The organism is Ruminococcus sp. (assembly GCF_017650195.1).
In the GTDB taxonomy this organism is placed as follows: Bacteria; Bacillota; Clostridia; order Oscillospirales; family Ruminococcaceae; genus Ruminococcus.
Genome location: NZ_JAGCFH010000076.1, coordinates 1 through 41,830, shown reverse-complemented (window position 1 = coordinate 41,830; position 41,830 = coordinate 1). Strand labels below are relative to the sequence as shown.

The window sequence follows — 41,830 nt, the reverse complement described above, 5'->3', positions numbered from 1 at the left end:
TACGGCTTACTTCTGCGGGTTTTGCCAGTGTAGTTGACATAATATTTTCCTCCTGTAATAAATTTCGGACGGAAAGCGTATCCAGAAACAAGAGGAAGAGCCTCACGAATAAGCTATAAGGACCTGCCTCTTGCTTCCCGAAAAAACGCCTGTTCCGCCGCAGTGCAAAAATTATTATACACTATCGTAGAATATCTGTCAAGAGGTTTTTGAGGATTTTTTTAATATATACTCTGTTTTCTCTTTAATTCTCTCACTTATACTCTTGTTCTCTCTCTTTCTCACGTTTCATTTCGGTTTTGTGGAGTAGAAAATAAAGACAAAGCTTAATGAAATTGTGTGCATTTTGTAGGCCTTTAGCAAAGATTTAAATAGTAGCGACGTACAGTGTGTTCGCAAGTCGCGAAAAAGATGATATATAATTACATCAAATTAATAGGCGTATTATTTAAAAAATGTTATAATGCAGATTTTGGAGTAAATGATAAATGTTTGAAATTAAAAGGCATTCATCGTCGAACAGGACTGTTCATATGCTCGATCCACTGATTGAATCGCTACAAAGACTGGCCGCAGAACGCGATGTGTCTTTTAATTTGCTTGCGGTGCAGTGGTGCGAATACGCCATTGAAAACATGATGCCCGCCCCTCACACGATAAAACAAACCAAATGACCGATTTTGTTTAAACTGACCATTTTTAAGCTAATAATATGTTGAAGCTAACCATTTATTGCTGTATGAGAGCCGTCTGCATTGACATATATGCATAATCGTGATACAATATAGACACAAAAATTTTTTTTTGGAGGAATTAACTATGAGAGGAAAAAACTTAAAGAAGCTCGTAGCAGGCGTTATGGGTGCAGCAATGGCGCTTTCAGCTTCGGCTTCGGCTGTTAATGCGGTAGCACCCGCAGGCGTACAGCTGACAAACAACAAGGCTGCGTCCTCATCAGAGGGAAAAGTAGTATACGAATGCGGATTTGAGAGTGAGGCTGATCTCGAGCACTGGTCAAACAGAGGCGGCGATGATAAAACAGTACTTGCTATCTCTGCGGATGCTGCAAAGAGCGGCGACAGCGGTCTTTCCGCTACGGAGAGAGGTGACACATGGCACGGACCTGCATTCCGCATGGACGGCTTCCTCGAGCCTGATACACAGTACTACTTCTCCTGTTCAGTAAGAGGAGAGTGGTACACCAACACAACGCTCAGCTTCCAGTTTAGCGTTGATGGCGATACCTCATATTCTAACCTCAAGCAGAACATTCAGGCTACCAGCGGTGGTGGAAACGGCTGGGCAGAGATAAAGAATGTTCCCATAAGCTATTCTGAGGGAATGGAAGGTGTATATGTATACTTCGAGGGCGGACAGGAGTCCATATTCATTGATGATGTAAAGATCACTGAGGCTCCACGTGTGGAGATTGAGAGCGATCTTCCTTCACTCAGTGAGATATACAAGGACAAATTCAAGATAGGTACTGCCCTTTCTCCCGAGGATATGTCCTCACAGCCCTTTATGGACCTTCTCCAGAAGCACTTCGGCGAGAGCGTTACAGTCGGCAATCAGATGAAGCCAGACTACGTCCTCAACAAGACAAAGACACTCGAATACCTCGAGAAGACAGGCGATGACGAGACTCCGCAGATAAGCTTCTCACAGGCAAAGCCTGTTCTCAACTATGCAAGAAAATATGGTATCCCCGTAAGAGTTCATACACTTGTATGGCATAGCCAGACACCTGAGTGGTTCTTCAAGGAGGACTACGACGAGAAGAAGGATTACGTTTCTCCCGACAAGATGAAGAAGCGTATGGAAAACTATATCAAGAGCTTCTTCACAACACTTACAGAGCTCTATCCCGATGTTAACTTCTATGCTTGCGACGTTGTTAACGAAGCATGGACAGATAACGGAACGCCCCGCGAGGCAGGTCACTGTGGTCAGTCCAACAACTATGCCGCTTCCGACTGGGTAGCTGTATTCGGCGACAACTCCTTCATTGACTACGCATTTGAGTATGCAAGGAAGTATGCTCCCGAGGGCTGTAAGCTCTACTACAACGATTATAACGAATATATGACAGGCAAGCTTGACGCAGTATGCGAAATGGCTGAGAGACTTAAGAAGGCAGGCAATATCGACGGTATCGGTATGCAGTCTCACCTTGATGTAAGACAGAGCCTTGATGCAGCATTCCCATCTCTCAGTATGTACGAGAATGCACTCAAGAAGTATATAGGGCTCGGCCTTGACGTTCAGATCACAGAGCTTGATGCTACAGTACAGGAGCACTCCGATGACAAGTATTTCGACGTACAGGCTAAGTACTACAAGGGACTTTTCGACCTTTACGAGAAGTACAGTGACAATATCTCAGCAGTAATATTCTGGGGAATTACAGACCACAAGAGCTGGAGAGCTTCACAGAACCCGCTTATATTCGACAAGGAATATATGGCTAAGCCTGCATTCAAGTCTATAGTTGACGGCAAGTCAGCTTCCGACCCTGTAAGAACTACTATCGCAGGCGGTAACACGGTGACTACAACTACCACCACAACCGTAACAACTACCTCCGAAACAACAACTACTACATCGGAGACCGCAACTTCAACTACCACCTCGACTGATACAAATACTACCACGACCACTACAGTAACAGGCGAACTTCCAGTTACACTGGCAGGCGACGCAAACAATGACGGTCAGGTAGATATGGGTGACGCAGTTCTCATCATGCAGTGCCTTGCAAACCCTAACAAGTACGATGTTAACGGTACAGATGAGCACCACATCACAGTACAGGGCAAGGTAAACGCTGATGTTGACAAGGAGAGCGAGGGACTTACAACAAATGATGCGCTTTGCATTCAGGAATATCTCCTCGGCAAGATAAAGAGTTTTTCTGATTGAGCCTGTTGCATTCCAGCTGAAGGCTGAAGATGTGGCACTTTCCTCTGAAAGCTTTAAGGAAAAGTACAAGGTATTAACAGGCTACAACCTTTAAAGCAGTGGAATAAGCATATTCTCACACAATAAAGACACGGAGCTGCACATAAAAGTGCAGCTCTTTTTTGGGTTTGCCCGACATGGGCACAATCTAACGGGTGAAAGTTCCGAACACGCCCAGATAGTGGGAAGTGTATAGCCGAACAGCAAGGGTGTCTGCCGTGAGGCGGAATCTGAAGGAAGCTGTAAGCAAACCTCTGGTCTGACGAACAGAAATCGCATATAAGGCTGGGCTACGATAGATAAGCTGGCCAAAAGCAGCAAAGTCTGATAACTATCACCTGTAGTAGTAGCCAAGTAGATGCGGCAGATATATGGAGGGAAAGAGTGTGCACCTTAATCGGGGAGGTCTCACAGGCGGGATATAAACCGTAGTAACAACGAACTGTGAGAAGTCAGCAGAGTCCGTAGTAGTGAAGAAGTCTCTGTAATGGAGATGGAGCGAAGGGGCGAACACCCAATCAACTGAAGAAATCTAAGTTCAGCAGCTGATACGACGTCTGTCGATAGTATCAAAGGCGGTTAAGCAAAAGGAACTTAGAAGAAACAGTGCAAGGGAGAATACTTCTTTGTAAAGTTGGTTGAACCGCCGTGTAACGAACGGTACGCACGATGGCTTGAGAGGTCGGAAAAGAGCTTCTTACAGGGACGCTTCTGTAAGGAGCTTTGAAGTTTTTCTCAGGGATAGTGTATTTTACTTCTGGGGGAAATAACTTTTTTGCGGTGGAGAGCTGCCTGGCAATCGCGAATGTCATGTACAAAATAAACAATCAAAAAATATATATACCATTTTATTGTAACACTTTATGCTTTGGGTGCGAATGTTATATATGAAGGGTTTGACCTTACAAAATATTCAGAAAGAGGAGTAATAAAATGAGAAAAACTAAAAATAATAATAGAACTACAAGACCCGCGGTATTTGGCATAGCGGCAATAGTGCTTATAGCAGGTATAGCTGCCGGAGGCGCGGCATATCACAGACACTTCTTAAACAAGGGAGATGTAGACGGTAGCATAATACCGGCTGCTGAAGCTGCTGAGACTACGGAAAATGAATATATAAATCTGGTTGCCGGAAAGTGGAGACATCAGGTGGCAAACGGCAGTGGTACAGTTGATAAGGGCGCATACGATATCGGTATCATAGATATACGCAAGGATTCGACATTTACCTATACAGACGCATATAACAATGTAATAACGGGAACAGTTGATATGAGACCAGAAACATGGGCAGGCGGAGATTATATAAGAGTTGACCTCAGCGGAAACTCGGATTTCAGTCTGCACGCAAGCTATATTGAAGGCAGGACTGACGAGCTTGCTTTAGGAAACGGGTATTTGGATCGTTTGCTGCGTGCCGGTTCGGACGAGGAGATCGTATTGTGCGGTGAAGGAGATTTACAAAAAGGAACTGAGTAATTGGTCAGATGATAATATCAGGTGGGATATTCTGGATACAGCCTTCAGCGCTTGATTGACTTTATATTTATGGTGCTTACTGCAGTAAAACCAAAGGAGTTGTAAAAAAATCGGTATAATAGAAATAACTGCACAGAAGAACAACGTAGAATCGCTGCTTCTGTGCAGTTATTTTTTTTTAGATATTGTTTGGGGAAGCTTTGTTTACAGCCTCTTTTTATGCGGTAATAGTTATATCAGAAGTCGATCAGGGGCAGTACAGATAGCCGATACTTGAATCCTTCTGGCAAACGTAGTTGCCCTGGTCGTATACTTTGAATAGTCTGCCATGCATTCTTATCATACCGTTTTTCCAGAGAGTATGGTCTCCGCCGGCAATGTTCAGGATCTGATAATTGTATGAGTAGCTGCTGGTATTGGGGTTGTTGATATAAAGAGTTGTTGTGTTGCTCTTGTTGTATTTGAATATACTTCCGTTAGCCGAAGAGCCTAGTGTGAGAGTATGAGTTGTATACGGAAGATCAACGTATATGAGTGAATCGCAGCCGTAAAATGCGTCGTCTTCTATGCTTCTCAGATTACGGCATTTTCTCAGGTCAATCCAGTAAATTTTGGGACAGTTGTAGAATGCGCCTTTTTCGATAGTTGTAAGCTGAGGATCGTTTCCGCTGAAGGATATGCTTCTTAAATCAGAATCTGAATTTGAAAATGCGTACTGCTTGATCGTTGTAACTGTTTCCGGAATAGTTATGCTCTGGATATAGGGGATATATTTTCCACTCGGACGGTCAGTGATATCGCCGATAGCGGTAACTGTATATTTCTTTCTGCTGCCGTCATACACCTCAGAGGCTACAGTGAAGCAGTCCTCATAAGTATAAAACGGACCAACAAAGGTTGCGGAATAGTTGTCAAGGGGCCTGTATATACCGCTGTTATAAACAAAGTAATCGTCTCCGATAAGACGGAATCTGTCATGCTCGTAAACATTGTTGCCTGTGCCGTAGAGACATCCCTGGGTATACGGCAGGCTTGCATAAGACTGGATATAGGAATAATCAGCTTCCGATACCCTTCCGTCGTTGTTTATATCATATGCTTCATCTTCTATGTAGCGTTTAGCATTTCCCTCTGTGCGGTAATAGATTTCACCGCGATCGAGATAAGAGTTCTTGAAGTGTTCAACGTCGCCGCTGTCTATCTTGCCGTTAAGATCGAAGTCGCCCTTTACGTGCGGACGCTCATAATAGCTTAAGTGCTCATTGATATATTCCTTTGTTACCTTTACCTTGTGTTCTCCTTCGTAAACTGAAAGCTCAACATTGTTTCCCTGTGCGTCAGGCCACTGCTCAAAATGGCGGTAGAATTCCGAGTAATAATAGAAGCAGTCCCAGAAGATCTGACAATGTTCCATATCGCCGTTGCATTCTGCGTAGGTGATATGATCATCGGAGATGCCGGTGATAAATATGCTGTGTCCGACATACTTGTTTTCGTTCATCATGTTCAGGACAGGGAAACTCAGACGGACTACATCGCCTATCTGAGGCTCATATTCGCCCTCTGTACTGTAGTATCTTACAAAATCATCGGTTTTCCAGATATCTGTTGCGAGCTTGCGTGCGAAACCGTTGCACTGACCGTCATAGGCTTCTTTGATAGTCTGTGAATAATCTTCTTCCCACGTGGACCTGATAGAAGCCTTTATGTAAGTCTCTGAGTCGTCACTTACTCCCAGTGCTTTTTCAGGCGTATGTCTGCAAGGAGTGCTTGAACAGCAATCGTCGCTCCACTGATCGCTGCTTATGCCCTTGTGGTTCCAGTAGCTTCTATCCGGGAATTTTTGCTTTTCTTCTGCTATGAGCTGCTCCCAGTTGTCAATTACTGAGCTGTACATTACAGTCTCACCGGAAACCTGTGCAGACGACTGTCTGAAGTTTGCAGCATGACCGGCGCCGGCTATGACAGCAATTGTCAGAACTGCTGATGTGAATCTTTTGAAGTGTTTCATGTAGTGTCCTCCTGAATAAATAATAGTACTTTGCTGTTGAACACAGCAATTTTATTATACATCTTTTATTTAAAAATGTCAATAATTAGCAAGAGCCAATAACTGGCGTAATACAGCTTTTTGTCTGGAATCTCACTGTAAGTATTTTACAGCTTTTGGAGAGCGCAATTTAAGCAATGAAGGGAAAAAGGACAGCAGCCCCATTGTCAGATTGAACAATTATGTGTTTGATAACATGGTGTATATGACTAAAATTATTGCCAAACAGTGAATTTAAGACGGTAATTATTGCTGATTTGGTTTAATTGATATATAATATAAAGTGAATAAGAAGCTTTTGAGACCTAAAACTGCGCTTTATGGTAGGCAGTTCTTGAAATTGCAACGATAACAAATTACAGTTCATATCATAGTACCGGTATTCTTAATATATAATAGGAATACCGCCCGGAGGGATAGTATGTTTACATGGAATTTTCAATATATATCCAAAGCAAGACTTGCAAAATCCTTCAGTCAGCTTATGCTTGACCCGAAAAACGGGGATATTTTTATAAGGATACATACAGCGATACACCTTGAGGACGAGGCAGTGGATTTAGCGAGATTCATAGCGAATATCGTACCGGGAGCGCATATTTTCGGAACTAGTACGTCGTCAACTATCTGCTGGGGTAAATTTTTTCAGAACCAGTGCGTCGTCTCCGTAACGCAGATGACTGATGCACGGGTAAAGGTGGCAAGAATACCAACCTTTGACGGTTTCGATATGCCTGTTCCTCCAGATGAGCTGTGCCAAAAGGTCAGGGACGCTGTTTGGGAAGATGATGCGAAGCTTATGCTCATGTTCCTGACTGTTAAATATCTTGATGTCTACAGCTTTGTGGAAAAATGCAACGAATACATGCCCGGTGTGCCTATGATAGGTGGTATTGCCAATTCATCGGGATTTGCATTGAAGCGTTTTCAGAATTCCGGCTTCATATTCGACGAATATGGCTGGACTGATAAAGGTGTAATTGTTGCGTCCATAAGCGGTGAAAAGGTGGAGAGCTACAGCTCCTGCGCAACGGGAGCACAGGCTATAGGACAGGAAACAGAGATAACTGATACCTTCGGCACCTGTATACTCAGTATTGACGGTATGGACGCAGCGGACAGATTCCTTCTCGGAATAGGCGATAAGATAAAGGAAAAGCCAGAGATAACCAATCTTTTCCCTTATGTATACTCTGATGCGGAGGAGATACCCATAGTTATGCGGTATTCCGACAATGTCAGCATAAGCGAGAAATTTGAAGAGTCCTCGCCCATAAATGCGGCTTTCTATGCCGCTCACCCCGATATTGACAAGTATATCAAGCGGAGTATGATAAATGCCAATCATAATGTTGTGCCTGGGAAGAAGATAAGACGAGGCTTTGTATATGACAGAAAGATAATCTCCGATAATCAGAGCCTATTCAGGCATATCGAGAATTTTGAGAAGGCGGAGACCATATTCGGCTATTCCTGTATGTCACGTTCAATGGTATACTCCAACTGCGTTAAATGGGAGCTTTCGATATACGAGAATACCAATATATGCGGCTGCATTACTGACGGTGAGATAACAAACGTTAACGGCAGGAACTGCTTTGCTAACTGCACATTTGCAGTGGCAGTCATCGGCGAAGAGATGTGCACTCAGGACTATAATCCCTACGCCTTCTCATTTGCGGATTCCCTTGCGGAGGATAACCGCGAGCTGCTGGAGTACCTCTGCGATATAGAGACCCAGTTTTCAAAAACTAAGCTTACCGTTTCAGCAGAGGCTCTCAGGACTTTTGTGCGCGACTGTGAGATGAAGCTGCTGTATTCCGACAGCGGCGATATACATAACGGTGCCGCTCTGAATATGGATATACAGACTAAGGACTATGACCGTGTCTGCATGATAAACGTATTTGAGACTTCCAGCATGGAAACCGTATTTTCGAAGCATCTTATAAATATAACTCACAAGAACTATCTGTCAAACTGTATACGCTTTGCCAAGAAAAAGAATTATTCTATCTATTCTCTCGGCAAGTGGCATCTTGCCATAAGCGCTCCGTCGTATATAGTATCTCTTTCGGAATTCGCAAGGGATATGGAGCAGCTTCAGAGACAGCTGTTTGAGGTCACAGAGGAATATATCGCTATAGTACCCATGTTCTGCGTGCTGGATGACTGCACCGTTGACAACCTTATGCCTGCGTACTACTCAGCCCGAGTGGAGATGATGCAGAAAAACATACAGTTCTATGTACGCAGCGCAAGGGTGGACCAGCTTGACGAGGAAAGCATACGTGAACGCTATCATATGGTGAACGTCATAAACTATGCCGTTTCCCATGATAAGGTCATACCTTATTTTCAGGGTATATATGATAACAAGAAAAAACGCATACATCATTATGAATCGCTTATGAGGCTGGAAGACGAAAAGGGAACTGTATACTACCCAGGAAGCTTTCTTCCCGTGGCGCGTTCCTACGGACTTCTGTACGACTCAATATCGAGTATAATGATAAAAAAGGTGTTTGATAAATTCAGGGACATTGAAGATAAAAGTGTCAGTCTCAATCTTTCCATACGTGATATCAAGAATTCCGAGATAATAGACTATATCTATGAATTTCTTTCGACTGCAAAGCATCCTGAGAACTTTGTCTTTGAGATACTGGAAAACGAGGATATCGACAACTATGACGAATTAGTAAAATTCGTGGACAGAATACATGATTACGGTGCCCAGATAGCTATAGACGATTTCGGCAGCGGCTTTTCAAATCTCCTTCATATCGCAAGGATCAATTGCGATTATCTTAAGATAGATGGCTCCATAGTAAAAAAATGCTGCGAGGACGAGAAATCTGCGAATCTGATAGCGCTCATATCGAACTGGAAAAAGCTCAGCAAGAATAACTTCAGTATAATAGCCGAATTTGTAGAAAATGAAGATATACAGAAGATACTTCTTGATTTTGGCATTGATTATTCTCAGGGCTATCTCTTTTCCAAGCCGGGTCCCGATATTTGATGACAGTGGGGGGTGTGTGAATGAAGGGCAAAAACATAACTGTTGTCGGTATGGTATTGGAGGATATTTTTGCAGATTTTTCAAAGGAGCTTATCAGTAACGTAATGGAGGCAATACCTGAGAACAAGGATATTAGGCTCGTGGTACTGCCTGGAAGATACTATAATCCTGAGCTGCCTTATGACGATATATGTGCCTACAACGAGGTCTACAATACGATACTGAAACTGGGAGAGGTGTGTAATTTTGACGGATTTATAGTACATATCGGTAATCTCAGCAGCAACAAGAGAAATACTATAGATGAAAGTCTTATAGCCGATTTCAAAAAAGTGCCAAATGTATTTATTGCTACTGACATAGAAAACGTTACGACTGTCAGCTATGATAATGAGAGCGGTATCCGTGAAGCGGTAGATTATCTTGTGAATATAGATGGACTTTCAAGGCTGTGTATGCTGGGCGGAAGAGTTGACAATCTGGACTCTATTCTAAGAAAGGAAATTTTCATAAGATGTCTTGAGGAGAACGGCATAGCATTTTCCGAGGATAATTTCATAAATACGGATATGTCCGAGAACTGCGTAGAAGAAGCAGGGAAGCTCCTTGACAGAAATCCTGATGCACAGGCGATTTTTTGCGTCACCGACGCTGCCGCAAAAGGATTGTATGTTGCTATGGAGGAAAGGGGACTTGTCCCCGGCAGGAACATACTTGTTTTCGGATTTGATAATACCCGCATGGCTTCCGAGATGATACCGTCTCTGTCATCTATAGGCTGTGATAGCTGCACTCTAGGTCAGAAGGCTCTTGAACTGCTCATAGATAAGTTCAACGGTATTGAGAATGGCTCTGCTCTCGTCCAGACAAGGCTTTACGGACGAGAATCCCTTTTCTACGAGATGTACGATTATTCCGCAACGGAAATGACAAAGGGCGACCCTGCCTTCATATATCGTATGTTTGACGACTGCTTCTACAGGTATAAAAACGAGTATATGCGCAGGGAAAACGTCAATCTGAAAAGGCTTTTCTACGAGTTCATATCGAGGATACTGCTCTCACAGAAGCGAAAGTATATGAGCCTTGAATCCTATCATGAGATATGCATACTCATAGATATTTTCTTTGAAAAGGGAGCAATGAATTATACTGACGCTGCAAAGCTAATAAAGAGTATCGAGCGTCTGCAAAGCACTATGAATTCCGGAAAGGTTTCTGTTGCCGCTAATGTAATGGTAAACCGCCTTTTCTCACGAATGAAGGACAAGGCTATCATTTCAATTTCAGAGCGGAGTATAAAGCAGATCTCTTACCTCAACGATATGAGAGAGAAATTCCATGACTTCCTTATCGCAGATATGGTGGACTACAGAACGATCAACCTTAAAAATGACAGCATAGCACATTCAATAAGCAAGCTCGGACTGAAGAACTCTGTCATATACGCCTTTGATGAGGCAGTAGAGTATACAAGGTCTGGCGAGGTAGTATTCCCCAAGCATATAAGGCTTTACTGCGTTATTAAATCCGGGGATATGTATATACTTGCAAAGGAGAGGCAGGACTGTCTGCTGTCCGACATATTCACGAGGAACGAGCTCTCTTCAAAATGCAAGGGGTTTGCCGCCTTCCCGATATTTTATAGCGACCGGATATACGGTATACTGCTCTCTGAGCTTACAGAGGATATTTTCAGCAGGGGAGAGTTCCTTGCACTGCAAATAGGCAGGAGCTTTTACATAAACGACCTTCGCATCAGCGAAAAGGAAGGTATTCACGAGATGTACAGTAATAAGGCTGTAAGCGGATAAAGCCAGCTGTACTTATGGAAAGAGGATATATAACAAAAATGCCCTGCAGTTAGTGCCGGGCATTTTCTTATGCTTTTATTGTTTCATCATGATATAGGCTAAGTTCTGTCTGTTTCTGTCACCGCGCCTGTATGAGAAAAGGGCACTGTCATGACATGTGCATATATCCGTGCAGACGATGTTGCTTTCCGGTATTCCTTCTGTTATCGCTGACGAGCATATCGCCTGTCCGAGGTCAAGGTGAAGCCTACTGCCATGTTTGGTGAATATATCTCTAAGCTCTACGGACGGAAAGTTTTTTTCGTATTCAGCCAGCACCTCATCACCCACTTCATAGCAGCTGGGACATATATGAGGTCCAATGGCAATATGGATATTCTCAGAGGAGGCTCCGAGTTCCTTCATGCGTTCCAACACATTGCATAGAGCTCTTCCTGCCGCCGACCTCCAGCCGCAGTGGAGTATACCTATCACGCCTGCTGCTGCATCGGTGAGATACACCGGTACGCAGTCCGCAGCAATAATGCTGAGGACTATCCCTTTTTCGGCAGTAACAACTCCGTCGATCCTTTTGAGCTCATTATCCTTTATTACTCCCGAGCCGCCGTGAAGGGCGGTAACTGCCTCCACTCTGTCACCGCCTGCCTGGTATGGGCGTATAAAGCCTGACAGGGGGATACCGAGTCTTCTGCTGAGAGCTGTATAGTCACTGGTTGGCGGGTCATCCGCCTCGTTTCTCATCCATAGGCCTTCGCTTCCAGAGGTGAAGCCACCATAGGCAAAAGCGTCGTCTATCATGTTTATATCTTTCATATCAGCCAACCAAGCCTATCGCCTTGAGCATATCCGAAAGATGAATGCCGATATCTTCTATAGTACTGTGGCTCCCGTGAGCTCTTTTTACAGTACAGGATAGCTTTATACAGCTTTCGAGATTGTTGGGAAGTATCGTATCACCGTCGCTGCAAATCGTATATGCGCGTTCGTTTTTGCTGCTATCTGTTAGTAGCCGGTACTGCTCTGTAAAATCCGCAGGTATGCCGGAGGAGTTTATCAACTCCAGCTCATGAGGATAATAACAGGGATTTGTAAGTATGCAGGGACTTCCGAGCCTGCGGCTGAGCTTATCCGCATACCAACCTCCGAGGCTCTGTCCGACAAGAATGAACTCCTCCTTCTCGGCGATACCGCCAAGCTGATTGAGCAACTCTGACGGAGAGGTCTCCATATATCTAAGCTGCGGTGAAACTATATCCTCTATAGGAACAAGCTCGCAAAGAGCCTTGTAGTTTTTGTTGTCGGCTTCACCCATGAAGCCGTGCAGATTAAGTATCTTCATTTTTTTCTCCTATCAGCCCGATGAGAGCTCTTTCAAAGTCCTTGTCCTGCTGAGAGGTGCGCTTGGACATACCCTTTGTGCGTCCTCCGCTCCTGCGTATTTTTGCGGAGACTGCCCGAAATTCGAGGAGCCCCGAGATATTATCTTCAGTATATCGCCGACCGTCCTGATTGAGCACGGCGGCTTTTCTGCTTAGGCACATAGCTGCCAGACCGTAGTCCTGAGTTACGGCGATATCGCCTTCGCTGACAAGGTTCACCAACCGGAGGTCTGCACTGTCCGCTCCCTTACCGACTGTTATGGTTTCCGCACCCTCGTACTTTATGGAGTGTGCCGTGTCACATATTATGGTACATTCTACGCCGTACTTCACGGCTGTACTGACTGCGATGCCGACCACAGGACATCCGTCGGCGTCAATAAATATTTTCATTATCCACCTCTGTATCGGGTAAAATGAGTTTGACATCAATTAGTATAGCAAGTAAATTATTTTGTATTTAAGGATACACTAATTATAACACACCTGTAGAGCATTTACAATACCGCTGGCAGATGATATAATATATCAAAGAGGTGAACAAAAATGAGAGCAGTTATTGCAATAGATTCATTCAAGGGCAGCCTTACCTCTGCGGAGGCGGGAATGGCTGCGGCAGATGGGCTGCGCCGGGTTTTTCCAGAGGCTGAGACCGTGATAAGACCTGTTGCCGACGGCGGCGAGGGCACTGTGGAAGCGCTTGTTTCCGGACTTAACGGCCGGCTCCGTACAATTGAGGTGACCGATCCGCTGAGCAGGCGAATAACTGCGTCCTACGGGATACTTCCAAGCAATACCGCAGTTATCGAAATGGCAGCCGCTTCCGGACTTCCTCTGCTCAGTGAAGAGGAGCGCGACCCTATGCACACAACTACATTCGGTACAGGGGAGCTGATACTTGATGCCATTCTGCAGGGATGCCGCAGTTTTATCATCGGTATCGGCGGAAGCGCTACAAACGACGGTGGCAGCGGCTGCCTGCAGGCTCTTGGCTTCGGTCTGCTCGACGAAAATGGAAATCAGATAGATTTCGGTGCGGAAGGTCTTTCACGGCTTGAAAGTATAAATGCTGATAATATCATACCTGAGTTGAGGGAGTGCAGCTTCCGTGTTGCATGCGATGTTACAAATCCACTCTGCGGAGACAATGGATGCAGCGCTGTGTTTGCACCTCAGAAGGGAGCTGACAGCGAAGCTGTGCGTATTATGGACGGATATCTTCGCCGTTATGCAGAGGTCACAAGGAAGTATGCTCCAGATGCTTCTCCCGATGCTCCGGGAGCAGGCGCGGCAGGAGGAATGGGCTTTGCACTTATGTACTATTTAAACGCCATGCTTGTATCCGGAGCCGATCTCATTATGAGTGAAACAGGTCTTGAAGCGGCGATAGAGACTGCAGACATAGTCATAACCGGAGAGGGCTGTCTCGATATCCAGACCGCTATGGGAAAAGCTCCGGTATGCATAGCAAGGACAGCAAAGAGATATGGCAAGCCTGTAATAGCCTTCTGCGGTGCAGTCAGCAGAGGAGCTGAGCTTTTAAATAAAAGCGGCATCGACGCATATTTCCCGGTGCTTAGGCAAGTTATCACCCACGAACAAGCAATGGACAGGACAAATGCCTGTAATAATCTTGCTGATACAGCAGAGCAGGTATTCCGGACGATAAAACTGTTTTCTGATATTACATGATACAACAGCGGATATATTATATCCTTGAAAATGGCGCTCTGAAATTTTTTTTGTTTTTTGTGTCTGAAATGTTTTTCCTGTTTCGTATATATTATTAGAGCGGCACAAGAGTCGTGAAAAAACAAAAGGAAGATATAATATATATGAAAAAGACAGCTATCATTACAGCGCTTGCAGCAGCGATGTGTGCGCTTCCTTCATGCGACAGACAGGTGAATATAGATCAGGATTCGTATGATTCGGCTTCTGAAGCGGCAAACGCTGTAACTGCGGCTGCGGATACTGAAAAAATCACAGCTTCGACAGATAACGCTGCTGGCGGCGAACAGGACGAAGATACGTCCAATACAGTTTCTTATGCGGATACAGTAGCGGGAACAGCCTTTTCAAACGGAATTGTGGAAGGAAGGGTTTACATATCGGAATATGCCGGCATCAGGATAACAGCTCCCGAGGGAGCTCAGCTCCTTAGTGCTGAGGAGGTTTATACAGACTATATGATGCCTACCAGATTCATGAATGAGAGGGACAAAGAGGTATATTTTACAGGCATCGAGGACGCAGAGATCTGCTACAGCGATATGGGCGGAAGGATCAGTGTATGGTTCTATAACGTAAGGCTAAGGTGTCCGCTTACTCCGGATATGTCCGCCGAAGAATTCCTGAACAGGCGCTTTGATGAGGACTACGAAAAAAGCGGAGACCCGGTGGTGCACACCACAGAGACCGTAATTATAGGCGGGCAGGAATACATTAAAGCCGTCAGAACAGGCGTGATTAACGACAATGCAGTTTACGCTAGAAGGATTGATGATGACTTCATAATGATAGTTAATGCCACAGGAAATGCAGCAGCCGACATGGAAAATATAATTGAGACTATCGGCTGACATATATTTGCTGCTTTATTTAAAGGTACCCCCCAACTCCTTTAAGTAAAATAGATTTATAATAAAGAGACCCCGGACTCTGCAACAAGTTCGGGGTCTCTTTATTACAATGCTTTCTCTATATCCTTTATGTTGCCTAGAAGCAGTATGGCGTCGTCAGCGTGGAGCACCATGTCCGGCATGGGTACGACAAGCTGATCTGCTGCGCGCACCGCAATTATATTCAGGTGGTGCTTCTTTCGGATATCAAGCTCGGCGATAGACCTGTTGTTCCATGACTTCGGAACGCGCACTTCATAGATATTGATATCGTGGTCGAGTTGAAACACATCTAGGATATCGTCAGACGCCTCCTTTGTGGCGAGCCGTATAGCAGTCTGCTTTTCGGGATATACAGTCTCATCGGCACCGTTGCGGAGAAGGAACTTTTCCTGTACATCGTTCTGCGCACGGGAGATTACCTTCCGCGCACCCAGCTCCTTGAGCAGAGCTGTCGTCTCCAGAGAGTCCTGAAAGCTGTCACTTATGGTAACTATGCAGACATCATAGTCGGGTATGCCAAGAGTGCGCATAAAATCCGCATTAGTGCTGTCGCCAATCTGAGCGCTTGTGACTAAGGGTAGTATGGCGTTAATGCGCTCTTCCTCGCTGTCAACAGCCATTATCTCGCAGCGGAGCTGAGACATACGTCTTGCAATATGCATGCCGAACTGACCTGCGCCTATTATCAGAACTGATTTCATAATTATTCTCCTTTTAAATTATAACTATTATCCTACGGTTATTTTTTCCTGCGGGAGCCTTGAAGCCTCGCTGTTTGAGGCAAAGGCGGCATATATCAGCGTCAGACCGCCTACTCTGCCTGCAAACATAAGTATCATCAATATGATATGGGATGGCAGAGAAAGAGATGTCGTGATTCCGAGAGTAACTCCCGCGGTTCCAAGGGCTGAACCCGTTTCAAATAGGCAGCTCGTTAAGGGAAGGGAATCTATCAGGCTCACAGCTATACCTGTTGAAAGAAACAGCGACATATACATGAAAAGTATAGCGCCTGCCGTGCGTATGATATCCTCGGGAATACGGCGGCTGAAACATTCAATGTCGTTTTTGCGGCGGTATACGCTGAGAGCTGCAAGGAAAAGCACAGCCACGGTTGAGGTCTTCATGCCTCCTGCCGTTGAGCCTGAACAGCCGCCAATAAGCATCAGCACTGTCATCAGCATTGCGCAGGGTTCTCGCATTTTTGAAAGGTCCGCAGTATTGAAGCCTGCCGTTCTTGCTGTGACGGACTGGAAAAGTGAATGGAGCACTCTTTCCTTCGCAGGCTCGTCTGCGTATTCCGCAAAGAAGAAAAATAAGGCAGGCAGAATTATCAGCAGTCCCGATGTCACAAGTACGACCTTCGTCTGAAGACGGTATTTCTTGAATCGGTGACGGTGCTGAACTATATCGTCCCATGTGAGAAATCCTATGCCACCTGTGATTATAAGTAGCATGAGCACTGTATTCACATAGATATTGTCGCCGTAGCCTGTCATTGACGAAAACGGTTCCTTAACACCCATAAGGTCGAAGCCGGCGTTGCAGAAAGCTGATATCGAGTGGAACAGCGCGTACCATATACCCTTTATGGCTCCGATATCCCGGAAAAACACAGGGTATAGCAGGACAGCCCCAGTCAGCTCAATAATAGCAGTGGTTTTCAGGATGAACTTTGTCAGGCTGAGTATGCCTCCTACCTGAGGAGCTGAGATTGAATCCTGCATCATACCGCGAAAGCTCAGCCCTATCCTTTTTCCCGACAGTCTAGTTATCATCAGGCCTATGGTTATAACGCCCATACCGCCGATCTGTATCAGCGTCAGTATAATAGCCTGACCAAAAAACGACCAGTGGGTGGCGGTGTCCTTCACTACCAGACCGGTCACGCAGGATGCTGATATCGCAGTGAAAAGCGTATCCTTGAAAGGAGTGACAGCACGGCTACGCGAGGATATTGGTAGCATAAGCAGAAGAGCTCCTGTAAGTATCAGTATTATGAAACCTAGACTTATTGTTCTGAACGAGTTGTGGCTTTTTGGGAGTGTCTTGTCTTTTTTCATATAGTATCTCCGAATAGTTAGTTGTTTCGGACTGTCTAGCGTATAAGCCAATACAGTCGTAATATTATAACATATAATTTAAAAAATAGCAATACTCACGGGTATAAACTGTTGATTACTCATTTCTCTGACTCAAACACGACAGCTTCGGCTGCTTTTTTTTATGGGTTAATAATTATTCCAGAATCCGTGGACAGTCAGAGTGGGAGCTTTTTGTACTGGATATGGAGAAAGTTGAAACTTCTTTTCCAAATTGTAATAATTTCATTCCTGTCTACTGCCAGGAGAATTTTAACACTATCGAAACAACGGTATATCGAAGATATCCGAACTGCCATCATTACTGCTCATTGGACTTTTTTGTACCAGAAACGGAAAAAAGCACTCCTGAAACCCAGATATCACTCCAAAACGCCAATTTTTTGATTGACTTATGAAAGTCGATGTGATATAATAATTTGCGATTAATGCAGAAAATGCTAAAAACAGAGCATAATAGTATTCAACCTACAATAGCGTCGCAGAAAAGAACTTGATCCTATCAACAATATTCAGGTACAAAGAGAATATATAGAACTTACATCATTTTGTGCTGCGGCAGTACAGAAGCCGGAGCGGAGAACCATTGCCTGAACTGGCATAAATCTATGACAAATAGTTTTATCTGGAAGGAATTGTTATTTTGTGTTTGTATACCTTAGTATTCCGGCAGCTATTATCTTTCTATGGTTAATAGATGCTCATTATAAGATCGGTAAGGATATAGTCCTTACCACTGGAATGATATATCTTTTTCTGACCTCCTCGTTTCGTTCGATCAATCTCGGAGCAGATTCTGTAAGCTATATCAGAGCTTTCAATATAATCGGAGTCACCGGCTCGTTTTATATGGAAAAGGGCTACGTGCTGCTTAACAGGATAGTATATTGTCTTACTTCGAGCTATTCAGCGCTGATATTCGTTGTCAACTGTTTCTTCTTCATTTCGGTGTATTATTACATAAGAAGATTTGTTGATAAAGAATACTGGATATACTGTCTTATAATTATAGCTCTCCAGCCCTACATATATCTACAGACCACCTTCAATATAATACGTCAGTGCTGCGCTGTCAGCTTTGTCATCAGTGGACTGAGCTGCTATATCAATTCGGTAAAATTCAAGCATAAGTTTACTGGATTGATACTGTTCTGCCTTCTGACGCTGACAGGTGCTCAGTTCCACAAAAGTGCTTATTTTCTGCTGGTCATACCGATTATGCTGCATGTGAAGATGAACAGGAGAAAATGGCGGATTCTGGCTGTTGTATTCCTGTTATGCAATCTGCTCCGCTTGACCCGTCGAATGACGCCATTGCTTGCGATGATGGGCTATTCGCACTATTCAGAGTACAGCTCCTCGATACTTGACAATCCAGCATATCTGCTTGTGGTGCTGGGATACTTCTTCTGGATCACTTCCTCCTATAACAGGATAGAGCTTGACGACTGGAAGAAGCATTTTTACGACCTGTATCTGTTTTCTATAGCTTTTCTTTTGTTTGCAGTCAGCAACGATATGTTTTACAGGGTATACGTTATACTTGCGATAATCACTATGCCGGCTATACAGATAATAGTTAAGAACGACACTTCTAAAAGGCTGGTATACAAAAAGAAGTTCGACTCTAAGGGCGTAGGAATGGTATCTTTCGTGCTGTGTTCGTACTATGTGCTGTTTTTCGTTGGATATATACTTTATCTTGGCAGGAAGCACAGCGCCGCATATATCCCTTATCATTCCGTTTTCTGGAAGGGCTGACGGCTGCGGACAGTCTTGCCTGAGGAAGCTATTGACAACTGGCTGATAATGTTGTATGATATAACCCGTGGGCTTGATCGCCTGGATAATCAGAGAAGAGGAATGAATGTATGAAAGATATTGCCGTAGCAGTTGCGTTATATAACAACGAAAAAGAAGTGATAGAATTTGCGAAGGGGCTGCTGAAGCAGACAGCAGCTGACCGTATACAGCTGCTGGTCACCTGCAATGCCTGCAAGGACGTTGAGGCCTTCAAAAGGGATATGGCAGAGGTAATGCCATCAGCAAAGGTATTTGATCCCGGAAAGAATCTTGGCTATCTGAACGGTTGCCTGTACGGCGTTAAGGGCTCGGTCAGCGATTATTCTTGGGTAATGGTATCGAATACGGACATAGAATTCAAGGAACAGGATTTCTTTGAAAGAGCTGTGGAGAACGTTTCTGAAGATATATGGTGCATCAGCCCAGATATTGTATTGTCTGCAACGGGAGTTCATCAGAACCCATTTTTAAAGGATAGACCCTCAAAGAAGAGAGTAATGATATGGAAGATCGCATATTCCAACTACCTCTTTTTCAGACTGTATTTCAAGCTTAGCGAACTCAAGCCAAAGAAGCCTCAGACAGGCGTTTTGAAGGATAGCACAGTCTATGCCGTTCACGGCAGCTGCTTTATACTCAGCAGGGACTGCGTAAAGAGCCTTCTGCCGGTATGCAAGAAGATATTTATGTACGGCGAGGAGCTCCTTGTGGCTGAGGTCATTCACGAAAACAAGAAGAAAGCCCTGTTCAAGGCTTCTGTCGGCATCGTACACAATGAGAATCAGGTGACCGGCTCTATAGGAATGGCACGCAAGCAAAAGTGGTTCAAGAACTCCTTCAATTACCTTACTGAAAAATTTTTCAAAAACTGATCCTTATATTATCCTGAGCAGACATGATAAACTTTTATCATGTCTGCTTTTTTATGCCCCGACAGCTACTCAAGATAAGTAAAAAGACAATATAATCTGCAGTTATTCGGTAAAAAACTGATTTGAATACACTCTCCGGAGACCTGCTGTTTGTTTTACAATTATTGCTTTTATTTGAACATTTATTGCTTTTTTTGTGTTTAATCTTTACAAATCTTCGATAACAGTGTATAATATATGTAAAATATGATAGGTTATGATGGGGGCGTTATCCCACTTTAACTAATAAGGAGGAATGTAAACAAATATAAATCACGAACAGAAACATAAGGCAAACAAATATTAAACTAAGGAGTTGAGAATTTTGAGACTAAAAACACTTAAAAGAGCTATCAGCGGTACGGTTTCAGCATTGATGCTTGCCACCGGAATACCCTCTATTCCGGTAGTAAATGCTGCTGACCAGCAAACAAGAGGAAACATCGGCGGTTATGACTACGAGATGTGGAATCAGAACGGAACGGGCAATGCCCAGATGAACCCCAGCGCAGGTTCTTTCACCTGCTCATGGAGCAACATCGAAAACTTCCTTGCTCGTATGGGCAAGAACTTCGACAGCCAGAAGAAACCTTATACAGCCTTTGGAAACATCGTACTGACTTATGATGTTGAGTACACACCAAGAGGAAACTCATATATGTGTGTATACGGCTGGACAAGAAATCCTCTTATGGAGTATTACATCGTTGAAGGATGGGGCGACTGGCGTCCACCCGGAGACGGAGCAGAGAGAAAGGGTTCTGTAACACTCAATGGCAATACCTATGATATTGCCAAGACAATGCGTTACAATCAGCCCTCGCTTGATGGTACAGCTACTTTCCCGCAGTACTGGAGCATCAGACAGACCAGTGGTTCAAGAAACAATACCCAGAACAATATGAGCGGAACTATTGACGTTTCCAAACACTTTGACGCATGGTCAAAGGCAGGACTTGATATGTCCGGTACTCTCTACGAGGTATCACTGAATATCGAGGGCTACAGATCCAACGGTTCAGCTAACGTTAAGAAGGTAACAGTTACAACTGGATCCAATCCAGATCCTGAGGAGGAGACAACTACAACGCCTGTTACACAGTCTGAGCCCGACGAGGACGGCTACTGGTTCCACGATACATTCGAGAGCGGTGCGGGCGACTGGTCAGGCAGAGGTGCAGCTTCTGTTGAGACAAGCAGCAGCGCTAAGTATGCAGGAAGCAAGTCACTTGCTGTTACTGGCAGAACAAATTCATGGAACGGTGCGACCCTTTCGCTCGGCAGTGCCTTCGAGGCAGGCGAGGAGTACAGCTTCTCAGTTAATGCTTGTTATACAGATGGCTCCTCTGAGTCACAGGAGTTCAAGCTTTCACTTCAGTATTCTGACGGTTCATCAACAAAGTACGATCAGATTGCACTTGCCACAGTTCCGAAGGGCGAGTGGGTACAGCTTTCAAATGATAGCTATAAGATACCTTCTGGAGCTTCTAATCTCCAGATCTATGTTGAAACTACTGACACTAGCGATTACTTTGATTTCTATATCGACGAAGCTATCGGAGCTCCCAAGGGCACAACGATAGACGGCGCAGGACAGCCCAAGGTACGCAAGGTAACACCCGGCGACCTTAACTTCGATGAGCAGATTGATGCTCTTGACATGATAGTTGCAAGAAAAGGCTTGATCGCAGGCGGTTTCACTGATTCAATGACTCAGAAGGCAGCCGACGTAGACCAGAGCAAGGAATTTGACGTAACAGACCTTGTCTGCATACAGGAATTCATACTTGGCAAGATCAAGGAATTCCCCGTAAACAAACCAGCAGGTCCCGATGTTGATCTTTCTGCACTTGCAAGCAAGTTCGGCAGCGTATCTCTGGCAGAGTCATGGAAGAAGGATAACGAGAACAATCCTCTTACCACACAGCGTTTCGGTGCAGATCCCGGCTGGATGGTATATGACGGAAGACTCTATATCTACACAACAAACGACGCTTTTGAATACAGCGGCAATACAATACAGGAGAACTCCTACGATGTTGGTACTATCAACTGTATCTCATCTGCGGACCTCGTTAACTGGACAGACCACGGCGCTATTCCTGTAGCAGGCAGAAACGGCAGAACCAAGAACGGTGCTGCAAGCTGGGCATCATGCTCATGGGCACCTGATGCTGCATGGAAGATGATTGATGGCAAGCCGAAGTTCTTCCTCTACTTCGCAAACAGCGGCGGCGGTATCGGCGTGCTTACAGCTGACAGCCCGACAGGTCCTTGGAAGGATCCTCTCGGACACGCACTGATTACAGGTCAGTCACCTAACTGCTCAGACGTTGTATGGATGTTTGACCCCGGCGTATACTATGACGAGGCTACAGACGAAGCATACATCTTCTTCGGCGGCGGTGTTGATAACAGAGATGTTTCCAATCCGAAGACAGGTCGTGTTGCAAAGCTTGGCAAGGACATGATCTCACTGGACGGCACACCGCAGACAATGCAGACACCGTACCTCTTTGAGGACTCCAGTGTTATTAAGATAGGCAACACATGGTACTACTCATACTGTGCTAACTGGAACGTTCCCAACGGCACAAATATCAACGGCGTAGGCTTCGGCAACGCAGATATCCTTTACATGACCTCGACCAATCCTCTCGGACCTTGGACATCGAGCCAGCTGAAGGGTAACGTATTCAAGAACACAGGAACACAGGGCATCGACAACGGCGGTAACAACCACCACTCGATAATCTTCTTCAAGGATAAGTACTACGTAGCATACCACTCACGTCAGCAGGAGATGCGTATGAACGGAGGAAAGGACAGAAACTACCGTTCAACTCAGCTCAATGAGTGTACTTACAACTCATCTAACGGCACACTTAGCGCAAGAGGCGATATGACCGGTGTTAAGCAGATCGAGAATCTTGATCCTACAAAGACAGTACGTGCAGCTACAATGGCTAACGAGTCAAAGGGCATAAGCGTATCCGGAGTAGGCGACACAACAGTTGAGTTCAAGAAGGGCGAATGGGCTAAGGTAAGCAAGGTCGACTTCTCGAATGTCAAGGACGGAATACTTACAGCTAAGGCTTCTTCGAAGAGCGGAGCTATCATCAAGGTAACATCAGGCTCAAGAACAGGCGACGCTATCAGCTATATCGAAGTACCTGCCGGTGGCTCTATGACAGAGATCGAGACAGTACTTGCAGAGATCCCGAGCGGCGCAACAGACATTTACTTCATCGCTAACGGAGATCTTAGCTTCGACAGCTGGTCAATGTCATAAATAATTCTTTTCGGTATTGGTCTGTGCGGTGCATCTGCACATAGCGCCGCACAGATTGATATAATTCCCGAAACAAAATTGTAAGGGACAAATCAGAACAAGAAAGCCGTGCATAGGCAGCACGGCTTTCTTGCTTTTTTTATATTTGGGAAGGTACACTCTAAAAAATGTGGCAGCCGGTTCAGGCGGCTGCCTATGATAGTAATGAGGAGTAAAAAACTTTGATTTATATCAACGGTCGCTGTGACTTACGTTAAGCAGATAATTCTGTATCGCAAGGACATCGGTAAGCGTGATGCCGTTGCCCTTTCCGTCTGCGTCACCGTTTGATATTCCGTGTTCTGAGATCTGATACTTATTAGGATTGGAGAGATACTGCATTATTAGGACAGCGTCAGACATATCTATGCTGCCGTCGCAGTTTACATCGCCGCTTATAGTATCTGGATCCTTCGGGTATGCTTCTGAGCCGGTATCTGTATCGGCTGTGTCGTCCTCAGTGAGGAGGACATATATCTGAGCGAAAAAGATATCGTAGATATCGCCGCTTGTGCCGTTCTGATTGAAGTCGCAGCGGCTGCTGATGTTTTTCCATACGTCCACTGGCATTGTAACCGAGCTTTCATCGTGCTCTGCAGCAACTTCAAATATGTAAGCGCTTGCGAGATCATAGTCCTTGTGGTCCACAGCTCCGTCCATATTCAGGTCTGGCTCAGGTTGCTTTCCGCTCAGCACGTTATCGCAGTAGGTCCTGAACCCGCTTTCAAACAGCTCGTTGTCAAATTTGAAATAGCTGTTCTCGTCGGGGATTATACCTATATCCATAGCGCTGCTGCGGAGTTTGTCTCCAATAGAGTATTCGTCTGCATAATCTATGATATCATCGTAAAAATCGTTTTCAAAGTATTCCGGCATGAGTATGGTATGAGAAGCGTAGTATTTTCCCAGACCGGATATAAACATTGAGACCTCGTAGGAGTTGTCGTAATATAGGAAGGGCCTAGCATAGAAAACCCTGTTGCAGTTTTTCCGGATATTATCCGGAAGTTCTATTGTATGAGGCCTTGGAGCAGTTGCATATCCGCCTTCCACAGGAACAACGTAGCTGTCGAGATAATTCTCTCCGTTGACCATGAGATAAGTGAAATCGGTTATGTCCACAACTCCGTCTTCGTTTACATCAAGGTCGAGGATATCGTTATCAACCATATCCTCGATGATGTACTGGTCTATGAGCAGCTGATGTGACAAATCGCTCACCATTCTTGCGAAGGAAGTTTCGTCGCTGTCATAGAAGACCGGGAGATTTATGCTTCCGTTAAAATCAGGGTCGTACGTTCCCGGATGGACGTCCTTGTAGGTCACCCTGTTATTGAGGAGGTAATCGCATATAAGTATATAGGCGTCGTCGTAATTAATGCTGCCGTCGTTATTGTAGTCAGCATTAAGGATTATATTTTGATTTACCTCATCGCTGCTGCTTCCGGCGGAGCTGTTATTACCGTCCGCCATACAGTAGAGCGAAAGTAGGAAGCAGTCTGTAAGGTCTGATCTGCCGTCTGAATTAAGGTCGGTAGTCATTCCGTTTTTGGTGATATTTTCAATTCCGTTTTTCTGTTTCGGGTATCTGTCGCTGTTTACATGGTAATCGGTGACTGATTTAGAGAAAACAGTTGACATTGATGCTGTGAGGGCTGACAGATATGCAGGTAATCTCTGCATATTCATGCGCTCCTCGTGGATTGACACGGCGGAAGGCGTGACTGTAGTGGTTACAGACGCTACAGTCACACGTCCCGAAGATGTTACGTCGTTGTTTTTGCTCGCTGTATCGGAACTCTCATTGTTTTTTAAAGTGACAGTGCAGAAAGCGCCGGGCTCAGCCGGGCTTGTCACTATAATATTTTCATCTGCCCGTTTACGGGTAATTTCCGCAGCAGCCTCAGACAACGCCGTTGTGATCTTTACAGTGTCGTTTGAGTTATATGTGGTTGTTATGCTCTCATTGCCGGAACTTGAGCCAGTGGTTTCCGCAGGCGTGACATCGGTGATGTCAGGCTGAATAAAATTGCTCTTATCATACCTTACAATGCCCGTACCTATCACGGCAGCAGCGCAGCAAGCAAGAGCGGCAGCAGCACAGCGCTTTATAGTAATGGCTCTGCGTTTGTCCTTTGCTATCTGTTCATCACGCCGTTTGAGTATGGCTTGTGTGACTTCATCATAGTCCCGCATACGTTATTCCCTCCTTTTCAAGTTCAACTTTGAGAGCTCGTTTGGCTTGGTATAAAAGGTTAGTTATCTGGCGATTGCTTTTATTCATTATTATCGCCGTTTCAGCGTTGGAAAAGCCCTCGAGGTATATCAGGCACACTACCTGACGATATTCATCCCTGAGTTTTGAAATAGCTCTGTGGATAATGACCTTTCGTTCCTCATTGATATACTGTTCCTCAATATCAATGCTGCTTGAAAGATCGGTGCAATCCTCGACGGAAACGTGAGATATGCCCTTCCGTTTCCTCAGGCTGTCTATTGCAAGGTTTCTTGCAATGGAGTATAGCCATGTCTTGAATGAACTTTTTCCTGTGTATCGCGGTTTTTTGTAAGCAAGTCTGAAGAAAGTTTCTTCCATCAGATCCTCAGCTTCTGAAAGGTTATTGGTAAAGCTGTTGAGAAATATGATGAGCCCGTCCATATATTCCCGGACAAGCTCGCCCATAGCGGCATCATCGCCGGCCAGATAACGGCTGTAGCTACTTGAACCATTATCCATGACAGGCTCCTTTCTGAAAATTTCGCCTTTCATAATATTAGACGTAAAAATTTACTGATTATCTTAGTGATACTGAAATTTTCTTCATAAAATTGTTTGCATAGCCAAACGATCCCTGACCATGATCTTTTTTTGCTGCGGTTAACGCATACTTACTCATAATAATTATACCATGAAATGCATCAGAAATCAACGTCTGCGCGGTTAAAATTTGATTTGAGCCGTTAGGCTATTGTATGGGGCGTTAGTCACATCGCTCCGTGTTTTGGAAAGGTAAAAAAATATGCCGCCATGCGGCGGCATACTTAACGTTGATTTTATTCTTAATCTTCAGCAGGGAGAGACCTCCCTGCTATAAAGTTTGTACTCGTATTTTTTCTGAACGAGCTTGCTAAAATAGCTACCGTTCACCTTTCCTGCGCGTATGAGAGCCCCTACGGATTCAGCACCGTTTCCCGCCAGGGTGCGGCACAGCTCGTCAGTGAGCGCCTTACCAAGCCCTTTGTGCTCAGGCTTTATGCCTAGGTAGAGGAGTATATACTGACTGCATTTTCTCTTAGTGCGAAGTATCCTCATCAGCTTTGAGGGAGTGAGACTTCCCCTTGCGGCATTGCCAATATCGGGTATCGATACGAAGAATCCCACAGCTTCCCCCTTGAAATAAGCTATCTTTACCATTGAGAAGTCCGCAATATGTTTCAGCGGAGAGTAAAGTGCTGTGAATTCCTCCTCGGTTATTGAGCTGAAGGTCTGAAAGTCGCTGTAAAGCTCAATTATCAGATGGTATATCTCACTGAGGCAGCGGTCAAAGCTGTTACTGTCCGGGCTTTTCAGCTCATAGCCTTTCTGTATGAACTGAGGGAGACGTCTGCTGAATTTTCCGTCCCTGTACCCCTCTGGTATCCTGCCGAACTGATTTGATATATACTCGCCGCAGCTGTCGAAGCCGCAGCTCTCGAGGAGACCGGCATAGTAGTCAGGATTGTATGGCTCACCTGTGTAAGGTGAACCGAAATTGTCTGTCTTTAGCCTGTAGCGTATCCAAAATGAGCAGTCAACTGGTCCCACTAGTGAAATTTTGCCTTCTGCTGATGCTGTTTTCTCGGCACATTCAAATAGAGCTTCCGCGGCGTTTCTATCGTTTATGCACTCAAATAAGCCAAAGTAAGCGCAGGAGCGGTCAGGATATATGGTCACTGCACACCTTGCGGCAGCTTTTCCGTTACCGTCCCTGACTATCACAGGTATCACCCTGAAATACCTGCTGAGGGTATGGGTGCCGCGGAGGAGAGCTCTCTCCTCCTTTCTGTCCTGGGGCAGCTCATTCTTTTTGTAAAGCTTTTTCGGCAGTGAAAGGAAATCTGCAAGTTCCTTGCTGCTGTCTGCCGTGAAGGTATATGCAGTATATTTCATACTATATCGCCTCATTCATTGTGATCTTTCTTTCAAGTATGGTCACTGTTCCCGTAGAGCCGTTTATGCGTATCCTGTCGCCGTTCCTTACAGTGGAGAATAGTTCCTTGACGCCGACGACTGCAGGTTTTTTTAGTTCCCTTGAGATTATAGCCGTATGTGAAAGGAGTGAGCCTCTTTCCGAGACTATGCCTGCCGACCTGCTGAGAAGGAATACCCAGCCGGGATCAGTCATTTTTGCAGCGATTATTTTCCCGTCGCTGTCAAGGTCGGGAGTGAGCTTGTCCACCACGAGGACCTCGCCCTCTGCATCGCCAGAAGAGCATGGTATACCCCTGAGGGTGTCGCCGCTTATTAGGCTTCCTGCCGAGGCGTCAGCCAGCTGTTTGTCAACGGGCTCACCTGCGAATACAAGTCTTGAATACAGCGGTAGCTTTTCAAAGCTCCTGTAGGTCTCACGGCGCTTTCTCACAAGCTCTCTGAGCTCCGTATTTTTATTTCCCACAGCTTCAAACAGCTCATCGAATCTGAGATAGTAGATATCATCGGAATTGCTGAGACGCCCCTGAGCACAGAGAGCCTCAGCGGTCTTGTTAATAATCTCGCGAACCAGACCGAATATTCTTCCCCTTGACATACGGGAGCTTTCGCGCAGTCTTATGCCTGCTGCGGCTTTTCTTGCGAAGATATCCGCGAGTATTCCACGCTTTGGCAGCTCTTTTTCCGTTGTGGTTCCGCATTCTGCTGCACTTACGATATTTTTCGCAAGCAGATAAGGCTTCATGCGGTAGGTGACTGTTTCAAGCTTCAGTTCCTCGGGACATCTGTCACCGTAAAGGTCAATATACTGCGATATGAGCCTTGCGCCGTTGCTGCACTTGCTTAGAGCCCGTTCAAAACTTTCCTCGTCGGTCACGTAACGTAGGTCGTCAAGAGCGCCGCTTTCAGTGAAGCACTTCTTTATATCGGCCAGCATTTTTACCGGTCTCATACTTTCGATATCACGGCTGCCAGCTATGAATAGATTTGTCAGCTCCTGCCCCTTCTCGCCGTATTTTCTTGTAAGGCACTTTTTGAGGAGACCTGTGAAAATGAAGGTATACAGGTCGTTTACAAGTGTTAAGTCCCAGTGCTCAGCAAGTTCGTCTCTGAGGCCGCAGTACAGCTCAAGAAGAGTCTCCGGGTCATCGGTACCAGATATGGCGTTCGAATATCTTTTATAGACATCGCCGAAGTATTCCTCCAGTTCCTTCATATTCCTGCGGTTTGTGGAGAGAAGCTGAAAGAAGGAAGTTGTTACTCTGAGCTTGGTCATGAAACCTGCTTTTTTATCACCGTGAGTGACTTCCTTATCCCTTACTCCAAGCATTTCCTGCCATATGGGGATAATTCTTTTACTGAAGGGGAGTAGGAGTATTATATCGTACCAGTTGCTTATGCGGTAGTATATCCTGCCGTTTGCACTGTCGGTCATCTTCCTCAATGAAGCGTCAATTCGTTCGGCAGTGCCGTCGTTTTTTGTAGCTCTTTTTATGCAGCTTCTGAACACTTGATAATAGACCTCGCTGACGAAGCTTTCCGTCATGGGCAGTGATATGCCGGGATAGCTCTCGGAGATATTGCTGCTGTCAAGAACGGTTACTGCGTCGTCGGTGAGAGAAGTCACAGGTCTTGACTGTAATACGTATATCTTTCCGCTTTCTACTGCGAACTCTATGTCCTGACGCCTGCCGAAGATACAGCATATCTTTTTCGATATATTAATGAGCTCCTTTAGCTGTTCATCGGTGAGCAGGGGAGAATCGTTCTGCCTTTCGAGGCAGTAAAGGTCATCGGTGGTATTGTAATAATAGTGTGTAACGTCCGTCCTGTCTTCCACCACATTACAGCCGAGACCTCTTCCCACGACTATTACCGTCTCGTTGAGTATGCCCTGAGGGTTTGCGGTAAAGATTACGCCAGAAAGCTCAGACGGGACCATTTTCTGTATGATAGCTGTTATATGTGCTTCCTCCGGGTCCTTTCCCATGCTTATCATATATTCCTCAGCCGTTTCAGACGAGGAGAGACACCTTCTCACGTATTTGCCGAGCTCTATGCCTCTAACATTGAGGCAGGTGCTGAACTGTCCGGCAAAGGACATCGAATCTCCGTCCTCGCAGTCAGCTGATGAGCGCACCGAGTAGAGCCCGTTCATATCGAAGGGGAAGTCCCTGAGGCTGTCTGCGCTCTGAACGCAGACCAGTTCCGGAACATTGAGACCGTTCTCTCTCATGATGAACAGTCTCTGCGCCTTTGCGCCTATTCTGTATTTCCTGAAATTCTTCTCTGTGATCATAACATCATCACTCCTGATCTGCTTGAGATGATATAGACTGCGACTGTAATGAGCATTATGCTCTCCTGTATGTATGTGTATTTCTCCACCTTGTCAACAAGCTTGAACTTTGTAGGGTCGTCCATGAACTCTACGAACTTGTAGGTCATCCATGCGGTGTTTATGAGCAGAGCTGCCACGGACAGCAAACTGAGCCTGTACACAAGGAGTATATTTGTGATTATATCAACTATAGTGAGTATGAGGACGAACCTTACTGGCTTTTTGTAGCCGAAGAGCTTTGAATAGGTAACGTATTCTGTTTCGTCCTTTGGGGCTCTTATCTTTCTGGATATCTCCCATATAAGAGCTGGAAAATAGAGTGTCATCATTGCAAGAAAGTTGGTGAGAGTAAATGCTGAAAGACCGTACTTTATGCAGGTGAAGGAGATAATATATATATTCAGTATCATCTGCACCGGATTATGTGTTATCAGTGCCAGTGGAAGGCTTTTCTGTATCTTCTTTTTCTGGAAGAACCACAACGACATGAGAGTGCCATAAATATAAAGGAACAGGAAGAACAGGAAGTTATTGAGGAAAACGAAATTGAGCAGTACAGTTACCGCGATAAGCGAAGTTATGAATATTGCAAGGTCCTTTTTTGTAACTCTTCCAGAGGGCAGCGGACGCTGCGAAAAAAGGCGGCAGTCAAGCTCGTAGTCCTTGAAGTCGTCGGCTATCCTGAGCCAGCACAGAAAGCTGAATACAGTGAAGCCGCCTATGAATTCGGCAAATGATATGCTGAAATTCGTGATCCCGTTATTGAGCAGTACGATGAAGTATATCTCGCCGAAAACTATGAATCCTAGGAGAAGTCGCGGCAAGAGTGGATACATCTCCTTGAAGTATATATCTAGTCGTTTTAACATGGTAGTTCCCTCCCTTTATATGTTCCGGCGTATCCTGAGAGCATAGAGTATCAGGTTTACAGCCGAATGTGTAAAAAATCCCACAAGTATGTAAAGCCAGTACTGGGCGAAACTGATAGTGCAGAGGAAACTGAGACAGAGGACTACTCCTAGAAGGGAGTCTATCTGGTCTATTACATAGAATAACGCGCCTTTGAGGCCCTTGTCCGTTTTACCTGCCACAATGCCGAGCCTGCGCTTTATGAAGCTGTTCGGCAGCTCGAAGAGAGCGTAAGCAAGACCAAATATAAGTCCCGCGCCGAGATTTGCTGCAAGACTGATGCCGTGAGCGGAAATGAACTGATTTTTTTCCGCCATTGCCGGAACAGAACAGCATACCGTGCTCCATATCACCTGAGATATGCCGCCCAAAGCGACCATTCCGAGAAAGCCCTTCCAGGTTTTGTTGTCACCGAATAGCCTCCTGCCGTCACTCAGACATCTTCCGCAGTCAATGGGTTTGCTGAGCCCCCTGAATATCGGCAACTTCACGAATATCATGTTCAGCACGCCTGCAATTATGACTGAGGTCAGAGTTGCATAAATCTGTGCTATTTCAGAAGCCAGTCTCATTTTATCAGCGCCAGAGCCTTTGGCACGAGTATGACGGCCTCTGATGCAAAGAACGCCAGAGCTATCACGAGCACGCCGCCTGCGGCTGCGTCCTTGATGAAGCGGTTTTTTTCGCTTACTGTGTTATCGTATGTGTCGATAACTCGCTCGATAGCGGTGTTGAGGAACTCCGCCGAGAAGGCTGCGGTCACAAGTGCGAAGAATACAATGTACTCCCATACTGCACAGTGGAGCAGGATATTAAGCATCAGGACGAAAAGGGCAATAGCCGTATACTCCATGAAGTTCCTTTCGCTTTTATAGCATTCGGCGATACCGTTTGCAGCACACCTTATGCTCTGAAAGATATTTTTGTTTTTCATAAAAAGCACCTCCAAAGTGATTTCTCATGATTTTATTATATTTATTCTGCGAACCTTTCTCAAGTAATGAATGTCATTTTCTCAGTGACATTTGTCACTATTTAAGTCCAGACCAATATCCAGGACAATCTGTAATGCCTTATGCACGATAGTTATAGCGGATACAGAGGACTGATTATCCTGTGAAAGCTGCCATACCATTTATTGCGGTCAATGATTTCCGCTTGCTACAGGTAAAAAGTGAAAACTTCCTTTGTGATTGAACGCAATATTTGACCGAGCTGCCGCAAAAAATGACTTGTAAAATTATTTGTATATGGTACAATCAATAATAGTAATGACTGCGCTTAGCCAGTCAATATGAATCGAATGGAGGTCAATGACCGGATGTTAAAAGGTTTTATAAGAAAACTCTCGATAGTTACGGCTTTTATATGCATGATGAGTGTATCAGCAGGCTGCAACGGTGCTAACAGTAACTCCAGCAAACCTGATTCTTCAAAAGAAACAGAAAAAAGAGAAACACTGGTATTCACAGAGAATGTTACAGACACGGCTGACGGCTACGATTACGAGCTGTGGAAGGACAGTGGAGATACAACATTTAATGTTGAGCCCGGTGGCGGCTGCTTCTCCTGTGAGTGGAGCAACATAAACAACGCTCTATTCAGACGAGGAAAGAAGTATGACTGCACCCAGACCTACGACGAAATGGGAAATATTTCCATAGATTACGGCGTAGACTACCAGCCTGACGGCAATTCATATATGTGTGTCTACGGCTGGACGAGAGAGCCGCTCATAGAGTATTATATAGTAGAATCATGGGGAACGTGGCGTCCGCCCGGAGCTCCTATGGCTCTTGGTACCGTAAAGGTTGACGGCGGCGTATATGATATATACAAGACCACAAGAGTGGAGCAGCCCTCAATAGACGATATCCAGACCTTTGACCAGTATTGGAGCGTAAGGCAGACAAAGCCCCAGGCAAACGGCACAAAGATAGAGGGCACTATATCTGTGTCCAAGCATTTCGACGCATGGAAGCAGTGCGGCCTCGAGCTCGGAAAGATGTACGAGGTAGCTCTTAATATCGAGGGATACCAGTCACAAGGCAAGGCAACTATATACAAGAACGAGCTTAAGGTGGAGGGTACTTACTCCGAGGCAAAAGATATTGAGGTAACCGTTGACAAGGAGGCTATCGCAAAGATAAACTCCGCCGACAATACCACTCCAGAGGAGGTAGGTTTCTTCGAGATAGGCTTTGAGAATGGCGTCGAAAACTGGATGACCAGAGGCGGTCCGCTTGTTACTATAGATATGGACAATGCCTATGCCGGCAAGCAGTGCCTGTCCGTAAGCGGAAGGACTGATAACTGGAACGGTGCGGCGATAATGCTCAGTAGTGACACCTACAAGCCAGGCGAGGCGTACAGCTTCAAGGCAAAGGTAATGCAGAACAGCGGAGAAGAAGTCACCATGAAGATGACCATGCAGTATAATTATGAAGGCGAGAAGTACGACGAGGTTGCTCTTGCAAAGGCAAAGAGCGGCGAGTGGATAACTCTAGAGAATCCAGCTTATGTGATACCTGAGGGAGCCGAGAAGCTCCAGCTTTACATTGAATCGCCCGACAGCCTTACAGACTTTTACGTAGACGAAGTCTCTGGATCAGAAAAGGCTGGCTGATAGTTCTTTCGGCTCCAAATCAGCGGCTTGATAAATGAAGTGAAAAACTTTTATGGTGGTCGTAAGAAAGACGAACGTTCAGCGGACTAAAAACCACACCAAAAGCTATTTACCGAAAAATTACGCAAAAATAAAGCCATAGTATTCCTTTTTAGTAAAAGTGAAATACTATGGCTTGTATTTTTATTATACAGAGCTGTCCTGAGCTCAGAGACCTTTGAACTGTATCTTCGTGTACTTGGGGAGCCTCTCGGCTACGAGCTTATGATTCTCCGGATTAGTAAAGAAGCCGCCCTGTACCTCAGCTATTTCGTCGCAGTGTACTCCGCGTCCTTCCTCAGTTGTACGGTCGCGTTCCAGTCCATTTTCTGCGATAACGAACTTCCATTTGCCGTCGGGTGTCTTTTCAAGGTCGCCGCCGGCTCCGCAGACTGTACATTCTATAGGGTACTTAAGACCTCTCCACTGAGTATCACCGAGACAAAGACTGTTGCTGTGGCAGTTTGGACACCAGCCGGTATCCGGATCGCCCAGCCACTTGCGCTCTTCCGGGGGAGTGTTGAGAGCTTTCATTACATTTTCGCCTATTTCCCTTGCCCTTGCGAGCTTTTCCTCATAGAGCAGGACCTGAGCTGGGCCCGGAACTCCAGTAGCCATATACATATCCACTACCTTGAAGCTGTTGGTTACTGTTGTTATCTGCATACATTCAAGGCTGAGGGACTGCCATGAACGGTATGAGCCACCTACAGCAATGAGAGCTCCAACACGGTCGTGAGACTGTATAGCGCCTATCTTCTGAAGAAAAGCTGTCTCATAGGCAAGGTTTCTGTGCATGAATTTAAGGAAGAGCGACGAGGGCATGAGAGCGTATGTGGGAGCTGAGAAGATAACAGCGTCCTGATCCAGCATCACCTGCATTATCTTGTCCTTGTCGTCCTTATCAGCGAGTACGCAGCCTGTATTTTTTCCCATGGACATACCCATTGTACATGAGGTGCAGCCGGTGCAGTCAAGGATATTGTAGTCCCTGAGGTTTATCATTGTTATTTCTGCGCCCTGTTCCTGACAGGCAAGAAGCGATTCCTTTAATAATATTTCACTGTTGCTGTTTTTACGTCCTGCGGTTATACCCATTACTTTAAAATTCATAATAAACTCCTTTTTCGTATTGAACGAAGGCCGTAGAGCCGCCGTTCAGGGGTGGGGATCGTTACCTTGAATCTTATTTATCATTATCAGATTTAGTATTGAAAATAAAAATAAAACAAAAATGATGCTGAAGCGTCTTTGAAGCGTTTTCTATATATGTACTAAGACGAAAAGCTATCATACTGATAATATTAAGAATCAAAAGCACATAATGATCTTTCTTATTTTTGTATTATGCATTTTTACTGCCTTTGAATAGATGTGTAGTGGATTTTAGATTAAGACGTTTCTGCAAATGACAGAATCCCATTTCTCCATAATGATTTTGAAGTTACTATGTTTTTACTATGTTTCAGCGAAACATTTTTAGCCCCTCCTTATACAGCTGTTCGCTGGTATTTCCGCTGCTTTATCTGTTCCCCCGAACCGATGAGCAATATTTGCATTCACAGCGGATAATGTTTTATGATTTGAAACAAAAACGATGATAAAATGCCTATTTTTACCCATTTTTTTAAATTATACCCTATTTAAAATAAAAAATCAATCGATAAATATTACAATTATTGGGCTAAAAAATTGTTACTGTTGAAACTTGAAATGTTCAAAATTATATGATAGTATAATTTTTATAGAGTATTTTCCAATAATAATAAACACCTGAAAGTATTCTTATTCTTTGAATAATACAGGAGAAAACAACCGAAAAGCGCTATATACCGAGTCCGCAGGCAGATTGATGAGCCTGCGGATTTTTTTTCTTTATCGAATAAAAAATCTGCCTTTGTAGATTGTGCATATAAACGGGATACGATTTTTGTTTGATTTTCAGGAAAGGAAACTATTGACAAAATCATGCAACTGTTATATACTGTTTATAGAACACATAAACAGTTAAGCACGGAATGGGTGACCGAAAGGAGGAACCGTATTGAAAATATATCAGAACTCAGACGAACCTATCTACAAACAGATAGCATCACAGCTCAGAGATCAGATACTTTCCGGGAAGCTGAAAAGCGGTGATATGCTCCCTTCTATAAGAGTACTTGCTCAGAATCTGAAAATAAGCGTCATAACTACCATGAAGGCGTATGAGGAGCTTTCAGAGGAGGGGCTTATAACAGCTTCAAAAGGAAAGGGCTATTTCGTAAATGCTCAGGATAAAAAAATGCTGGAGGAGCAGTATATGAGACAGCTTGAGGAAGACCTCACAAACGCAATACATTCGGCAAAAATAGCAGGTATTGGCCTGGAGGAGCTTTGCGGTACTCTCAGGACTTTATGGCTTATTGACGAGTAAGTGAAAGGTGGATAATATATGGAAAATGTACTTAAAATAAACAATATCGTAAAAAAATACAGCGGATTTACTCTTGGCGAAATAAATACTGAAATACCGGCAGGCTTTTCGACAGCTCTCATAGGTGCCAACGGTGCCGGAAAAACCACTCTCATAGATGTTATATGCGGAGTTACTGGCATGGATTCCGGGAGTACCGTATATTTTGGCGGAAGCGAGGGTATTGACAGTTCCAAGATAAGGAACAGGATAGGTTACTGCTCATCGGTTAATTTCTTCCCCTTTGACTGGAAACTTAAAAATATCAGGACTTCTATGGAAACTGCTTTTGATGGTTTCAGCAGGGAAAAATTTGCAGGACTTTGCAAAAAGTTCAAGCTGGGTGATCCGGATGAAAAAAAGCAGAAAAGTCTTGTTAAAATGTCCGACGGAAACCGCATGAGAGCGTATCTTGCTGCTGTTCTTGCAAGGGATACCAATCTCCTTGTGCTTGACGAGCCGGCTTCCTCACTTGACCCACTTGCAAGGGATATGCTATGCGATATGTTCAGAGAGTATATAGCGGAAGGCAACGGGCAGAAGAGCATAATATTTTCTACCCATAATATTGCGGACATGGAATATGCTACGGACTATGCGATATTTATGGCTGACGGAAGGATAACTGAGCAGGGCTTTGTAGAGGACCTGAAAGAGAAATACGTACTTGTTCATGGCGAAGCCGACAAGGCTGAGGAGGCAAAAAAGTTGATGCTGTCCTTTAACGGAAACAGCACAAATTTCGAAGGAATAGCTCCTGCGGAGAATACGGTGCTGCTGTCAAAGCTTGATACAGCCATAGAAAAGCCTACCTTGCAGCAACTCAGTGTCGGCATACTGAGAAAGGCGGAAAAAGATGGAGAATAACAGATCGGATATCACTTATGCAGAAGCATACCGTATATATAACGGCAAGGGCTTTTGTGAAAATGTGGCAAAGATTTCTATTACTGCGCTGGGAATGTTTTTGATAGGTATATTTTTGTTATGTTTCATCTCTTTTATGAGCGGAGATGGATTTTTAAACCCTGAGGCCGCTGATGCACTAATGCCAGTGTGGTGTGGCATAACAGTAATGCTGCGTATGTTCCTGTATTATGAAAAAGACTCCCCGGGAGGTAAGTACTTCCGAACGGTAAAGGGCGGCTTCGATACCTTTGTCAGAGCGGATATAATGACTGCAGCCGAGCGTATACTTACAACGCTTGCCTATTTAGCGGTAGTGGTGATCCTTGATGCAACAGGCTTAATTAAGCTGAAGTATGGCATTAACAGCTGTATCTCCACGTTTATATTCATCATGCTCTTTGTTGCTGTCTCGATGTTTTTAAAGCTTCTGGGAAACAAGGCTCTTGCCGGTGTCTGCTTTTCGATAGTTTTCTTTCTCACGATCGGTGTGGGGTATGCAGCTATGAGTCTAACTGACGGTAAGATAGGCGCTCCGCATATAGCTGCAGCTGCTGCGATTGCGTTCCTTATGCCGATTTCGCTCAGGGCGGTTCATATCAATTACAGAAAAAAATACTGGGATAATTAGGGAGGTCAGCTATGAAGGATTTTGGAAGGGCAGTGAAGATGTATATTATGACATCTTTCAGCATTATATTTCTTGTTTTCGGTCTGGGCACAGCTATAATGGCTCTTGTGGCTATGGCGACTGATCCGGCGAAAAGAGGCGATAAGGATTATTGGGATATGCTCGGCGTCATGGGATTGATGCACTGTATGCTGATAGTAATTTTTTTCTGGGGGAACGTAAAAATATCACGCTATAAACTTTTCGGATCGCTGCCGCAGGCTAAGATACTCTTTACCTTAGTTCCGGTAGCAGTTGTAGGAGCGCTCTGTATAGTACTGGATATCTTCGTCTTCACTATAGCAATGGTCAGATGCGGAGCTGACACAGCAGCCGACCTCCTCATCATTGATTCTGTGGATACTGTCATTGCCTGTCTGCTGAATGCGACAATGCAAAAGCAGAAGAACAAGTTCATTACGGTATTTCTGGGACTTCTTTTCATCCTTTTCTTAGATCAGGTGCCGTTGCTGAAAAGAATGAGGCTGTCAAATTACGGCTTTGGGCTTTCGTTGCATCAGGCGGCAGTAGCTGCAGCGACGGTATATATCGCAGGCTTCCTGCTGGTATGCCTTGCCATGAAGCTGTGGTGGGAGAAGTCCGGAAGGAACTATAACAATCATCAGAACATTCTGGTGCTCGACAGGTAAAAAGCTGTCCCTGTAAGATGCAGGGACAGCTTTTTGTCTCCGACAGCGGTTCGCGTAAGGTCGATACTATGAGAATGTGAGGTTTTCTTTGACTTTAACAGCAGACTGTGGTATAATAGATAAAAATGCCGAATAGAACGGAGGTGAACGGTATGTCAGTAAAGGGTGCGGCTAAGGAACGTACCAAAAACAGGCTCAAGGAGCCAAAACAGTATAATGTCATAATGATAAACGACGATTTCACAACTATGGAATTTGTAGTGGCGTTACTCATTGACGTCTTCCATAAGGACGAGTTGACCGCTCAGGCTATTATGATGAATATCCATAAGAACGGACAGGCTGTCGTGGGAAAGTACCCTTACGATATCGCTGTCACCAAAACAAGGATCGCTTTGGATAGGGCTAAGGAACAGGGCTTTCCGTTGAGAGTAACTGTGGAGGAGGCTTGAAATGGATCTGTCAAAGGAAGCGCTTGATATACTCTATCAGGCCATGGAATACGCAAAGAAAAGAAACTATGAGTTCGTTACCCCTGAGCTTCTCCTGCTGATGATGCTGAGGGACAGGGTATTTACAGAGGCGTTTGAGGAGTGCGGTGGAAATGCCGGTATGCTGGAGGACTACCTTAAGGAGTATGCAGAGGAGTACATGGAAAAGGCTGAGGTGGAAATGCCGGAGCTCTCTGACGGCGTGAACATGCTCATGAACTATGCTGCAAAAAGCGCATACAGCAGCGGTTCTCAGAAGGTACACCTGAGACATATAATCCACGGCTTGTGGAACCTTGATGATTGCTATGCCATATACTTCATGGAGAAGCAGGGGATCGCAGAGGCTGACCTCTTGCAGGAAATGGCTGAGATAGAGGAGTATGAAAAGGTAAACGAGACTGGCGAGATCAGAACAGGCGACCCCGAGGAAAGCCAGAGCGGCTGGAGGCTATATGCTCCCTGCCTCAACGATACTCTCAGAGATGCTAATCCTCTTATAGGACGTGAAGCCGAGTTGGACAGGACTATACAGATACTGTGCAGGAAGGAAAAGAACAATCCGCTTCACATAGGCGAACCTGGTGTTGGAAAAACTGCTATTACCTACGGGCTGGTACAGCTCATAAACAGCGGAATGGTGCCGGAACCCCTTGCTGGTGCAAGGATTTTCGCTCTCGACCTCGGCGGTATGCTTGCAGGCACACAGTACAGGGGCGATTTTGAAAAGCGTTTCAAGAAAGTGCTTTCGGAGATAGGCAAGGAGGAAAAGCCTATAATCTACATAGATGAGATACATAATCTCTCCGGTGCAGGTGCTGTAGGAGAGGGCTCCTTCGACGCCTCGAATATGCTGAAGCCCTACCTCGCGGACGGGAGGATACGCTTTATAGGCGCCACTACATTCGAGGAGTACAAGAAGTATTTCGAGAAGAACAAAAGCCTTGTAAGGCGGTTCCAGAACGTGGAGATAAAAGAGCCTACAGAAGATGAGACAGTTGAGATACTTGAAGGGCTCAGGCAGAAGTACGAGAGCTTCCATGGGGTGAAATACGCCAAGGGAGTGCTCAGATATGCCGTGAGCATGAGCGCAAAGTACATAAATGAAAGGTTCCTCCCCGACAAGGCTATCGACCTTATTGATGAGGCAGGGGCTTATGTGAAGCTGCACCCGATGCAAGGAAAGCTGAGTATTGTAGACAAGAATATCATAAATCAGGTGCTGACCACTATATGCAGGGTGCCGGTGGAGACCGTCGCCACGGATGACGTTACAGGTCTTGCGGAGTTAGAAGGAAAGCTCAAGGCAAAGATATTCGGACAGGATGAGGCTGTGACACAGGTGGTAAACGCCGTGAAGTACTCAAAAGCAGGACTTCTCGACGAGAATAAGCCGCTGGCAAGTCTGTTGTTCGTGGGTCCTACAGGTGTGGGAAAGACCGAGATTGCAAAGAGACTGGCGGAGGAGCTGGGCGTTAAGCTGATACGCTTCGATATGAGCGAATACGGCGAAAAACATGCTGTCGCAAAGCTAATAGGCTCTCCGGCAGGATATGTGGATATGAGGATGGCGGACTGCTTACGGAAGCTGTGAGAAAGAGTCCGTCGGCTGTACTCCTCCTTGATGAGATAGAAAAGGCTCACAGCGATATATACAACGTACTCCTACAGGTCATGGACTATGCGACGCTTACCGATAATCAGGGTAGAAAAGCTGATTTCAGGAACGTCATAATAATAATGACCTCCAATGCTGGCGCTAATCGCATCGGCAAGAGCACTATAGGCTTTCAGAGTGGAAGCCTCGATAGCAGCGCCATTATGGAGGCGGTTAAGCAGACCTTCCAGCCGGAGTTCAGAAATAGGCTCAATAAGATAGTAGTATTCAACGGCATGGACGACGCAATGGCTGAAAGAGTTGTGGAAAAGAAGCTGGGTGAGCTTGCACAGCAGCTTGAAGCTAAGAAGACCGAGATATCAGTTGACAGGAGCGCAAGGGAACTCGTGAAGGAAAGAGGCATAAGCCGCGAATTCGGCGCAAGAGAGGTAGACCGCGTAATCAGGAATGAGATCAAGCCCCTCTTCGTGGACGAACTGCTCTTCGGAAGACTGAAAAAGGGCGGAACTATTACTCTCACCGCGAAAAATGGTAATTTCAATATCTCTGTTAACGGAAACAAAGGCGGAAAGCAGGGAAAAAAATGACTTGATTTATAATAACAATTTTATAATGTACTTGAATTAATGTACGATCAGGCAATACCGGAATATAATATTTTTCGGTGTTGCCATTTTTTCATGAAGGACATAAATGGAGCTGACATGGAAAAAATATGCGTCGGCAGTGATGCTGCATTCAGTGTGAAAAGAAACGAGATTTTTACAGAGCATAAATAAATTGTTTTAGCGAGCAGGCTTTTTCAGATGAAGAGAAAATAACAATTTTTTACTATTTTTATGCCCCTGAAAGAAAAAATTTCAAAGCCTGTTCGCTTATTATTTTTTGCGTTTTTTGTAAGGTAATGCGTTGTTTTTGCCGATTTTTAGCCATATACAAATTGTATAAATTCGCAATATTTGGTCGAAGAGTATAGTAAGAGCAAAAAATGGCTTGCATTGATTTTGCCAAAATTATATAATAATAAACAGATAAATATAACGAGCTCGTTCACGGGGATTACTGGTCTTTACAAATATCACACATTTTAACCCGGCAAAATAACTCAAAGGAGTGATCGAAGTGAAGCTGAAAAAATTCAAGAAGATCATCAGTGGTACAGTTTCGGCAATGATGATCGCAGCAAGCATACCCGCAGTTGCTTCTGCTGCTGACCAGCAGGACAGAGGTAATATCGGCGGTTATGACTACGAAATGTGGAACCAGAACGGACAGGGACAGGTATCTATGAATCCCGGCGCAGGTTCCTTCACCTGCTCATGGAGCAACATTGAAAACTTCCTTGCACGTATGGGCAAGAATTTCGACAGTCAGAAGCAAAACTACAAGGCATTCGGAAATATCGTACTTACCTACGATGTAGAGTACACACCAAGAGGAAATTCGTATATGTG

The 41,830-nt window shown here is 44.9% G+C and carries 29 protein-coding genes and 2 pseudogenes; 17 read left to right on the top strand and 14 right to left on the bottom strand.

Annotated elements, in window-relative coordinates; translation table 11 throughout:
- The first annotated feature begins 819 nt into the window (after positions 1 to 819).
- Positions 820 to 2,922: an endo-1,4-beta-xylanase gene (locus tag J6U00_RS03190; protein WP_296578755.1), complete on the top strand. Its 2,103-nt coding sequence runs from the start codon at positions 820 to 822 to the stop codon at positions 2,920 to 2,922.
- A gap of 972 nt (positions 2,923 to 3,894) precedes the next feature.
- Positions 3,895 to 4,443 carry a hypothetical protein gene (locus J6U00_RS03185; RefSeq protein ID WP_296578752.1) on the top strand — a complete coding sequence of 183 codons (549 nt, stop codon included), beginning with the start codon at positions 3,895 to 3,897 and terminating at the stop codon, positions 4,441 to 4,443.
- 247 nt (positions 4,444 to 4,690) lie between these two features.
- On the opposite strand, the gene J6U00_RS03180 is transcribed toward J6U00_RS03185, so the two are convergent.
- A complete protein-coding gene (locus J6U00_RS03180; RefSeq protein ID WP_296578749.1) occupies positions 4,691 to 6,454 on the bottom strand; it encodes a leucine-rich repeat protein in 1,764 nt (587 codons plus the stop codon).
- Between the two features lie 460 nt (positions 6,455 to 6,914).
- Here J6U00_RS03180 and J6U00_RS03175 point away from each other — a divergent pair, with 460 nt between their 5' ends.
- The gene (locus J6U00_RS03175) at positions 6,915 to 9,518 is read left to right on the top strand and encodes an EAL domain-containing protein (protein WP_296578744.1); all 2,604 of its coding nucleotides are present in this window, start codon (positions 6,915 to 6,917) and stop codon (positions 9,516 to 9,518) included.
- 20 nt (positions 9,519 to 9,538) lie between these two features.
- A complete protein-coding gene (locus J6U00_RS03170) occupies positions 9,539 to 11,332 on the top strand; it encodes a LacI family DNA-binding transcriptional regulator (RefSeq protein WP_296578741.1) in 1,794 nt (597 codons plus the stop codon).
- Positions 11,333 to 11,407: 75 nt separating this feature from the next.
- Here J6U00_RS03170 and J6U00_RS03165 read toward each other — a convergent pair whose 3' ends face one another.
- Genes J6U00_RS03165 through J6U00_RS03155 form a run of 3 tightly spaced genes read right to left on the bottom strand, consistent with a single transcriptional unit; the run spans position 11,408 to position 13,104 of the window.
- The gene (locus J6U00_RS03165) at positions 11,408 to 12,145 is read right to left on the bottom strand and encodes a polyphenol oxidase family protein (protein WP_296578758.1); all 738 of its coding nucleotides are present in this window, start codon (positions 12,143 to 12,145) and stop codon (positions 11,408 to 11,410) included.
- 1 nt (position 12,146) lies between these two features.
- Positions 12,147 to 12,671, bottom strand: coding sequence for a YqiA/YcfP family alpha/beta fold hydrolase (locus tag J6U00_RS03160; protein WP_296578738.1), 525 nt, complete (start codon positions 12,669 to 12,671; stop codon positions 12,147 to 12,149).
- Positions 12,658 to 13,104 (bottom strand): YaiI/YqxD family protein, encoded by a 447-nt coding sequence (locus J6U00_RS03155; RefSeq protein WP_296578735.1) that lies wholly within the window; start codon positions 13,102 to 13,104, stop codon positions 12,658 to 12,660. The genes J6U00_RS03160 and J6U00_RS03155 overlap by 14 nt, the downstream gene beginning before the upstream one ends.
- Before the next feature lie 153 nt (positions 13,105 to 13,257).
- Here J6U00_RS03155 and J6U00_RS03150 point away from each other — a divergent pair, with 153 nt between their 5' ends.
- The gene (locus tag J6U00_RS03150; protein WP_296578732.1) at positions 13,258 to 14,403 is read left to right on the top strand and encodes a glycerate kinase; all 1,146 of its coding nucleotides are present in this window, start codon (positions 13,258 to 13,260) and stop codon (positions 14,401 to 14,403) included.
- A gap of 143 nt (positions 14,404 to 14,546) precedes the next feature.
- The gene (locus tag J6U00_RS03145; RefSeq protein ID WP_296578729.1) at positions 14,547 to 15,293 is read left to right on the top strand and encodes a hypothetical protein; all 747 of its coding nucleotides are present in this window, start codon (positions 14,547 to 14,549) and stop codon (positions 15,291 to 15,293) included.
- Between the two features lie 104 nt (positions 15,294 to 15,397).
- On the opposite strand, the gene J6U00_RS03140 is transcribed toward J6U00_RS03145, so the two are convergent.
- Together J6U00_RS03140 and J6U00_RS03135 are read right to left on the bottom strand one after the other, a co-directional pair.
- Positions 15,398 to 16,036, bottom strand: coding sequence for a TrkA family potassium uptake protein (locus J6U00_RS03140; RefSeq protein WP_296578727.1), 639 nt, complete (start codon positions 16,034 to 16,036; stop codon positions 15,398 to 15,400).
- A gap of 27 nt (positions 16,037 to 16,063) precedes the next feature.
- Positions 16,064 to 17,398, bottom strand: coding sequence for a potassium transporter TrkG (locus tag J6U00_RS03135; protein ID WP_296578722.1), 1,335 nt, complete (start codon positions 17,396 to 17,398; stop codon positions 16,064 to 16,066).
- A gap of 684 nt (positions 17,399 to 18,082) precedes the next feature.
- On the opposite strand from J6U00_RS03135, the gene J6U00_RS03130 reads away from it, so the two are divergent.
- The 3 genes from J6U00_RS03130 (at position 18,083) to J6U00_RS03120 (ending at position 23,443) form a co-directional block, all read left to right on the top strand.
- Positions 18,083 to 19,198 (top strand): EpsG family protein, encoded by a 1,116-nt coding sequence (locus tag J6U00_RS03130; RefSeq protein WP_296578719.1) that lies wholly within the window; start codon positions 18,083 to 18,085, stop codon positions 19,196 to 19,198.
- Between the two features lie 110 nt (positions 19,199 to 19,308).
- Positions 19,309 to 20,112, top strand: a complete 804-nt coding sequence (locus J6U00_RS03125) for a hypothetical protein (RefSeq protein ID WP_296578717.1) — start codon at positions 19,309 to 19,311, stop codon at positions 20,110 to 20,112.
- Positions 20,113 to 20,476: 364 nt separating this feature from the next.
- Positions 20,477 to 23,443, top strand: a complete 2,967-nt coding sequence (locus tag J6U00_RS03120) for a glycoside hydrolase family 11 protein (RefSeq protein WP_296578715.1) — start codon at positions 20,477 to 20,479, stop codon at positions 23,441 to 23,443.
- A gap of 231 nt (positions 23,444 to 23,674) precedes the next feature.
- Here J6U00_RS03120 and J6U00_RS03115 read toward each other — a convergent pair whose 3' ends face one another.
- The 7 genes from J6U00_RS03115 to J6U00_RS03085 all read right to left on the bottom strand — a co-directional run bounded on the left by J6U00_RS03115 (position 23,675) and on the right by J6U00_RS03085 (position 31,855).
- On the bottom strand, positions 23,675 to 25,678 hold the full coding sequence (locus J6U00_RS03115) for a dockerin type I repeat-containing protein (protein WP_296578713.1): 2,004 nt from the start codon (positions 25,676 to 25,678) through the stop codon (positions 23,675 to 23,677).
- On the bottom strand, positions 25,665 to 26,219 hold the full coding sequence (locus J6U00_RS03110) for an RNA polymerase sigma factor (RefSeq protein WP_296578711.1): 555 nt from the start codon (positions 26,217 to 26,219) through the stop codon (positions 25,665 to 25,667). Before J6U00_RS03110 ends, J6U00_RS03115 begins: the two co-directional genes overlap by 14 nt.
- A gap of 330 nt (positions 26,220 to 26,549) precedes the next feature.
- Positions 26,550 to 27,632, bottom strand: coding sequence for a hypothetical protein (locus tag J6U00_RS03105; RefSeq protein ID WP_296578708.1), 1,083 nt, complete (start codon positions 27,630 to 27,632; stop codon positions 26,550 to 26,552).
- A gap of 1 nt (position 27,633) precedes the next feature.
- Positions 27,634 to 29,970 carry a PEP/pyruvate-binding domain-containing protein gene (locus J6U00_RS03100; protein ID WP_296578705.1) on the bottom strand — a complete coding sequence of 779 codons (2,337 nt, stop codon included), beginning with the start codon at positions 29,968 to 29,970 and terminating at the stop codon, positions 27,634 to 27,636.
- Complete coding sequence (locus J6U00_RS03095; RefSeq protein WP_296578702.1) at positions 29,967 to 30,881, bottom strand: UbiA family prenyltransferase; 915 nt, start codon at positions 30,879 to 30,881, stop codon at positions 29,967 to 29,969. Before J6U00_RS03095 ends, J6U00_RS03100 begins: the two co-directional genes overlap by 4 nt.
- A gap of 15 nt (positions 30,882 to 30,896) precedes the next feature.
- Positions 30,897 to 31,493, bottom strand: a complete 597-nt coding sequence (locus tag J6U00_RS03090) for a CDP-archaeol synthase (protein WP_296578700.1) — start codon at positions 31,491 to 31,493, stop codon at positions 30,897 to 30,899.
- Entirely contained in the window at positions 31,490 to 31,855 is a 366-nt protein-coding gene (locus J6U00_RS03085) for a diacylglycerol kinase (protein WP_296578697.1), read from the bottom strand. The genes J6U00_RS03090 and J6U00_RS03085 overlap by 4 nt, the downstream gene beginning before the upstream one ends.
- Before the next feature lie 387 nt (positions 31,856 to 32,242).
- On the opposite strand from J6U00_RS03085, the pseudogene J6U00_RS03080 reads away from it, so the two are divergent.
- Positions 32,243 to 33,517, top strand: a pseudogene (locus J6U00_RS03080) (glycoside hydrolase family 11 protein); the annotation flags it as partial.
- Positions 33,518 to 33,754: 237 nt separating this feature from the next.
- Here J6U00_RS03080 and J6U00_RS03075 read toward each other — a convergent pair.
- On the bottom strand, positions 33,755 to 34,699 hold the full coding sequence (locus J6U00_RS03075; protein WP_296578692.1) for a flavodoxin family protein: 945 nt from the start codon (positions 34,697 to 34,699) through the stop codon (positions 33,755 to 33,757).
- Between the two features lie 931 nt (positions 34,700 to 35,630).
- Between J6U00_RS03075 and J6U00_RS03070 the strand changes: the two genes are divergently transcribed.
- From J6U00_RS03070 to J6U00_RS03040, 7 genes and pseudogenes are all read left to right on the top strand, one after another.
- On the top strand, positions 35,631 to 36,002 hold the full coding sequence (locus J6U00_RS03070; protein ID WP_296578688.1) for a GntR family transcriptional regulator: 372 nt from the start codon (positions 35,631 to 35,633) through the stop codon (positions 36,000 to 36,002).
- Positions 36,003 to 36,020: 18 nt separating this feature from the next.
- The gene (locus J6U00_RS03065) at positions 36,021 to 36,908 is read left to right on the top strand and encodes an ABC transporter ATP-binding protein (RefSeq protein WP_296578684.1); all 888 of its coding nucleotides are present in this window, start codon (positions 36,021 to 36,023) and stop codon (positions 36,906 to 36,908) included.
- Complete coding sequence (locus tag J6U00_RS03060) at positions 36,898 to 37,578, top strand: hypothetical protein (RefSeq protein ID WP_296578681.1); 681 nt, start codon at positions 36,898 to 36,900, stop codon at positions 37,576 to 37,578. Before J6U00_RS03065 ends, J6U00_RS03060 begins: the two co-directional genes overlap by 11 nt.
- A gap of 11 nt (positions 37,579 to 37,589) precedes the next feature.
- Complete coding sequence (locus tag J6U00_RS03055; RefSeq protein WP_296578678.1) at positions 37,590 to 38,267, top strand: hypothetical protein; 678 nt, start codon at positions 37,590 to 37,592, stop codon at positions 38,265 to 38,267.
- A gap of 152 nt (positions 38,268 to 38,419) precedes the next feature.
- A complete protein-coding gene (locus J6U00_RS03050) occupies positions 38,420 to 38,719 on the top strand; it encodes an ATP-dependent Clp protease adaptor ClpS (protein ID WP_296578675.1) in 300 nt (99 codons plus the stop codon).
- 1 nt (position 38,720) lies between these two features.
- Positions 38,721 to 40,963 (top strand): annotated as a pseudogene (locus J6U00_RS03045) (AAA family ATPase).
- Positions 40,964 to 41,498: 535 nt separating this feature from the next.
- Positions 41,499 to 41,830: glycoside hydrolase family 11 protein (locus tag J6U00_RS03040; protein ID WP_296578672.1), on the top strand; the 332-nt coding region annotated here is incomplete at its 3' end.

Bases quoted from the DNA above. Each gene is read 5' to 3' on its own strand.
- J6U00_RS03190 (WP_296578755.1), top strand. From the start codon at position 820: ATGAGAGGAAAAAACTTAAAGAAGCTCGTAGCAGGCGTTATGGGTGCA.
- J6U00_RS03185 (WP_296578752.1), top strand. From the start codon at position 3,895: ATGAGAAAAACTAAAAATAATAATAGAACTACAAGACCCGCGGTATTT.
- J6U00_RS03180 (WP_296578749.1), bottom strand. From the start codon at position 6,454: ATGAAACACTTCAAAAGATTCACATCAGCAGTTCTGACAATTGCTGTC.
- J6U00_RS03175 (WP_296578744.1), top strand. From the start codon at position 6,915: ATGTTTACATGGAATTTTCAATATATATCCAAAGCAAGACTTGCAAAA.
- J6U00_RS03170 (WP_296578741.1), top strand. From the start codon at position 9,539: ATGAAGGGCAAAAACATAACTGTTGTCGGTATGGTATTGGAGGATATT.
- J6U00_RS03165 (WP_296578758.1), bottom strand. From the start codon at position 12,145: ATGAAAGATATAAACATGATAGACGACGCTTTTGCCTATGGTGGCTTC.
- J6U00_RS03160 (WP_296578738.1), bottom strand. From the start codon at position 12,671: ATGAAGATACTTAATCTGCACGGCTTCATGGGTGAAGCCGACAACAAA.
- J6U00_RS03155 (WP_296578735.1), bottom strand. From the start codon at position 13,104: ATGAAAATATTTATTGACGCCGACGGATGTCCTGTGGTCGGCATCGCA.
- J6U00_RS03150 (WP_296578732.1), top strand. From the start codon at position 13,258: ATGAGAGCAGTTATTGCAATAGATTCATTCAAGGGCAGCCTTACCTCT.
- J6U00_RS03145 (WP_296578729.1), top strand. From the start codon at position 14,547: ATGAAAAAGACAGCTATCATTACAGCGCTTGCAGCAGCGATGTGTGCG.
- J6U00_RS03140 (WP_296578727.1), bottom strand. From the start codon at position 16,036: ATGAAATCAGTTCTGATAATAGGCGCAGGTCAGTTCGGCATGCATATT.
- J6U00_RS03135 (WP_296578722.1), bottom strand. From the start codon at position 17,398: ATGAAAAAAGACAAGACACTCCCAAAAAGCCACAACTCGTTCAGAACA.
- J6U00_RS03125 (WP_296578717.1), top strand. From the start codon at position 19,309: ATGAAAGATATTGCCGTAGCAGTTGCGTTATATAACAACGAAAAAGAA.
- J6U00_RS03115 (WP_296578713.1), bottom strand. From the start codon at position 25,678: ATGCGGGACTATGATGAAGTCACACAAGCCATACTCAAACGGCGTGAT.
- J6U00_RS03110 (WP_296578711.1), bottom strand. From the start codon at position 26,219: ATGGATAATGGTTCAAGTAGCTACAGCCGTTATCTGGCCGGCGATGAT.
- J6U00_RS03105 (WP_296578708.1), bottom strand. From the start codon at position 27,632: ATGAAATATACTGCATATACCTTCACGGCAGACAGCAGCAAGGAACTT.
- J6U00_RS03100 (WP_296578705.1), bottom strand. From the start codon at position 29,970: ATGATCACAGAGAAGAATTTCAGGAAATACAGAATAGGCGCAAAGGCG.
- J6U00_RS03095 (WP_296578702.1), bottom strand. From the start codon at position 30,881: ATGTTAAAACGACTAGATATATACTTCAAGGAGATGTATCCACTCTTG.
- J6U00_RS03090 (WP_296578700.1), bottom strand. From the start codon at position 31,493: ATGAGACTGGCTTCTGAAATAGCACAGATTTATGCAACTCTGACCTCA.
- J6U00_RS03085 (WP_296578697.1), bottom strand. From the start codon at position 31,855: ATGAAAAACAAAAATATCTTTCAGAGCATAAGGTGTGCTGCAAACGGT.
- J6U00_RS03075 (WP_296578692.1), bottom strand. From the start codon at position 34,699: ATGAATTTTAAAGTAATGGGTATAACCGCAGGACGTAAAAACAGCAAC.
- J6U00_RS03065 (WP_296578684.1), top strand. From the start codon at position 36,021: ATGGAAAATGTACTTAAAATAAACAATATCGTAAAAAAATACAGCGGA.
- J6U00_RS03060 (WP_296578681.1), top strand. From the start codon at position 36,898: ATGGAGAATAACAGATCGGATATCACTTATGCAGAAGCATACCGTATA.
- J6U00_RS03055 (WP_296578678.1), top strand. From the start codon at position 37,590: ATGAAGGATTTTGGAAGGGCAGTGAAGATGTATATTATGACATCTTTC.
- J6U00_RS03050 (WP_296578675.1), top strand. From the start codon at position 38,420: ATGTCAGTAAAGGGTGCGGCTAAGGAACGTACCAAAAACAGGCTCAAG.